Annotated in this window: 43 protein-coding genes and 1 tRNA gene (1 of these 44 running past the window's edge); 26 read left to right on the top strand and 18 right to left on the bottom strand. The window is 62.1% G+C overall.

Going from position 1 to position 42,983, the window contains the following annotated elements:
* From K3174_RS05410 to K3174_RS05430, 5 genes are all read left to right on the top strand, one after another.
* A protein-coding gene (locus K3174_RS05410) for a phosphoenolpyruvate carboxylase (protein ID WP_221556432.1) crosses the window boundary here: on the top strand, positions 1–2,142 show its 3' portion. It extends 639 nt beyond the left edge of the window; the window shows 2,142 of its 2,781 coding nt (coding positions 640–2,781); the start codon falls outside the window, past its left edge; the stop codon is at positions 2,140–2,142.
* A 58-nt stretch (positions 2,143–2,200) separates the two neighbouring features.
* A complete protein-coding gene (locus K3174_RS05415) occupies positions 2,201–3,547 on the top strand; it encodes a patatin-like phospholipase family protein (protein ID WP_221556434.1) in 1,347 nt (448 codons plus the stop codon).
* Positions 3,548–3,792: 245 nt separating this feature from the next.
* Entirely contained in the window at positions 3,793–4,257 is a 465-nt protein-coding gene (locus K3174_RS05420; RefSeq protein WP_221556436.1) for an Rrf2 family transcriptional regulator, read from the top strand.
* Positions 4,247–5,155, top strand: a complete 909-nt coding sequence (locus K3174_RS05425) for an NAD(P)/FAD-dependent oxidoreductase (RefSeq protein WP_221556438.1) — start codon at positions 4,247–4,249, stop codon at positions 5,153–5,155. Before K3174_RS05420 ends, K3174_RS05425 begins: the two co-directional genes overlap by 11 nt.
* A 15-nt stretch (positions 5,156–5,170) precedes the next feature.
* Positions 5,171–5,854 (top strand): glutathione S-transferase family protein, encoded by a 684-nt coding sequence (locus tag K3174_RS05430; RefSeq protein WP_221556440.1) that lies wholly within the window; start codon positions 5,171–5,173, stop codon positions 5,852–5,854.
* Between the two features lie 261 nt (positions 5,855–6,115).
* Here the strand turns inward: K3174_RS05430 and K3174_RS05435 are convergent.
* Both K3174_RS05435 and K3174_RS05440 read right to left on the bottom strand, forming a co-directional pair.
* A tRNA-Leu gene (locus tag K3174_RS05435) sits at positions 6,116–6,202 on the bottom strand.
* A 113-nt stretch (positions 6,203–6,315) separates the two neighbouring features.
* A complete protein-coding gene (locus K3174_RS05440; RefSeq protein WP_221556442.1) occupies positions 6,316–7,158 on the bottom strand; it encodes a zinc-ribbon domain-containing protein in 843 nt (280 codons plus the stop codon).
* A gap of 155 nt (positions 7,159–7,313) precedes the next feature.
* On the opposite strand from K3174_RS05440, the gene ftsE reads away from it, so the two are divergent.
* The 6 genes from ftsE (at position 7,314) to K3174_RS05470 (ending at position 12,759) form a co-directional block, all read left to right on the top strand.
* Positions 7,314–8,039, top strand: coding sequence for a cell division ATP-binding protein FtsE (gene ftsE / locus K3174_RS05445; protein ID WP_221556444.1), 726 nt, complete (start codon positions 7,314–7,316; stop codon positions 8,037–8,039).
* On the top strand, positions 8,036–8,968 hold the full coding sequence (locus tag K3174_RS05450) for a cell division protein FtsX (RefSeq protein WP_221556446.1): 933 nt from the start codon (positions 8,036–8,038) through the stop codon (positions 8,966–8,968). Before ftsE ends, K3174_RS05450 begins: the two co-directional genes overlap by 4 nt.
* Positions 8,965–9,495 carry a YdcF family protein gene (locus K3174_RS05455; RefSeq protein ID WP_345719588.1) on the top strand — a complete coding sequence of 177 codons (531 nt, stop codon included), beginning with the start codon at positions 8,965–8,967 and terminating at the stop codon, positions 9,493–9,495. The genes K3174_RS05450 and K3174_RS05455 overlap by 4 nt, the downstream gene beginning before the upstream one ends.
* Before the next feature lie 8 nt (positions 9,496–9,503).
* Positions 9,504–10,184 carry a lysophospholipid acyltransferase family protein gene (locus K3174_RS05460; protein WP_221556448.1) on the top strand — a complete coding sequence of 227 codons (681 nt, stop codon included), beginning with the start codon at positions 9,504–9,506 and terminating at the stop codon, positions 10,182–10,184.
* A gap of 121 nt (positions 10,185–10,305) precedes the next feature.
* Positions 10,306–11,730 (top strand): TylF/MycF/NovP-related O-methyltransferase, encoded by a 1,425-nt coding sequence (locus K3174_RS05465; protein WP_345719592.1) that lies wholly within the window; start codon positions 10,306–10,308, stop codon positions 11,728–11,730.
* Positions 11,731–11,787: 57 nt separating this feature from the next.
* Positions 11,788–12,759: a phytanoyl-CoA dioxygenase family protein gene (locus tag K3174_RS05470; protein WP_221556453.1), complete on the top strand. Its 972-nt coding sequence runs from the start codon at positions 11,788–11,790 to the stop codon at positions 12,757–12,759.
* 130 nt (positions 12,760–12,889) lie between these two features.
* On the opposite strand, the gene K3174_RS05475 is transcribed toward K3174_RS05470, so the two are convergent.
* Positions 12,890–13,795, bottom strand: a complete 906-nt coding sequence (locus K3174_RS05475) for a prephenate/arogenate dehydrogenase family protein (RefSeq protein ID WP_221556456.1) — start codon at positions 13,793–13,795, stop codon at positions 12,890–12,892.
* Positions 13,792–14,889, bottom strand: coding sequence for a histidinol-phosphate transaminase (gene hisC / locus K3174_RS05480; protein WP_247711888.1), 1,098 nt, complete (start codon positions 14,887–14,889; stop codon positions 13,792–13,794). Before hisC ends, K3174_RS05475 begins: the two co-directional genes overlap by 4 nt.
* Before the next feature lie 112 nt (positions 14,890–15,001).
* Here hisC and metX point away from each other — a divergent pair, with 112 nt between their 5' ends.
* Together metX and metW are read left to right on the top strand one after the other, a co-directional pair.
* Entirely contained in the window at positions 15,002–16,090 is a 1,089-nt protein-coding gene (gene metX, locus K3174_RS05485; RefSeq protein ID WP_247711889.1) for a homoserine O-acetyltransferase MetX, read from the top strand.
* Positions 16,087–16,671 (top strand): methionine biosynthesis protein MetW, encoded by a 585-nt coding sequence (gene metW / locus K3174_RS05490; protein ID WP_221556460.1) that lies wholly within the window; start codon positions 16,087–16,089, stop codon positions 16,669–16,671. Before metX ends, metW begins: the two co-directional genes overlap by 4 nt.
* A gap of 3 nt (positions 16,672–16,674) precedes the next feature.
* Here the strand turns inward: metW and K3174_RS05495 are convergent, their stop codons facing one another.
* Together K3174_RS05495 and K3174_RS05500 are read right to left on the bottom strand one after the other, a co-directional pair.
* Complete coding sequence (locus K3174_RS05495) at positions 16,675–17,175, bottom strand: prolyl-tRNA synthetase associated domain-containing protein (RefSeq protein ID WP_221556634.1); 501 nt, start codon at positions 17,173–17,175, stop codon at positions 16,675–16,677.
* Positions 17,175–17,567 carry a VOC family protein gene (locus tag K3174_RS05500; protein WP_221556462.1) on the bottom strand — a complete coding sequence of 131 codons (393 nt, stop codon included), beginning with the start codon at positions 17,565–17,567 and terminating at the stop codon, positions 17,175–17,177. Before K3174_RS05500 ends, K3174_RS05495 begins: the two co-directional genes overlap by 1 nt.
* A gap of 111 nt (positions 17,568–17,678) precedes the next feature.
* Between K3174_RS05500 and K3174_RS05505 the strand changes: the two genes are divergently transcribed.
* The 3 genes from K3174_RS05505 (at position 17,679) to K3174_RS05515 (ending at position 19,290) form a co-directional block, all read left to right on the top strand.
* Positions 17,679–18,038 carry a hypothetical protein gene (locus K3174_RS05505; protein WP_221556470.1) on the top strand — a complete coding sequence of 120 codons (360 nt, stop codon included), beginning with the start codon at positions 17,679–17,681 and terminating at the stop codon, positions 18,036–18,038.
* A 74-nt stretch (positions 18,039–18,112) separates the two neighbouring features.
* The gene (locus K3174_RS05510) at positions 18,113–18,541 is read left to right on the top strand and encodes a hypothetical protein (protein WP_221556472.1); all 429 of its coding nucleotides are present in this window, start codon (positions 18,113–18,115) and stop codon (positions 18,539–18,541) included.
* A gap of 77 nt (positions 18,542–18,618) precedes the next feature.
* Positions 18,619–19,290 (top strand): glutathione S-transferase family protein, encoded by a 672-nt coding sequence (locus K3174_RS05515; RefSeq protein WP_221556474.1) that lies wholly within the window; start codon positions 18,619–18,621, stop codon positions 19,288–19,290.
* 16 nt (positions 19,291–19,306) lie between these two features.
* On the opposite strand, the gene K3174_RS05520 is transcribed toward K3174_RS05515, so the two are convergent.
* Both K3174_RS05520 and mutM read right to left on the bottom strand, forming a co-directional pair.
* Complete coding sequence (locus tag K3174_RS05520) at positions 19,307–19,648, bottom strand: hypothetical protein (protein ID WP_221556476.1); 342 nt, start codon at positions 19,646–19,648, stop codon at positions 19,307–19,309.
* A gap of 13 nt (positions 19,649–19,661) precedes the next feature.
* On the bottom strand, positions 19,662–20,477 hold the full coding sequence (mutM, locus tag K3174_RS05525; RefSeq protein WP_221556478.1) for a bifunctional DNA-formamidopyrimidine glycosylase/DNA-(apurinic or apyrimidinic site) lyase: 816 nt from the start codon (positions 20,475–20,477) through the stop codon (positions 19,662–19,664).
* Positions 20,478–20,531: 54 nt separating this feature from the next.
* Here mutM and K3174_RS05530 point away from each other — a divergent pair, with 54 nt between their 5' ends.
* Genes K3174_RS05530 through K3174_RS05545 form a run of 4 tightly spaced genes read left to right on the top strand, consistent with a single transcriptional unit; the run spans position 20,532 to position 25,032 of the window.
* Positions 20,532–21,263, top strand: a complete 732-nt coding sequence (locus tag K3174_RS05530; RefSeq protein WP_221556480.1) for a class I SAM-dependent methyltransferase — start codon at positions 20,532–20,534, stop codon at positions 21,261–21,263.
* A gap of 3 nt (positions 21,264–21,266) precedes the next feature.
* On the top strand, positions 21,267–22,835 hold the full coding sequence (gene ubiB / locus K3174_RS05535) for a 2-polyprenylphenol 6-hydroxylase (RefSeq protein ID WP_221556482.1): 1,569 nt from the start codon (positions 21,267–21,269) through the stop codon (positions 22,833–22,835).
* Entirely contained in the window at positions 22,802–23,944 is a 1,143-nt protein-coding gene (locus tag K3174_RS05540) for a hypothetical protein (RefSeq protein WP_247711890.1), read from the top strand. Before ubiB ends, K3174_RS05540 begins: the two co-directional genes overlap by 34 nt.
* Positions 23,941–25,032 (top strand): hypothetical protein, encoded by a 1,092-nt coding sequence (locus K3174_RS05545; protein ID WP_221556484.1) that lies wholly within the window; start codon positions 23,941–23,943, stop codon positions 25,030–25,032. Before K3174_RS05540 ends, K3174_RS05545 begins: the two co-directional genes overlap by 4 nt.
* Here K3174_RS05545 and K3174_RS05550 read toward each other — a convergent pair.
* Positions 24,989–25,378 carry a hypothetical protein gene (locus tag K3174_RS05550; protein ID WP_221556485.1) on the bottom strand — a complete coding sequence of 130 codons (390 nt, stop codon included), beginning with the start codon at positions 25,376–25,378 and terminating at the stop codon, positions 24,989–24,991. The genes K3174_RS05545 and K3174_RS05550 overlap by 44 nt on opposite strands.
* A gap of 185 nt (positions 25,379–25,563) precedes the next feature.
* Between K3174_RS05550 and K3174_RS05555 the strand changes: the two genes are divergently transcribed.
* On the top strand, positions 25,564–27,255 hold the full coding sequence (locus K3174_RS05555; protein ID WP_221556487.1) for a bifunctional phosphopantothenoylcysteine decarboxylase/phosphopantothenate synthase: 1,692 nt from the start codon (positions 25,564–25,566) through the stop codon (positions 27,253–27,255).
* 114 nt (positions 27,256–27,369) lie between these two features.
* Here K3174_RS05555 and K3174_RS05560 read toward each other — a convergent pair whose 3' ends face one another.
* Complete coding sequence (locus K3174_RS05560) at positions 27,370–28,698, bottom strand: capsule biosynthesis protein (RefSeq protein ID WP_345719589.1); 1,329 nt, start codon at positions 28,696–28,698, stop codon at positions 27,370–27,372.
* 158 nt (positions 28,699–28,856) lie between these two features.
* On the opposite strand from K3174_RS05560, the gene K3174_RS05565 reads away from it, so the two are divergent.
* Positions 28,857–30,353, top strand: a complete 1,497-nt coding sequence (locus K3174_RS05565) for an LTA synthase family protein (RefSeq protein ID WP_221556489.1) — start codon at positions 28,857–28,859, stop codon at positions 30,351–30,353.
* A gap of 8 nt (positions 30,354–30,361) precedes the next feature.
* Here the strand turns inward: K3174_RS05565 and K3174_RS05570 are convergent, their stop codons facing one another.
* On the bottom strand, positions 30,362–31,153 hold the full coding sequence (locus K3174_RS05570) for an SDR family NAD(P)-dependent oxidoreductase (protein WP_221556491.1): 792 nt from the start codon (positions 31,151–31,153) through the stop codon (positions 30,362–30,364).
* A gap of 86 nt (positions 31,154–31,239) precedes the next feature.
* Here K3174_RS05570 and K3174_RS05575 point away from each other — a divergent pair, with 86 nt between their 5' ends.
* Positions 31,240–31,902, top strand: coding sequence for a sterol desaturase family protein (locus K3174_RS05575; protein WP_221556493.1), 663 nt, complete (start codon positions 31,240–31,242; stop codon positions 31,900–31,902).
* A gap of 8 nt (positions 31,903–31,910) precedes the next feature.
* On the opposite strand, the gene K3174_RS05580 is transcribed toward K3174_RS05575, so the two are convergent.
* The 5 genes from K3174_RS05580 to K3174_RS05600 all read right to left on the bottom strand — a co-directional run bounded on the left by K3174_RS05580 (position 31,911) and on the right by K3174_RS05600 (position 37,319).
* On the bottom strand, positions 31,911–33,104 hold the full coding sequence (locus K3174_RS05580; protein WP_221556495.1) for a glycosyltransferase family 4 protein: 1,194 nt from the start codon (positions 33,102–33,104) through the stop codon (positions 31,911–31,913).
* On the bottom strand, positions 33,101–34,510 hold the full coding sequence (locus tag K3174_RS05585; RefSeq protein ID WP_345719590.1) for a capsular polysaccharide export protein, LipB/KpsS family: 1,410 nt from the start codon (positions 34,508–34,510) through the stop codon (positions 33,101–33,103). Before K3174_RS05585 ends, K3174_RS05580 begins: the two co-directional genes overlap by 4 nt.
* 299 nt (positions 34,511–34,809) lie before the next feature.
* Positions 34,810–35,421: a histidine phosphatase family protein gene (locus K3174_RS05590; protein WP_221556500.1), complete on the bottom strand. Its 612-nt coding sequence runs from the start codon at positions 35,419–35,421 to the stop codon at positions 34,810–34,812.
* 44 nt (positions 35,422–35,465) lie between these two features.
* Positions 35,466–36,284, bottom strand: a complete 819-nt coding sequence (locus tag K3174_RS05595) for a 3-deoxy-manno-octulosonate cytidylyltransferase (protein ID WP_221556501.1) — start codon at positions 36,282–36,284, stop codon at positions 35,466–35,468.
* A 48-nt stretch (positions 36,285–36,332) separates the two neighbouring features.
* Entirely contained in the window at positions 36,333–37,319 is a 987-nt protein-coding gene (locus K3174_RS05600; RefSeq protein ID WP_221556503.1) for a KpsF/GutQ family sugar-phosphate isomerase, read from the bottom strand.
* A 214-nt stretch (positions 37,320–37,533) separates the two neighbouring features.
* On the opposite strand from K3174_RS05600, the gene kdsA reads away from it, so the two are divergent.
* Together kdsA and K3174_RS05610 are read left to right on the top strand one after the other, a co-directional pair.
* Positions 37,534–38,394 (top strand): 3-deoxy-8-phosphooctulonate synthase, encoded by an 861-nt coding sequence (kdsA, locus tag K3174_RS05605; protein WP_221556505.1) that lies wholly within the window; start codon positions 37,534–37,536, stop codon positions 38,392–38,394.
* Positions 38,391–39,434, top strand: coding sequence for a phytanoyl-CoA dioxygenase family protein (locus K3174_RS05610; protein ID WP_247711893.1), 1,044 nt, complete (start codon positions 38,391–38,393; stop codon positions 39,432–39,434). Before kdsA ends, K3174_RS05610 begins: the two co-directional genes overlap by 4 nt.
* On the opposite strand, the gene K3174_RS05615 is transcribed toward K3174_RS05610, so the two are convergent.
* Positions 39,422–39,742, bottom strand: coding sequence for a hypothetical protein (locus K3174_RS05615; protein WP_221556507.1), 321 nt, complete (start codon positions 39,740–39,742; stop codon positions 39,422–39,424). The two genes, K3174_RS05610 and K3174_RS05615, sit on opposite strands and share 13 nt — an antisense overlap.
* Positions 39,743–39,761: 19 nt before the next feature.
* Positions 39,762–40,892 (bottom strand): polysaccharide biosynthesis/export family protein, encoded by a 1,131-nt coding sequence (locus K3174_RS05620; RefSeq protein ID WP_221556509.1) that lies wholly within the window; start codon positions 40,890–40,892, stop codon positions 39,762–39,764.
* Between the two features lie 230 nt (positions 40,893–41,122).
* On the opposite strand from K3174_RS05620, the gene K3174_RS05625 reads away from it, so the two are divergent.
* Positions 41,123–42,802: a glycosyltransferase family 2 protein gene (locus K3174_RS05625; protein WP_221556510.1), complete on the top strand. Its 1,680-nt coding sequence runs from the start codon at positions 41,123–41,125 to the stop codon at positions 42,800–42,802.
* Positions 42,803–42,983: the final 181 nt, after the last annotated feature.

A 42,983-nucleotide genomic window follows, 5' to 3' on the forward strand; every position in this document is an offset into this window, starting at 1 on the left:
TGGTACACGTCGATAGCGTTCCGTCTGGCCGAAAAGGCCCAGCGACTGGAGCGCTATGCCGACAGGCTTGAAGCGATAGATGCCGCGCATCCGGCAATCGCCGGTCTTCGAGCGGCGCAGGCGCGCGCTCGGGCAAGCGCGGATGAATTCGCCAGTGACCTGTCCGCTCCGGAAGACCTGTCCGCCGCCGCCAATCGACTGACCGAAGAGCATCCCGACAAGCTCCTGTCGCTCGAGCCGCTGATCGGCCAGCTCGAGAGCGACGCAGCGGACAGCGAAGCCGACCGGGCCGTCGCGCTGCGCGCGCTCGCTGCCGCAATGCGCGCGGATGGGCTGGGGATGGGGTGGATCCATTTTCGCGTGAACGCCAAGCAATTGCACAACGCGATCCGCCCCCGGCTGGGCGATGCCGCCGATATCGATCTGTCCAGTCGCGGGGCGATCGCCGCGCTGCGCGAACTTCTGGCGGAGGTCGAACCGCAAAGCGCCAATTTCGCCAGCTTGGCGATCGAAAGTTCCACCGCGGTGCGGCAGTTCCTCGCCATGGCGCAGATCCTCAAGCACATCGATGCCGACGCGCCGATTCGCATGCTGGTGGCCGAGTGCGAACAACCCTCGACGGTGCTTGCCGCACTATATTTCGCGAGGCTCTTCGGCATTGCCGACAAGGTCGACGTGTCGCCGCTGTTCGAGACGGAGACCGCGCTTGAACATGGCGGTCGCTTCCTCGACCTGCTGCTCGCCGAACCGGACTATCAGGCCTATGCCAAGAAGCGCGGGCGCGTGGCGATCCAAACCGGTTTTTCGGATGCGGGCCGGTTCGTTGGCCAGATCCCCGCCAGCCTCGCCATCGAGCGGTTGCAGGGACGGTTGGCCGAAGCGATGGCCGCCAACGGGTTGACTGATGTCGCCGCGCTGGTGTTCGACACCCATGGCGAAGGCATGGGGCGCGGTGCGCACCCCTCCAGTTTCGAGGATCGGATCGAATGGGCATTGAGCCCGTGGGCCCAGCGTCGTTTTGCCCGCGCCGGTATCGCGCTCGAACCCGAAGCAAGCTTCCAGGGCGGCGACGGTTATCTGCTGTTCGCAACGCCCGATATCGCGCTCGCCACGCTGACGCAGGTGATCGCGCACAGCCCGGCGCATACCAATTCCGATGTGCCGACGGACCCGTTCTATCGCCGCACGGATCTGAGCCTCGATTTCTATCGCGCGATCAAGGAGCATCAGCGCGATCATCTGGAAAGCCGCACTTACAGCCGGGCTATCACCGCCTTGGGGCTCGGCTTGCTCAACGAGACCGGTAGCCGCAAGTCGCGGCGTCAGAGCGACCTGTCCGCCGATCGCGAGATGAGCCTGCGGCAAATTCGTGCGATCCCGCACAATGCCATTCTCCAGCAATTGGGCTATCCGGTGAATATCATTGCCGGTGTCGGCAGCGCGGCGGAAAGCCAGATCGAAGAGATCGGTGCATTGCTCGCCGAAAGCCCGCGCGGGCGGCAGATCATGCGCTTGGTTCGGGCTTCGAACGCTCTCGCCAGCATCAAAACGGTGGCCGCGTTCGGCGAATTGTTCAATTCGGCCTATTGGGCGAGCCGCCCATATCGCGGAACCGAGCAGCATCTCGGCCCGGCCTGCGAGGCATTGGCCGAATATCTCATCAAGGACGATCGAAACGGTGTCTTCCGCCGTCTCGCCTCGCGCCTGCGGGTCGATGCGTTGAAGCTTCATCGGCTGTTCGATCTGGTGCCCGACGACGATCCGCATCCCGAACGCGAAAGCGTGCGGCGCGCGATCGGCGTATTGCAGGCCGTGCGTCTGGCATTGCTCCAGCACATGTTCCTGAAAGCCGTTTCAGTCCCTGCGTTCAGCCGCGCCAACGATATCAGCCGGACCGATGTTCTCGAGATGGTCTTCACTCTGCGGATTGACGAGGCGCTGGCGCAATTGCGCCGCGCCTTCCCGACGAGTTTCCCGCGCAAGGACGATTTTACGCTGGACGAACCGGGGGAATATCCCAGCGGTGCGGGCGAAGGATATGCCGCCATCCGCGAGGACTATATCGATCCGATCGAGCAGGCCCATGCATTGTGCCTGCGCATTTCGACCGCCATCGCCAATGAGTTCGGCGCGCACGGATAATTGAATTCGGCGCGATTTCCGCGCAGGGTCTCCGCGATCAATCGGGGGGAATGCGATCATGGGAAATTTCCTGCTCGGGGTGGCCGTCACATTGCTGGCGCTCGCCGTATTCGGATATCTGGCGTTCAAGCTGTTCCGGCGCGGGCCGCTGACATTCGAGATCGACGGCTTCTATACGCATGTGGCCGACGGCGATGTCGGCCCGTTCATCCGCGACGTGCAGGCGGACGTTCCCGAAGCGGCGGAATGCCGGCTGGACGATCGCATGTCCTGCTCGATCCGCGACGCGGTGCAATGCCACAATCAGGGCGACCTGCCCGACTGCAACGTCCTCCTGCTTTCGGGCGGCGGTCAATGGGGCGCCTACGGGGCGGGGCTTTTCGACACGCTGGCCCGCCGCAGCGCGGACGAACTTGCGCTGCCGGGGATTGGCGTGATCACCGGGATTTCGACCGGTTCGCTGCAGGCCCTGATGCTGATGGTGGCACTCGACCCGGCTCAGACGCCCGACATGCGCCGCTTTGCGCTCGACCGGCTGATCTGGGGATATTCGCCCGAACGCGAAAGCGATGTGGTGAAACACACCAAGCTGATCGGAGTGCCCCTTTACGGATCGGCGGCGGGCACCGCCCCGCTTCGCGCTCGCATCGTCGAAGCGCTCATGCCCGGCGGCGACGAGCGGCTTGTAAGCGCGATCGGGAATTCGAGCATCGATGGCTTTGTCGGCTTCGTCGAGGCGGAGCGCGGCGTCTTCCGCTATGCCGATATCAAGCAGCTCGTGAATTCGGCGCCCGATACCGCTGCAGCTGCGCAGGCCCTGGCAGCTGCAACGATGGCGTCCTCCGCCATGCCCGTCTTCCACCAGCAGCTGCGGATTGCGGGGAGCGACGCCCGGCCGCTTGCGCTCTACGATGGTGGGGTGCGTCGTTCGATATTCTTCGATCGGGCCATGGCGGCGGTCGATCAGGAAGTGCGCAAGCAGATGCAGGGGCATGCGCTCCCGAGGACGGCCGATGGCATATCGCAAGAGGCTTACGCCAGGACTTACGAAGAGGCGGCGCCGACCGTTTATGTCGTACGCAACGGCCCCACCGTGCGTCGGAGCGACGATGCACTCAACACCACGTCCGGCCCCCTGAAGAACGGGCAACGCGGCTACGATCTGCTGGTCAACGAAAGCGAGATCGGCGCGATTGCCGGACTCAGGCTCAATAATCCCTATGGACGCATCTTGCTGACCAGCGCCGATCGCTACGACACGTTTCCCAGCACGGTCGGCGAGAACTTCAAGCAGGACGAGATGTTCAAGCCGGCCTTCATGGCCCGTCTGCGCGACCTGGGGCGACACAAGGCCGAACGGGACGAAGGCCCCTGGTGGCCGCTCAGCAAGATCGAACAACTCTAGGGAAACCAGCCGCTGAGTGACTGTCGGTGCCCCGAGAGGGACAAAGATGGGCACTCCGACAGTGGGGAAATTTCTCTGCCAAGACTCTGAGTTGCCGCCGGTAGTGCCGTCGGAAAGCAGCTTTGGGGCTGCATTCCGGGACGAACCCTTACACGGCGGAGTTCGTCCACATCGGTATCGGCAAACCGCGCCACCGCACAGTCTGGTGGTTGACCTTTCTAGTATCATGCAATATATGATGTTACATGAAACGAGACAGCAGATTGTCGGGCGTGCTGCACGTCCTTCTCCATTTGGCCGAGGCGTCGGGCCCGGTCACGTCGGAGGCGATGGCCAAGGCCATGCAGACCAACCCGGTGGTCATTCGCCGGCTCATGGCTGGCCTTCGCGAGGCCGGCTTCGTCCATTCGGAAAAGGGCCATGGTGGCGGATGGGCCATCGCTCGCGATCTCGCCTCCGTCAGCTTGCGCGATGTGTATGACGCGCTCGGCGCGCCCGAACTATTCGCCTTGGGCCATCGCACCGAAGCGCCGGGCTGTCTGGTCGAGCAAGCCGTCAATGCCGCGCTCGACGACGCGTTACGTGATGCGGAGACGTTACTGCTCGACCGCTTCGGCGCGGTGACGCTCGCCGCGTTGAGCGTCGACTTTCACGCTCGCATGGTCGCGAGCGGCAAATCCATCGATCTGGAGACCGTTCATGCAGGATGACGCAATCGTCATTGGCGGCAGCTTCGCCGGCTTGTCCGCCGCCATTCACATTGCCCGCGCGCGCCGTTCGGTCTGTGTCATTGACACAGCAAGCCCGCGCAACCGCTTTGCCGATGCTTCGCACGGCTTCTTTGGACAGGATGGCGACGATCCGCAGGCGATGATCGCCAGGGCGCGTGCGCAGCTTCAGCGCTATCCCACCGTGCGGATGGTCGCTGGCGAGGCGATGAGCGCATCGGCCATCGGTGGCGGTTTCGAGGTACGACTTGGCGATGGAAGCATTTTGACCTCTGCGAAACTCTTGCTGGCCTTCGGCATATCCGACGTGCTGCCCGACCTCCCCGGTCTCGCGGAGCGCTGGGGCAAGAGCGTGTTGCATTGTCCTTATTGTCACGGCTTCGAATATGCTGGCGAACGCCTCGGCGTGCTGCAGACGATGCCGATGTCCGCGCATCAGGCACAGCTGATCGCCGACTGGGGGCCGACGACGCTCTACCTCAACGGCAGCGCTGCGGCCGACGGTGAGGCACTTGCCAAGCTGCAGCAACGCGGCGTCGCAATCGAGCCCGCTCCCGTGCTCGAGCTTCGTGGCGAGAACACGGCCCTGTCCTCCATTCTCCTCTCCGATGAGCGAGAGATCGCCATCGACGCTCTTTACCTTGCGCCACGCACCCGGCTCAACAGCCCCATCGCCGAGCAACTCGGATGTCTTATGGACGAAGGCCCCTTCGGCCCGGTGATCCGAACCGATGCCGCCAAGCTAACCACCGTTCCGGGCGTCTACGCTGCCGGTGATATCGCGCGAGCCCCGCACAACGCGAGCTGGGCAGCAGCCGACGGCGTGACCGCAGGTGTATCGCTGCATCAATCGCTCGTCTTCGAGCCACTCGCGGCCTGAGATGGGGCACCTGTAATGAAGCTCTACGAATTCGATTGGGCGCTTTTTCCCCGTCGGGTCGGCATCTATCTCGCAGAAAAAGGGATCGATGGCATCGAGCGTGTTGCCCTCGACGCTCTCGATCCCGGCGCAGGCTCCAGGATTGCGGGCCTCAGTCTCCAAGGGACCGTTCCTGCCCTCGAAATCGAAGACGGCACCGTCATCGGTTCATCAATCGCAGTCCTCGAATATCTCGAGGAGCGGTTTCCATCACCCGACATGATCGGCGCGACGCCGCAAGCGCGGGCCCGAACCCGCGAATTCGTCAGCGTGATCGACGAGGCCGCCAACCAGCTCGGCATCTGGTGTCACAAAGGAAGCCCGATGTTTGCCAACCAGGAAGAGCAGAGCCCGAAAGCTGCGACCTTTGCGGCGGACGCCTATCACGGGCGGCTGCACCTCCTCGACAGGATGATGGCGGCGGCGGGCGGGCCTTTCGTCGCGGGATCGCAGATTACGATCGCCGACTGCATCGCCATGGCGACGCTGCAATTTGCCGATGAATTCTACGGGGTGCCAGTTCCGCAGAACTGTCGCACCCTGGCGGCCTGGCGCTCCCATTTTGCGGCCCGGCCAAGCGCGGCCTCTCCGGCCTATCCGCAACAATTGCTGGAGATCGCTTACGGACTGCCTACACACTGCCCGCCGACTAGCAGCTAAGGCGCGATCGGCTCAAACTCGGGCGACATGTTCGGTGCGTTGCTGCATTTGATGTAGCTCGAGAGAACGGTGTCGTCTTTTCGCTGCCAAAGTGATCGAGCCGTCGACAAAGGACGGCGTCTTTGAAGATTCCAATAGGCGCGGTCGAAAGTCGCGAATAAACGCGCAAAGTGGTCGTCCGCGCGCCTGGTCAGAGCAGGTGTTCTCGACCGTTCTCTAAGGGGTTCCCCGGAAACGGCAGTTTCCCGCCATTTCCTAGAATGGTGCGGTCGAGAAGACTCGAACTTCCACGGCCTTGCGGCCACAACGACCTCAACGTTGCGCGTCTACCAGTTCCGCCACGACCGCACACAGTCTGCATCGAGAGCGAATCTGCCAGAGGCCGGCTCCCGTCGGTAGGAGCGCGCCACTAGCAGCGGGTGTGCGGCCCCGCAAGCATCTTTGTTGTACGCAACGGAAAGCTAGCGCGGGGCCCAGCCGATATCGGCGAACACGGCCGATTTGGGCACGTCGGTGACCGCTTCGTTGATGGTCAATTCTTCGCCCGGAGCAAGGCTCGACTGCGGTGGCTGGACGACCCAGCTATAGACCTGCCGTTCGCGCTGGTCGCGCAGCACGATCAGGATCGGCGGGATCGGCCGCGATTCGCGCGCGGTGTTTTCGACGATGATCCGCGCGCCGAAAAACTCCGTGCCGTTGGGAAGCGTGCGCCGTTCCTGCTGCTCCACCGGAAACCGCAACTCGAGATCCGGCTGTGCCGCCCCGAACAATGGGCGGGTGACGGGCACCCATTCGGGCAGACCGACATAATTCACGGCGACGACCGTACCGAGCGCAATCGCCGCGAAAATGGCTGCAGCCCAGGTCCACAGCCGGGTGGTATTGCGACTGGGGCGGAACGGGGGCGCATGATCGAAGCGGGAGGGGCTGCTGTCCTCCTCCTCCGGTTCCGGCGGAGGGGGTAGATCGTCCTGTACATCGCCATAAGGCGGGGCGGCTTCATCGAAATCAGGCCCGCTGTGCGGGGGCGCTTCGGTGTCCGCATCGTCGAAGCGAGTGGCCGTCTCCGTGTCTTCGCCGAACGTCGGAACCGGAACGGGTGGCGGAGGAGGAGGTGGCGCGGGGGCAGGCGGCGGTGACGGAGGCGCGACGGTCGCCCCCGCTGCTACGAAGCGGTCGGCCTTGGGCCCGTCCTGGAACCAGCTGTGCTTGCATTTCGCGCAGCGCACGGTGCGCCCTTCGATCCCGATGGCGCTGTCGGGGACGACGTAGCGCGTGGAACAGGCGGGGCAGGCAATGATCATGGTGACCTGGAGCCTTAGGACGCGTTGCGAATCGCGACAAGCGACAGCCCTGTTCGCAAACCCCGAGAGCGGCTTTTTTCCACATGCAAGCGCGGTTATAGGCTGTTTTCGAAGATGGCGGGTGCTCATTTCCTCTTGATTGGACAGGCCGGGCGATGAGCGCGCCCGAAGAGGAGATCGTGCAGTTCGACAATGTCGGATTGCGCTACGGCACCGATCGCGAGGTGCTTTCCAATATCTCTTTCACCCTGTTTCCCGGCCGCTTCTATTTCCTCACCGGTGCCAGCGGTGCAGGCAAGACATCGCTGCTGAAGCTGCTTTATCTGGCCCAGCGTCCGTCGCGGGGGGCGATCCGCATGTTCGGCACAGATGTGATAACGCTGCCGCGCGAACGTCTGCCGGCCTATCGCAGGCGAATGGGTGTGGTGTTTCAGGACTTTCGGCTGGTCGACCATCTTTCGGCCTTCGACAATGTCGCCCTGCCCCTGCGGGTGGCGGGCGTGCGCGAGGCGGATCTGCACGGGCCGGTGTCCGACATGCTCGAATGGGTCGGTCTGGCCCAGCGCGCCGATGCACGCCCGGCCACGCTTTCGGGCGGAGAACAGCAGAGGGTGGCCATCGCCCGCGCAGTCATCGGCCGGCCCGATATGCTGGTGGCCGACGAACCGACGGGGAACGTCGACCCGGAGATGGCCCTTAAACTCATCCGGTTGTTCGAAGCGCTCAACCGCCTCGGCACCACGGTGGTCGTGGCAACGCACGACGTTCACCTGCTGCGCAAGGTGCCGGATTCGCTCATCATGCGGCTCGACAAGGGGATGCTGTCGGATCCGACGGGGGCTCTGCGCTATCCTCCGAGACGCGTCGGGGTGGGCCAGTGAAGAAGCCGCCGGTTCTGGCGCGCGCGGCGGAGCGCGGTCTTGCACCGTTTCGCGGGCGGCGGGCCGCACATCTCTTGCCTCGCGCGCGTCTCGGCGGGCCGATGCCGTGGGTCATCGCAATCATGGTAGCGCTGACGGTGCTTGCGGCGGGTGGCGGACTGGCGCTCGACAATCTCGCCAACCGGGCGCGCGGCGATCTGGCGGGCAGCGCCACCCTGCAGATCGTCGAAGCCGATCCAGAGGTACGCGCGCGCCAGACCGAAGCGGCTGCGGCCATTTTGTCGCAGGATGCTGCCGTTGCGGAACTGGTCGTCGTGCCGCAGGAAACGGTCGAGGAACTGCTCGAACCCTGGCTGGGAACCGACAATCCGGAGGATGCCGTTCCGATCCCGGCGCTGATCGACCTGCGGCTACGCGACGATGCCGACGAGGCGACGCTCGACCGATTGCGCGACCTGCTTGCCGAGCGTGCACCGGCGGCGCGTATCGATGCTCAGGCGCAGTGGCTGGCTCCGGTCCTCTCGGCACTATCGGCGCTTGGATGGGTCGCGCTGGGCCTGATCGGACTGCTCGCTTTCACTGGGGCCGCCGCCGTCTGGCTCGCCGCTCGCAATGCGCTCGGCACCAATCGAGACACGATCGAGATCGTCCATCTGCTCGGCGGCAGCGACGACCAGATCGCGCGGATTTTCCAGCGCTCGATCCTTGCCGATGCGTCGGTCGGCGGCCTGCTCGGCCTAGTGATCGGTGCGGCTGCCGTGTGGTTGACCGGGATGCAGTTCACGGCATTGGATTCGGGGCTCGTTTCGGGTGGCGGGCTGCAAACGACCGATTGGCTGGTCTTGGCCCTTGTCCCCGTGGGTGCGGTTGTTCTAGCGGTCTACACGGCGCGATTCACCGTGCTCGCGTCGCTCAGGAAAATTCTGTGATCCTCCGTCTCTTCGCTGCAGCCATGCTCGTCTACGCGTTCGGCTTCCTGGGCTTTGCCGTATCGCTGCCCAAACCCCTTTCGGGCGAACCGACCGACGCCGTGATCGTGCTGACCGGCGGCCCCGGGCGGATCGCGCGCGGGCTGGAAGTCGTCGACCTGGAACTGGCGAAGGAGATGTTCGTCTCCGGCGTCGATCCGGAAGTCAGACCCGCCGAATTCGCCGCCGAGTTCGACGTCTCGCGCCGCACGATGGAATGCTGCGTCAAGCTTGGCTACCTTGCGGTCGACACGCGCAGCAATGCCGGCGAGGCTGCGCAATGGCTCAAGGAAAACGAGTTCTCCTCCGTGCGGCTGGTGACGACGGACTGGCACATGGCCCGCGCCAGTTCCGAATTCGCCGAAACGCTGCCGTCCGACATTCGTGTGGTGGAAGATGCGGTCTCCTCGCACCCCGATCTTGCGACGCTGTTCCTAGAGTACAACAAGCTGCTCGTGGCTGCGGTTTCGCAGGGGCTGCCGAGCTGAGGCTGCCGATGCGTCTGCTGCGTAACCTTGCCTTCTATTTTGCATTCTACATCGGCAGTCTGCTGATTACCTCCGCTTCGCTCGGCGCGCTGCCGTTCAGCGTGGAGGCCTTTCGTGCGCGGGTCCGCAACTGGGCACAATGGCAGCGCTGGTGCGTCACCCATCTGCTCGGCTGCAAGATCGTGCTCGAAGGGGCGCCGCTCGATGAACCGGTGCTCTACGCGATCAAGCACGAAAGCTTTTTCGAGGCGATCGATGCACCCGCGCTGTTCGATACGCCCAGTGTATTCGCCAAGCAGGAACTGTTCAGTATCCCGCTGTGGGGACGCGCGGCGGCTGCTTTCGGCCTCGTTCCCGTAGCGCGGGATGCGGGCGCGAAGGCGTTGATGCAGATGATCCGTTCGGCCAAGGCCCTCGTGGCCGATGGTCGACCGCTGGTAATCTTTCCCGAAGGCACCCGAGTGCCCCATGGCGAAGTGCGCGCCCTGCAATCGGGCTTCGCCGGGCTGTACAAGATGCTCGGCCTGCCAGTGGTGCCGGTCGCAGTGAACAGCGGACCGATCTATCACCGCAAGCTGAAGAAGCCGGGCACGATTACCTATAAATTCGGCGAGCCGATCCCGCCGGGCTTGCCGCGGTCGGAGATCGAGGAACGAGTGCTGGCAGCGATCAACGCGCTCAACGGGTGAGTTGCATCTTGCGCAAGTTGACGGGCACGAGACCAGAAGGATTTGGCCTTCAAGGCAACTGCCATTTCGATGGACCGAAATTCAAAGTGATTGAGGGTCAATCGGTTGGCACGTATTGACAGTGCTCTCGAATTTGCATTCTGCAGAATCTGTCGGGACAGCATCGCCCTCACCGTTGGCGCCGATAGCAACTTCATTTGCGGGGAAGACATTAGTGAAACGACCGAAGCGACTGGTCCGGCAACTCAATCGACTAGCCGGCACACGAGGAATTCTCGATGCCAACGCGCTCAATCGTTTTTCCGGCTGGGCAGTGTCGCGCGGTGACAAGGATGTCCTCATCGAGGCTTGGATCGATGGCAAGCAGGTTGCGTCGACGAAAACGGGTGGGGAACGTCCCGACGTCGAACGCCTTCTACCCAGTTATCGGCGGGGTCGTTTTAGCGGGTTCACGCTGGAAGTGCCCGCGAGCGCGATCGCCCAGGATCGGGTTGTCGATGTCAAGATAACGGCTCGTCCCGATGGATCGTTGGCTCCGAAAGCTTGGCTCGCCACGGCTACTCTAGCCGGCGATCGTCTCGTGGAAAAGCTCGCTTCCGCTCCTCGCACAGGTATTATCGGCCCATTTCCCGGCCCAGTGATTGATGTTGTCGCAGTCTTTAAGCCTGAAGCCGTCGAAGAACTCAGTACGGTGAGTGGGCAGAAGCGGTTCATTGCTGCCCTGCGGGAAATCCTGATCGTGCCTGCCTTGCGCGAAACGCCGGCGATTGCCGACTATGTCCGATATCTTCAGGCAATCGCCTCGCATTTCTCCTTTGTCGATCGGTTCTTCCCTACCGCCAACAAGCAAGCACGTGCCGGTTCTGCAGATTTCCATGGCAAGCCCAACTCGGTACCCGAAATCATGGCGATCGCCCATCAGCTGTACGTGCTGAAATCCTATGGCGTAAAAGGGGACTTTGCAGAATTCGGTTGCTTCAAAGGGTTCAGCTCCTCGATGCTGAGCTTCGCTTGCGAGCAACTTGGGGTGAAGATGCATATTTTCGATTCGTTCGAAGGTTTGCCCGAAGCGAAGCACAGCGGATACACGGCGGGCGACTACGCGGGTAGCCTCGACGAGGTAACCGAGAACGTGCGCCGGTTGGGTTCGGTCGAACAGGTCACCTTTCACAAGGGCTTCTACGCCGACACGTTTCGCGACTATCGCCCGCCTCAGCTTATGTGCCTCTGGATGGACGTAGATCTCGAGGTATCTGCCAAGGACCTGATGGTTGTCGCCGATAAGCTTGACCCGAGGGCGAGCCTCTTCAGCCATGAATGCGTGGCCGACATGTTTGCGGATGGTGAGATCGTTACCGCGCCGCAGCCGGACAACCCCATTCCGCCTGTCCTCGACCGCTTCGAGCAACTCGGACGTCCGCTGACAGGGCATCACGTTCACGGCCACACCGGTGCTTTCTGGCCCAGATCGGGCGGTGTTCCCGTCCTCCACCACGATGCCCTGACGAGGCTGCTGCAGATTCTGCAAAAAGAAGTGTTCAAATAGCGACGGATCGGCCTGAATGAGCGAGACAGGCCGGAAGTAATACAAAGGCAATTACGAGTGACAGACGCGACTGCATTTTCCGGTACGAAGACGGCTGCACTCTTTCCCGGGGTGCCTTTGATCGAGTCGCCGATCTTCGATAGCGAAGAACTCCCCGGGTTCTCCGATCAGGAGAAGGCGCTCGCCCAAAAGCTGAACTCCGACGGATTCGGCGTTGTGGACTTCCCCGATCCCGAGATCGATGCGCGGATCGACCGGATCAGAAGCAATCTCGGCCCGGGCTTTGGCATACCCCTGAACGATCCTGCGGCAGACAAGACAAAAGGTGAGCGACGGATCCAGGATGCCTGGACGAAAGATGAAGACGTTCACGCAATTGCGTCGAATCCCGCCATTCTAGATTTGTTGTCAAAACTGTATGGCCGCCGCGCCTTTCCTTTTCAGACACTGAATTTCCCTGTGGGAACGCAGCAGGCGCCGCACGCGGATTCAGTGCACTTTTCCAGCCTCCCCGAACGTTTCATGTGTGGCGTGTGGCTCGCAATGGAGGACATCGCTGCCGAAGCAGGGCCGCTTTTTTACGTTCGCGGATCGCATCGCTGGCCGATCATTTCGAACGCCATGATTGGCCGACGCGGGTATGGCAGCGAACTGGATTCGGCCCAGACGCCCTACGCCAACGCGTGGCAAGCCCTGTGTGAAAACCATGGGAAAGATCAGGAGCCCTTTCTGGCGCGCAAGGGTCAGGCACTGATATGGACTGCCAATCTTCTCCATGGCGGCAGTCGGCAAACCGATCCCACGCTCACTCGATGGTCGCAGGCCACACACTATTTCTTCGACGATTGCATCTATTACACGCCGGCATTCTCCGACGAAGCGCTTGGCCGGCTGGCGCTACGCGATCTCGTGTCGATCACCGATCAGAAGCCGAAACCGAACACCTATCTCGGTGAAACGGTTGATCGCGCTGAGCCCAGAAAGTCCCGGATCTTCGGCAATTTTGCAAAGCGTGTCAGGCCCGCATAGACAGTCCGCTAGCGGAGTTTCCTCGAAAAACCGAACGATCGGAACGACGTCTTCGAGTGAGTACTCTCACAAAAGGATGTACATCTGCATCATAAGTAGCGCCGAATGCTCCTGGGCACCCACTCTCGCCTCAGTGATCCTTCCGTCCGAAGTCCGGCCTGGCATCGTCCTGGCCTTCCTCGATGATCGAACGGCGAATGGTGCGGGTGCGTTCGAAGAGGTCGAACAGCGTGTCGCCGTCGCCATTGCGGATGGCGCGCTGGAGCAGGCTGAGGTCTTCGGTGAAGCGCCCGAGCACCTCGAGCACCGCGTCGCGGTTCGACAGGAATACATCGCGCCACATGGTCGGATTGCTTGCCGCGATGCGGGTGAAATCGCGAAAGCCGCCGGCGGAGTACTTGATCACTTCCCCGCGGGTCACGTCTTCCAGATCGCTGGCGGTGCCGACAATGGTATAGGCGATGAGGTGCGGGATATGGCTTGTGACCGCGAGCACGAGGTCGTGGTGGTCGGCATCCATGACCTCGACTTTGGCGCCGAGCCCTTCCCAGAAGCCGGAAACAGCATCCACGGCATCTTGCGGGGCATCATTACCCGGCGTGACGATGCACCAGCGATGGCGGAAGAGCTCGGCGAAGCCGGCCTCCGGGCCACTCTTCTCAGTCCCGGCAACGGGGTGAGCGGGAATGATGACGGCATCGGGAAGGGCGGCTGACAGCGCCGCGCCGACGCTGTTTTTGGATGAGCCGACATCGCTGACGATGGTGCCCGGTTTGAGGTGGGGCGCGATGGCCTCTGCGGCATGACCCATCGCGCCGACAGGCACACAGAGGATGACGAGATCGGCCTCGCCCACTGCCTCCGCCACCGTCTCGCAGACCATACCGACGAGCCCCCGTCCGGCAGCACGGCGGCGCACCTCGGTATCGGCATCCCAGCCGGTGGTGGCGATATCGGGCAGCATTTCCTGCACCGCAAGACCGATCGACCCGCCGATCAGGCCCAATCCGATGATGGCGACACATTCGATCGTCACGCTGCTTCCCCGCACAGGCGGCGCAGCACGGCGGTGATGTCGTTCATCTGCTGTGCGGTGCCAATGGTGATGCGCAGCGCTTGCGGCAGGCCCTGACCGGGCAGGTGGCGCACCGCGTAGCCCGCCTCGCCGATCGCTTCGAGCGCGGTTTCGGCGGTAAGCGCGCCTTCGAACAGTACCAGCACGAAATTCGCCTTGCTCGGAATGGCGCGCAGGCCGTGATTGCCGAGCGCATCGATCGCGGCGGTGAAGCGTGTGCGTTCGATCCGGTTGGCTTCGCGCGAACGGGCCTTGAAATCGCGATCCGCCAGCGCGGCGAGGGCGGCACGCTGTCCACTCGCAGTCACGTTGAACGGCCCGCGGATACGGTTGAGCACGTCTATCAGATGCGGCGCGCCGGTCGCCCAGCCGATGCGTTCACCAGCGAGACCGTAAATCTTCGAGAAGGTTCGCGTGACGAGCACGTTCCCGTGCGCCAGCGCGAGGTCGATGCCACCATCCCCCTCTTCCGGTTCAAGATATTCGGCATAGGCCTGATCGACCACCAGCAGAACGTCGGACGGCAATCCTGCGTGTAGTCGTTCGACCTCGGCCCGTGGGAGGTAGGTGCCGGTCGGGTTGTTGGGATTCGCGAGAAAGACCACCCGCGTACGCCCGGTCACTGCCTCCAGCAGCGCATCGACATCGGTGGCGTAATCATCGTCCGGCGCTTCCACCGGCGTCGCTCCGCAGCGGCGCGCGGCAATGTCGTAGACCGCGAAGCTGTAGCGGCTGAACAACACTTCGTCGCCCGGGCCAGCGAAACCCTGTGCGGCGAGGTTGAGCAATTCGTCCGAGCCTGTCCCGCACACGATCCGCGCAGGATCCACGCCGCAATGCCTGCCGATCGCGGTGCGCAGTGCGGTGGCGTCGGGATCGGGATAGGTGGCGGGGGCATGGCCTTCTGCCAGCGCGGCGATGGCCGCCGGACTGCAGCCAAGCGGGTTCTCGTTCGCCGAGAGCTTGACGAGTTGGCGCCCGTCGGACGCGGTGGACTTGCCGGGGACATAGGCGTGGATGCCCTCGATCCAGGGCTTCATGGTGGGCCGGTCCATTTTCTCGCTCGCTGCCATTTCAGCTTCGTCGCATGAAAGAATATCGGCCCTTCGACAAGCGCAAGGCTTGCGGTTAGAGGCAGGGTTTGATTGTTTCACCCCAAGGCCCGATTTGAACGCCCACTCGCAAACGCTGACCCTGCCCGGCCCGCTGCTCCTCGACGGAGGCGGCGAACTGGCGCGTGTGGAGGTGGCGTATGAGACCTATGGCGATCTGAATGCGGATCGTTCGAACGCCATCCTGTTGTGCCATGCGTTGACCGGCGACCAATATGTCGCCAGCGCGCACCCGATTACCGGCAAGCCCGGCTGGTGGGAACGGATGGTGGGACCGGGCAAGCCGATCGATACGGCCCGGTTCCATGTCATCTGCGCCAATGTCATCGGCAGTTGCATGGGATCGACCGGTCCTGCGAGCGAAGCTTCGGACGGTAGTGCCTATGCCATGCGCTTTCCGGTCATCACCATTCGCGACATGGTCCGCGCGCATGTGGGCCTGCTGGATGCGCTGGGGATCGGGACGCTGCATGCCGTGGTCGGCGGGTCGATGGGCGGGATGCAGGCGCTGAGCCTTGCGGCCAATTGGCCGGAGCGGGCGAGCCGCGTGCTCGTGATCGCTTCGACCAGCCGCCATTCGGCGCAGAACATCGCCTTTCACGAACTGGGGCGGCAAGCGATCATGGCCGACCCGCGCTGGAACGACGGCAACTATTATGGCGGCGAGGCACCCGATAACGGGCTCGCCGTGGCGCGCATGGCGGCGCATATCACCTATCTTTCGGAAGAGGCGCTGACCGAGAAATTCGGGCGCAACCTGCAGGATCGGGAAGCGAAGAGTTTCGGCTTCGATGCCGATTTCCAGGTCGAATCCTACCTGCGCTATCAAGGCAGCGGTTTCACAAGGCGCTTCGATGCCAACAGCTATCTCTACATCACCCGCGCCATGGACTATTTCGACTTGGCCGAGGAGCATGGCGGCAAGCTGGCCGATGCCTTTGCCGGAACGGCGTCGCGCTTCTGCCTGGTCAGCTTCGACAGCGACTGGCTATACCCCACCAGCGAGAGCCGCCATGTCGTGCATGCGCTCAATGCTGCCGGGGCGGCGGTCAGCTTCGTCGAACTCTCGGCGCCGCATGGACATGACAGCTTCCTGCTCGATGTGCCGGCGCTGGATCGAGTAATCGGAGGCTTTCTCGGATGAGCTTGCGGCCCGATCTTGCGGTGATCGCCGCGCATGTCGATCCCGGCAGCCGTGTGCTCGACATCGGCTGCGGCGATGGCGCGCTGATGCTCGCGCTGCGGGATGCGGGGTGCGACGTGCGCGGTATCGAGCTGGACGGGGCCTGCGTCGAGCGGTGCGTGTCGCAGGGCCTGTCGGTCGTGCAGGGCGATGCCGACCGTGATCTGGCCGACTATCCCGACAAGGGCTTCGACTATGCGGTTCTCAGCCAGACGCTCCAGACCGCCTCGCGGCCCGATCGCATGCTCGACGAATTGCTGCGCGTCGGGACACGTGCGTTTGTCAGCTTCCCCAATTTCGCGCATTGGCGCACGCGGGCCGCGTTGATGTTCGGCGGCCGCATGCCGGTCACGCGCGCCATTCCGGTGAGCTGGTACGAGACGCAGAACATCCACCACGTCACCATCAAGGATTTCCGTGAGCTCGCCCGGGCCAAGGGGGCGACAATCGCGCGCGACTGGTATTTCGCCGGCGAGCGGCCCGTGGTGCGCGCCGGCGCCAATAGCCGGGCGGAATTCGCTGTGTTCGAACTCGCGCGGTAGACGTCAGCCCGTCTTCTTCGGGATGTCTGCAATCACCGGTTCGTGACCCCAATGCCGCAGCAGGTCGACGACGTGCTCACCCGACAGGCCCAGCGTGCCCGTGTTGCGCAAGGGGTGTACGTTCATGCGTTCTGCCGCGGCCAGTGGCGCATCGATCACCACGGACAGGCTGCCCGGCTCGGCATTGATCATCGCCAGCGGCGTGACCGAGCCGGGTGCGATGCCGAGCAGGCACTCCATGTCTTCCGCCTTGCCGAAGCTCACGCGCTTGCACCCAATGGCCATGGGCAATGCCTTGAGGTCGATGCGCGCTTCGGCCGGGACTGTGACCAGCCAGAAAGCGCCGCCCGCATCCTTCAGGAACAGATTCTTCGTATGCGCTCCGGGAATGTCGGCATCGATTTTCCGGCTCTCTTCGACGGTGAAGACTGCCGCGTGTTCATGCGCCGCGAACGGGATTGCCAGTGCCTGCAAATCGGCCAGCAATCCCGCTTCGCCGCACATCACGATGGGCGGTAGATGCCGCAGAGCTTGTGCCCGTCGAGATCGCGGAAATAGCTGAGATGCATCGGGCCCATTGCCCCATCGCGCAGGCCCGGCGGGTCTTCGATGCTGGCGCCGCCTGCCGCCACGGCAACGTCGTGCAGTTCCTTCACCTGCTCGGCGGAGTTGCATCTGAAGCCGATCGTCATGCCGTTGGCGCAGGTTGCGGCTTCCCCGTCGATAGGCTGCGACAGCGCGAGGACATTGCCGTCATGCATGAAGAACACGCGCTTGGTGCCGCTATCGGTGGTGTTGTCCATCGAACCTTCGACGCCGACGACCTCGAGCACCTTTTCGTAAAAAGCCTTGGATTTATCGATATCGTTGGTGCCGATCATGATGTGGTTGAACATCGTTTCTCTCCTTTGAGTTTCGATTCGCCACCCTAATCGCGCGCAGGATGCTGGCAAGCCGCATTGGCGCTCGTCGCGTGCCGTTCAGATTGGCGGGTCTAGAAATGCGCCATGCTGAATTTTCTCGCTCCCGCCGCCCTGTCCCTGGCGCAAGCCGCTGCCGTTGGGCAGCCTTTGCCCGATCTCTCGCTCGAACAGGCCAGTGCGCTGCGCTGTTCGGTCGCTTTCGGCATGGTACACAGTCGGCAGGTGCGCGGGGAACCCGCCGCTGCGCAATATCCCGCCATGGCCGAGCGGGGGCGGGAGTTCTTCGTGCGCACCACCGCACGGCTGATGGACGACCTCAAGACGAACCGAGAAGCGATCGCGGGGCTGGTCGCGCGTGAAACCGACGAACTGTCGACGACGCCGGAAAGGGTCGACGAAGTCATGCCGGCCTGCCTGCTGATGCTCGACGCCTCGGGATTGTGAACGCACGTTCAGGATCGGGTCATCGTGCTCGCCATAGAGCGTAGACCGATTCGGATATTTGACCGGGGCTATTCATGCGCAAACTCGTCTTTCCTGTAATGCTTGGCGCGCTCCTCCTGCCGGCGCCTGCCTTTGCGCAGGACTATGCGCCCGAAGCGTCCGCGCCGCTCGCCGACCTTGGCGAACAGATGCGCGATCCCGCGCGCCAGCGCGAAATGGCGCTGATGCTGCAGGCGATGACCGAAGTGCTGCTCGACATGCCTGTTGCACCGCTGGCGCAGGCCGCTGCCGATATGGCGGGCGAGACAGCACAGGATATCGACCCCGAGCTGACCTTGCGGCAGATAGCGCCCGATGCCGGCCGGGTGAGCGAAGAGGTTGCCCGCAACGTGCCGCGTGCGATGCAGGCGGCCGGATCGATGGCGGAAGGCGTCGCCGCGATGGCCCCGATGCTGCGCGACATGGCCGACCGCATGCGCGCGGCCATGCCCCCGCGCGACTGATCCACCGCTAAATTCATCCGATATCCCGGCGCGCCAGTGGACGCGCCCCCGAGCCTTGTGGCAAGGCGGTGCTATCCATGTGGCAGCTTTACCAATTTCCCCTGTGCCCCTTCAGTCGCAAATTGCGCCTGCTGATGGGCGAAAAGAATATCGCCTACGAACTGGTGCGGGAAAATCCGTGGGAAGGGCGCGACGAATTCTGGCATCTCAATCCCGCCGGGCGCACGCCGGTCCTGCACGATGCCGGGCGTGGTACCGCGCTGTCGGACAGCCAGGCGATCTGCGAATATCTGGAAGAAACGGTCGAACGTAATCCGATGATCAACGGGTCGGCGCTACAGCGTGCGGAAATCCGCAGGCTCGTCGCGCTGTTCGACGACAATTTCTATGCCGATGTGACCGAACCGGCGCTGCACGAGAAGATGAAGAAACGCATTGTCTTGCGTCAGTCGCCCGATGCGCAGGTGCTGCGCCAGATGGGCCGGCTGCTGCACGGCCATCTCGACTATATCGACTGGCTGGTCGATACGCGCCAGTGGCTCGCCGGGGCGCAACTGAGCCTCGCCGACCTCACCTGCGCGGCGCATCTCTCGGTGGTCGAATATCTCGGTGCGATCGACTGGAAAGGCCATGAACAGACGCAGGGCTGGTACATGGTCATGAAAAGCCGCCCCAGCTTCCGCCCGCTGCTGAGCGAGAAGATGGAAGGCATCCCCCCGCCACGGGAATATGCTTCGCTGGATTTGTGAGTGCCGTGGTCGAAAGCTACTGTGGTCGCCAGTACTGCTTGAAACTCGGGTGATCGTTGAAAAGCTCGTCAAACGAAGGTTCGTAAATTCCGATTAGATCGAGTTGTCGCTCATTGATCTCGGAGAAGTCTTGGATAGAGATAGCCTCGCTCTTCATCGGCGTTCCATCCCACATCTCGATCCGCAGAATGTCGGTTCTGTCACCGACGTAGTCGCCCGCAATGACGTTTGCGTGTCGTGCAGCATAGTAGCCGAAAGTCGGCTCAAATTTGGCCATCGCAACACACATCGGTGGGTCCAATGCGAAAATAGTGGCCTCGCCAATCAACGTGTCACCTTCAAAGACTTTGACCTTCATCCCTTGATAGACCTCACTTCTGACAAACCGGACAGAACCACGTGCTGCGTCCGCCTTGCACGATGCGACGGATCGTACCGCCGTCTTCGTGGTGGCAGGGCTCGCCCTCGCGGCCGTAGACGTGGAAGCGTGTGGCGAAATAGCCGAGATTGCCGTCGGGCTGGGCGAAATCGCGCAGGGTCGAGCCGCCGTCGCGGATCGAGCGTTCGAGTACGTCCCTGATCGCGGGGACGAGGCGTTTGAGCTGCGGCATGGTCACCTTGCCGCCAGCCTTTCGCGGGTGGATGCCTGCATGCCACAGCGCCTCGCAGACATAGATATTGCCGAGGCCGGCGACGATCCGCTGGTCGAGCAGCAGCAGCTTGATCGCCTGCTTGCGGCCCCGCGTGGCGGTGCGCAGATGCTCCGCCGTCAGCGCTTCGCCAAGCGGCTCCGGCCCCAGCGCGGCGAAGGCGGGCCACAGGTCCAGTTCGGGCGCGAGCAGCAAATCGACCGATCCGAAGCGGCGCGGGTCGTTGAGCGCGAATACATGGTCCTGCGTCGTCAGAACCAGATGGTCGTGCTTGTCCTCGCCCTCGGGGTCGATCCGCCAGCGCCCGCTCATGCCGAGATGGAACACCATCGCGTGATCGCGGTCGGTATGGAGGATGCCGTATTTCGCGCGCCGCGACAGGCCCGAGACGGTTGCGTCCGTCAGCGCCTGCACCAGATCGGGCGGGAAGGGGCGGCGCATATCGGGCCGGTTGACGCGCACGCTGACGATGCGTTCCCCCTCGAGGAAGCGGGCGAGGCCGCGCACGGTTGTTTCGACTTCGGGAAGCTCCGGCATACCGACCCTCTAACACCCTTTGCGCTGGCCACAATTCCCCCTAAGGCCTCCGGCATGACCGACACCGTTTCCTTCGGCTACGAAGACATCGATGCGAGCGAAAAGACCGGCCGCGTGGGCGAGGTTTTCTCCAATGTCGCCGCCAAATACGACATCATGAACGATGCCATGTCGGGCGGAATGCATCGCTTGTGGAAGAACCGCTTCGTCGCCCGGGTGAAACCGCAGCCGGGCGAGGCGATCCTCGACATGGCGGGCGGCACGGGCGACATAGCCTTCCGCATGGCCGATCGCGGCGCCAGTGTAACCGTCAGCGACATCAACCAAGACATGCTCGATGTCGGCATCGAACGCGCGATGGAGCGCGGGATCGACGGACTGGTGTGGAGCCGCCAGAATGCCGAGGAGCTCACCTTCTCGAGCCGCATCTTCGATGCCTACACGATCGTCTTCGGCATCCGGAACGTCACCTTCATCGACAAGGCCCTGCGCGAAGCGCACCGCGTGCTGAAGTTCGGGGGGCGCTTCTACTGCATGGAATTCAGCTCGACCGACTGGCCAGGCTTCAAGGAAGTCTACGACCTCTATTCGCACAAGGTCATGCCACAGATCGGCAAGCTGATCGCCAATGACGAGGACAGCTATCGCTACCTCGCCGAATCGATCCGCCGTTTCCCCAAGCCGCCCGAATTCGAGGCGATGATCCGCGATGCGGGTTTCGAGAACACAAAGGTCGAATCGATTCTCGGCGGCGCGGTGAACATCCATTCGGGGTGGAAGGTTTAACGGGTGGCCAAACCCGCGACGCATATCTGGCGGCTCTTCAAATGGGGCATCACGCTGGCACGGCATCGTGCGCTGGTGGGGATCGAGCAGGACCCCAACGCCCCCGTCCCGGTGCGCCGCATGGCCAAGCTTGCCCGTTGGGTGGCCCTCACCGGCACCCGGGGCGAACGCGATTACGCCGGGGCTTTTCGTGACATAGGGCCGGCCGCGATCAAGCTCGGCCAGACGCTCGCCACGCGGCCCGACCTTGTCGGTGAGGAGCCGGCGCGCAACCTCCTGAAACTGCAGGACGATCTCCCGCCCGTTGCGTTCGAGAAGATCAAGGCCAGCATCGAGGCCAGTTTCGAGCAGCCGCTCGAGAACCTCTATGCCGAATTCGATCCGGCGCCCGTCGGCGCAGCTTCGATCGCACAGGTTCATCGCGCCGTTACGACCGAGGGCAAACAGGTCGCCGTGAAGGTGCTGCGCCCCGGCGTGCGCGAACGGTTCGCGCGCGATATCGATACATACGAATGGGCCGCGGCGCATCTCGAAAGCTTCGGCGTAGAAGCGGCGCGCCTGCGCCCGCGGCTGGTCATCGCCAATTTCAAGCGCTGGACCAATCGCGAACTCGACCTGCGGCGTGAGGCGGCCAGCGCGTCCGAACTCGCCGAGCACATGGTCGGGACGGAAGGTTACGAAATCCCCGGCATCGACTGGGACCGTACCAATGGCCGGGTGATGACCGTCGACTGGATCGACGGGATCAAGATCAGCAATACCGAGGCCATACGTGCCGCCGGACACGATACGGAGGAACTGGCCAGCCGCCTCGTCCTCGCCTTCCTCAAGCAGGCCATCGCGGCCGGTTTCTTCCATGCCGACATGCATCAGGGGAATCTGTTCGTGAAGGCCGATGGGACGATCGCCGCGATCGATTTCGGCATCATGGGCCGGATCGACCGGCGCGCGCGCATGTGGCTGGCGGAAATCCTCTACGGACTGACGACGGGGAACTACAAACGCGTCGCCGAAATCCATTTCGAAGCGCAATATGTGCCGAGCTATCACAATGTCGACGAATTCGCGACGGCGCTGCGCGCGGTGGGCGAGCCGATGCGGGGCAAGCCGGTAAGCGAGCTGTCGGTCGGCCAGATGCTCGACGGGCTGTTCGCCATCACCCGCGATTTCGACATGCAGACCCAGCCACATCTGCTGCTGTTGCAGAAGACCATGGTTATGGTCGAAGGCATCGCCACCCAGCTCAATCCGAAGATCAACATGTGGGATGTTTCGGCGCCCTATGTCCGTAGCTGGATCCGCGACGAACTCGGCCCGGAAGCCGCCATCGCCGATCGCATTCGTGAGGACACCGAAACGCTGCTGCGCATCCCCGATCTCGTGCGCCGGATAGAGGACCGCTTCCCCGCCAAGGGCGGCGCGCCCGAACCGCCGCCGCTCCCCGATATCGAATTGATGTGGGAAAGGCGTCGCCGCAAGGAGGCAGGACGCGGCTGGCTTGGCTATGCAGTCGCGGCAGTGGCAGGGGGGCTCGCGGCATGGGCAGCGACAATGCAGGGGTGGATCGGCTGAATCAGGCCACGGCGGCGCCCGCATGGGACCGCTTCGCCCAATGGGGCGCATGGCCCGCGCGCGTGCTGCTCGCGGTCGCCGCCATTCTGCTGGTGCTGGCGGCGATAACGCCGCTGACCGCGAGCATGGACGGTACGCCTGCCGAGGTGCCTTCGCTGGTCGGCGGCGAACCATCGGATGCCGCTGAACACGAGCGCGACGAGGACCTCGCATTCTATGACCGCGTGATCGACCGGATCGAGAGCGGCGAGTCCTACTACGACTTCATCGTCGAGGAACAACGTGCGCGCGCCTATCCGGTGCGCCCCGGGCTCGCCGTACGCTTGCCGACCCTGGCCTATATCCATGCGTGGCTGGGCGAACCGGGCTTGATCGCGATGGCGATCGTGCTGATGGGCGTCACGGTCTGGGCCTGGTGGAAACGGCTGGGCGATGAACCGGGTGGCAAACGCCGGCAGCGGATCGGGGCGGCGCTGATGCTCATGGGCGGCTCGCTTGGCCTCAACCGCTATTATTTCGTGCTGCACGAGCTTTGGGCGGGAATGCTGCTGGCCCTCGCCTTCGGGCTGCACAGGCCGGGGCGCTGGGGCTGGCCGCTTGCAGTCGCGGCGCTGGCGCTGGCGATCCGCGAACATGTGCTGCCCTTCGTGCTCCTGATGGGTGCGATGGCCGCATGGCGGCGGGACTGGAAAGAGGCTGCGGCCTGGAGCGCGCTCGTGATCGTTTTCCTCTTGGCAATAGCGTGGCATTTCTCGCTGGTTGTTCCGCAAGTCCTGCCGAGCGATCCCGAAAGTCCCGATTGGCTCGTGCTTCGCGGAATGGCCGGTTGGCTCGGCAATGTGGTGCTCAGTTCGAATTTGCGCTTCCTGCCGCACGAGATAGCCGGGCCGATGGTGGTACTGATGGCGCTCGGCTGGGCGGGTTGGAAATCGCCTGCGGGAACGACCGGGACACTGCTCTATCTCGGCTACGCTCTGGCTTTCATGCTCGCAGGCAGGGCGAATAATTTCTACTGGGGTGCCGTGGTCGCCCCGGCGATGTTCATCGGCCTCGCCTTTCTGCCTATGGCGCTCGTTTCGCTGGTGAATGCGGCGCGGGGTAAGGCGTGACCCTGCCTGAGCGGCCATTGTCGCTGCTGCCGCGGTGGGCGGCGCTGATGCTGCTGGTAGCGACGCTCGTTGCCTGCATCGGGAACGCGTTTGCACTCGAAATCCGCAACACCGCGCACGAAGCGGATATCGAGCAGCGGCTCGAGCGGGGCGAACGGGTCGATATGGACCTTTACCGCGCTATCAACGCCCGCGTCGCGGCGCACGAGGACTATTACCGCGCGGCGGCGGCCGAGCATCGCGAATTTGCCATGCCGACAAGTCCTTTCGTCACCGTACGTACGCCGGTTTTGGCATGGACCAGCGTCTTGTGGAGCGAAGACGTTTGGCGAATGATCGCGGTATTCCTGTGGGGGGCGAACACCCTGGCATGGTTCGCCGCACTGAGCGATCGCGGGCGTTTCTCGCGTTTCGCCGCGGCTGGGCTGGCGGGTATCTTCGGCATGGTCGCCTTCATCGACGATATTCCTTTCAGCCATGAGATTCTTGCGGGCATGATGCTGTCGCTGACGCTGGCATTGTCGGCGGGACGCCTATGGGTCGGCGGGCTCGTCTTGGCGGTATTCGCCATCGCGCTGAGGGAACTGGCCCTGCCTTTCCTCTTCGCGTGGGGTGCCGTAGCTCTGGTGGCTGGCGAGCGCGACAAGGTTCTTGTGCTCGTCGGCGCCCTGGCACTTCTGGGGCTGGGGCTCGCGCTTCACGCCGCATCCGTTGCCGCGGTCCGCGAGTCAGGCGACCTCGTGTCCCCCGGATGGACCGGGGCGCTCGGTCCCGCACTGGCGCTTTACGGGGTGCATGTCACCACGCTCCTCCAGACGCTGCCCGTCTGGCTGGCTGGACCGCTCGGCGTATTGGCCTTGCTTGGCTGGTTCGCAGTCGGCGGGAGGCTCGGCGCCTTTGCCAGTCTGTGGTTTGCTGGTTTCATCGCCGCAGTCGCGATATTCGCGCGGCAGGAAAACTTCTACTGGATGGGGTTGTTCGTCCCAGCCTATGGGATCGGCCTTGCTTTCGTCCCTCGCGCTCTGGCCGATCTCGCTGCGGCGATCAGGCGCCAGCCTTCGGCCAGCCCCATGTCCGCATCGCGATGACGATGGCGATGCAATGGAGTGCCTCGACGCCCATCGGCACCAGCCAGCCATCGTAGGTGCCTTGCGTAACGACGTTTACGAAGCGCCCGGTAAAGGCGATGCCGAACAGGCCGAGCGCCGGAAAAAGCATGTCTCCACGCCGCTTCCATGCGCCCGAGGCAAGCGAAATCGCGGTGACGTAGAAGAACGCGGTCATATCGCCGCGCAACGTGGATTCCCCGTGGGTCGATGCGATCGAAAGCCCGAAATCCGTCCCCGAACTGGCCGGATCCATCAGGAATCCGGTGCCAATCACCAGATCCAGTATAGCCAGCGCAAGCAGGATCGCGCTCAGGATGACATGCATGAAAACCTCCCCGTTTTCTCTTTTTTCACCATGTGACGTTAAGGCGAATCGCGGAAAAGACCAGTCCTATGCGCTGGCAATGACGGACAGGGGGCGCTAGCAAGCGCAGCGATGGCTTTATGGGAATGCACTCGCCGATCCGCGTGGAACCCCGCGGATATGACGCAAGCGAAAGGACCGGCCGCGTGAGCGGGCCGAAGATTCTGCTCGTCATCGGTGGCGGCATCGCGGCCTACAAATCGTGCGAACTGGTGCGCCTCATCCGCAAGGCGGGGGGATCGGTAACCTGCGTGCTGACCGAAGGCGGTCAGCAATTCGTCACGCCGATGGCACTCGCCGCGTTGAGCGAGAACAAGGTCTATACCTCGCTGTTCGACCTCAAGGACGAGGTCGAGATGGGACATATCCAGCTCAGCCGCGAAGCCGATCTGGTCGTAGTCTGTCCGGCAACGGCGGATTTGCTCGCCAAGATGGCTGCCGGAATTGCCGACGATCTGGGCACGACCCTGATCCTTGCGACCGACAAGCCGGTGCTAACCATTCCCGCCATGAATGTGAAGATGTGGGAGCATGCAGCGACCCAGCGTAATGCGGACTGGCTACGCCAGGCAGGCGTTGCAGTGATGGATCCGGACGAGGGCCCGATGGCATGCGGCGAATTCGGCCCCGGTCGTATGCCCGAGCCGCCCTCTATCCTGGCGCGCATAGCCGAGGAACTCGATCTCGACATCGAAGTGCCCGAATTGACGGCACCCAAACCGGTGCAGCTTGCCCCGCCAACGCCCGAGGAGGACCTGGACGGCGATCTCCACGAGCCACTCGAACCAGAGGACGAGGAGGAGGTTGTGAAAAGCGGCGGTGGGCTGGGCGGCCTGCTGTCGATGATCATCCCGCGTTCGACCGCGCAGCGCAGCCATGAGCAGATCGAGGCGGAACTCGACGAGCTGCCCGAACCCGACCTGCTCGGCGCCGAAGATCTCGTCGAAGCTCCGGAACCGCTTGCCGATGCCGGTCCGATTCTTGCCAAGAAGGGCAAGGCATCCTCCGCTCCGCCTACCGACCCGGAAGCGATCAATCACGAGGTTGCGCGGCAGGACATGCGGGCCATACCGCAGCCGGCCGCGGACGAGGCGCTCAGGACCGAGATCGCTTTCGAGGATTCGCCGCTTGCCGGGCAGGCGGAATTCGATCCCGATCCCGACCATCGCCCGCTTTTCGGCAAGCATGTGCTCATCACGGCGGGGCCGACGCGCGAGCCGATCGATCCGGTACGCTACATCGCCAACCGTTCGAGCGGCAAGCAGGGTTTCGCAATCGCCGCAATGGCCGCTTCCGCCGGAGCGCGAGTGACGCTGATTGCTGGTCCGGTCCACCTGCCGACACCGGTGGGCGTCGATCGCATCGATGTAGAAACCGCCGAGGACATGGCCGAGGAAGTGCGCCGCTCGCTTCCGGTCGACATCGCGTTCATGGTGGCTGCCGTCGCCGACTGGAAGAGCAAACATGTCGCGGGTGAGAAGATGAAGAAGCGCGGCAGTGCTCCGCCCGCGCTGATCCTTGCCGAAAACCCCGACATCCTTGCCAGCACCGCCGCCGGCCGCAAACGCCCGACGTTGCTGATCGGCTTCGCCGCCGAAACCGAGAATGTGGTCGAAAACGCGAAATCCAAGCGCAAGCGCAAAGGGGCGGATTGGATCATTGCCAACAATGTTTCGGGCGCAGAAGGCGACAGCGTGATGGGTGGCGATCTCAACCAGGTGCATATCGTCACCTCCGCAGGCGTCGAAAGCCTGCCCGAAATGCCGAAAGAAGACGTAGCGCGCGAACTGGTCCGCCGCGCAGCCGAGGCGCTTAACCCGGTCGACGACAATGACTGACCCTGTCGGCGTGCGCTCCACGCGTCGGCTTTAAGAACCCGGGTCGGACCACGCATTCGGAGATATCTCCGGTGCGAGGCGACAGCGGGCATTTCATCGCATCGACGGTTTCGACTATTCGGGCAGCAATCCCCGGCCCTCGAAACGGGCGACGGCGTGGCGCACCACCTTGTCCAATGCCTCTTCCGAAAAGAAGCCGCCGGGGATCAGGCATCGCTCGACCAGAACGCGACGGAAGGCGTTGAACGTTTCGAGATCGGGCGGAGCCGCGTCGGTCCAGAAGCGGTCGATCCCGTCCTGAAATGTCATATCGGGTATATCGTAGACAGCATGGCCCAAAGCCACGACGGGGACACCCATGGCAAGAGCAAGGGTCCCGCTTGTACTGTTGATTGTAACCATCCCTTTGGCGCGTTCCGCCACCGGAACGATGTCGCCCCAGCCCATGTAATCCACCCTGTCGGCTACGCCCAGCATTTCCGCGATTGATCGGGTTTCTTCGCGCCAGTCGCAAACGCCGTTGTCCAGAGGATGCTCTTTTACGAGCAAGCGCGTGTTTTCGGGCGCGTACCGCGCGAACGATCTGATTACCAGCATCAGTGCATCTATCATGCTCGCGAACGGCGAATGCAGGCGGATTTGGGCGTCCGATGCAAGTTGCAGGGGAAAAAGGAAATACTCCGCTTGGGACGCCAGCAGCCGCTGCACCAATTCTTCTGAGCTTTTGCGACGTTGCTTGCCACGGGCCAATTTACGGGCCCAGCCTATCCCTTCGATAAGCGGGTGCCATGGGCGGTGATTGGACCAATGGGGATAGTACCAGCGACTGAAAATATCGGCGATATTGAACACCAGTCCCTCCGTTGCGCGGCGACCGAATGACGACGGAACCTGCCGGTGTTCTGGGACCGGAGGTAGTTCCGCTGCTATTCGTCGATACCAAGCAGGATCGCGCGGCAAGGTGGAGTGACCGTTTACGCCGCCGAGTTCCAGGGTCACCCAGTCGGGTCGGATATAGCCCTCTTCGAAGACGTGGACAGGTACATCAAGCTCGCGGCAGACTGCGGTGGCTACCATATGATGGGGACGACAATCACCGAAAAGGACGACGTCCGTTATCCCCTTTTCGCGGATAATGGAGCGCAAAGTCTCGGGCCACTCTTCAATTGGCTTGCGATACTCGATCCCTCCCGGCAGACGCCAGAAAAGCCAGTCGCCGCCGTTGAAATTGACCTTGTGGACCTTATGACCGGATTTGATTAGCTGCTGGCCCAGACGGCGAAATATGCGCCCCATCAACCCTTGCAGCAAAAGCACGGAACGTGGGGATTCTGGTCGGTTTTCCCCTTTCCGACCGTGTCCCATCATTGAAGCAAACTCGTCATCTGCGCTAGCGCTGCCGTTGGAGCCGGCGTCTATACTGAGAAAATTCTGAAAAACCACTGCCGTCTATCCTTGCGCGCCCACATAGACCAACTGGGTGAAAACGCGACATATATCGGATTCGTTATGAACATCAGCATGCCCAGTCACATGAAAACTTCCCGGGTTGGAGTGCGATTTGATCTTGCCGGCTTTGGACCGAGCGCGTCGACGTCGGCATGATACCGCTTTTCCTGTCATTGCTGGTGATCTTGCCGGCTACACTTCTGTTTGACGCCTTCGCTCGCCCCCGTGCTGGAACGCTACTCCGCAGCGGCGCAGGTTCGCTTTTGCTTGTTCTCATGACACTCTTCGGTTTTGGAGTTCTGCTCGGCTTTAGCGGAAATCCTGCTCTTGCTGCGATCCTGGTTCTGGCATTCCACCTTCTTCTCGTCGTGGCTTCCAATGCCAAAAATAGGATGCTGGGAGAACCTTTGCTATTTTCCGATCTTGCCTTGGTGGGCGCGGTATTTCGACATCCACAGTTCTATTTCTCCGCTCTGGGCAGATCGCAGAAAATAGGCGGGATTGCGACGCTGGCGTTGCTGGCAGCAGCATTTGTGTGTCTTTTTGAAGAGGATATGCGTCTGCGCGTCAGCGGATTGGCGATCGGATTGCTGGCCCTCGCACTTCTCGGTTTATGCTTGCGCACGGACACGTTTCGCCGGCTCGCTGCCGAGCCGAGCGCTGACACCGATGTCGCGACGCTCGGTCTGGCAAGCACATTGCTGCTCTACTGGATGCGCTGGCGCTCCGATGCTGCAGGAAGCGATCCTCGTGGATCCGATCCGTCCCCTTTTCAGTCAAACGCGACGGTAGAATTCGGGGATGGCACAATCCCCGAAATTATCGTTGTCGTACAATGCGAGTCCTTCTCGGACCCCCGCGAACTGTTCGGCGAACGGGGAGCCGAGCTACCCCTTCTTGCGAGTGCACGAAGAGAGGCCTTGCTATGGGGAGACCTTCTTGTCAGCGGTTTTGGGGCCTATACGATGCGTACCGAATATGGGGTGCTGTTCGGGCAGGAAGAAGAGGCACTCGGCTTTCGGCGTTACGACCCCTATCTGACCGCAATCGGGGAAGGCTCGCTCGCCCTGCCGAACAGATTGGGCACGGATCGCTGGCGCAGCTTCTTCGTCCATCCCCACGATATGCGATTCTATAGCCGACATCGGATCTTGCCCAGGGCCGGCTTTTCGAAACTGATCGACGAGAGTGAATTCGATAAGCCTTCGCCCGATGAAAGCAGGTATGTCAAAGATACCGTGGTCGCCGACAAAATTCTTGAGGTGGCTCGGGGTACTGCGTCGCGGGCGTTCATCTATGCCGTGACCATCGAAAACCACGGCCCATGGTCGGGCCAGGATGAAGCAGCGCACGAACCTCTGCTGACTCATTACAACGGCCTTGTTCAGGCCGGAGATGCGATGCTCGGCCAATTGCGCGATGGCATTGCTTCGCTGGGCAGGCCGGCCGTCCTGGCGTTCTTTGGCGATCATCGTCCCAGCATTCCGGGGGCAAGCGAACCAGGCGGCGATCGGCACACCCCTTATGTTGTCCTGCAATTCGATGCGAAGGGCCAGATCGTTCCCGGTTCGAACCGGCGCGAGAATATTACACCGGCACAACTCCATCACGCGATCCTCGCCCTCAGCCGGGAATCGGGCACTCGATAGGCTAGCTCTTACGGATCGAGGCCTGCCATGATGCGATCGCGAAGCTGCGCCGGCAGCAAAGCGTCGAGAATCCTCAGCGCCGAGAATGGCCAAGGGGTTATGTAGTGACGCTTTCCCCGCTCGGCCGCGCGGGCAATACGGCGCGCTGCGGCATCGACATCCAGCTTCATTGGCCTGTTTGTCGAGGTGGCTCGCAATGCGGGCGTATCGATGAAACCTGGTGCAGCCAGTGTGACACGGACGCCGAGCGGCTCGACCGCGATCCGCAAGGCATCGGCAAAGCGTGCCAGTCCGGCCTTGGATCCGGAATAGCCGGCTGCAAACGGCAGCGAGTGATGGCCCGCCGCCGAACCGATCAGCACGATGCGACCATGCCCTCTTTCGGCCATGCGCGCAGCGAGCGCCGCCGCCATGGCGGCGGGTGCGGCGAAATTGATCTGAGCCGCGCGGAGCACGAGCAAGGGGTCCTCGACAAGATCCTCGGGAGCCCGGGTGTCGCCGATACCGGCGACGAGATAAGCTAGGTCGAAGCGCGCCTCGACATCCTGCTTGAGCACGGCGTCGACCGCGGCATGTCCATCTGTCAGATCCTGACTGAACTGCCTGGCTTCCGCCCCCGCTGCGCGTATCTTTCCGGCAATGAGATCGAGCTTGTTCCGGTCGCGCCCCCAAAGGTTGAGCGCTATGCCGGGACGGGCGTGCAGAGATGCCAATGCGCCGCCAAGAGCCCCGGAGGCGCCCGTACACAGAATGCTATTTGCGGAGAACGGCACTTTTATACCGTGACGCTTGTGCCACATAGACGTGTCTCCAAGTCACCAATACCGTCCAGTTCACCGCATGTTTGTTGACAAGGCGTTGGCTTTTCTGTGGTGATATTGGGGCTATGAAGAGTCCGACTGCCGACGAAAAACGCCTCATTCTTTTCGACAATCCCTTGCTCGAGAAGGCGACGGTCACGTCTATTGATTCGTTTGCTACGATTTGGGCTATCGCGCTCCCACTTGTAGCATTTTCGGCTTGGGGCACTGTGTCGCTCATCGCGGCGCTGGGGTTGTCTCTTTGCGGATTGCTTGCCTGGAGCTTGTTCGAATACTTCGCACATCGGCATTTGTTCCATTGGGATCCTCAGTGGCCGTTCGCGCGGCGGATAGTGTTCGCGATCCACGGTAATCACCACATTCAACCCACCGATCACCTGCGCAATCTCATGCCGCCTATCGTCAGCATGCCGGTCGGCGGTCTCATATGGGCTATGTCCTATGCTGTTGCGGGCGATATTGGCACCTGGCTGTTTTTTGGCTTCATTGTGGGTTACGTCGCCTATGATCTGGTGCACTATGCATGCCATCAGTGGCCGATGCGCGGCCCGATTGGGAAGAGCGTGAAGCGGCATCACATGCGGCATCACTTCGCTGCCGATCACGGAAATTTCGGTGTCACCACGCCGTTCTGGGACAAGATCTTCAGCACGCAGATTACCGGTGGCGGTCGTCAGGCGTCCACTGCTGCCAATCTCCGCGAGTACCCGGTGCATCCAGCGGAATAGCCGGTTCATCACTTTGCGGCGGCCTCGATTACCTCGGCTGCGATTGCCATATGCGAGTCCCAGTCGGGCGCCTGCCACAAATTGAGGCGCTCTAGCTGCGCGCGGCGCAGCGGACCGTCCCGAGCGTGATCGAGGATTGCCTGCATCCAGGCCGATCCATCCAGCGTATCCAGATAATCGGGTATCGTTCCGCCGATTTCGCGATGCGCGGCAATATCGCTGGCGATCACCGGCGTTCCGACCGAAAGCGCTTCGGCCACTGGCATGCCGAAGCCCTCGGCGAAGGAGGGCATAAGCAAAGCGCGTGCACCGCGTATGGCCGCAGCGAGATCCTCATCGCCGCAGCCATTCACTTCCTCCAGGAACGGCTTGAGCGACGGACAGCGTTCGAGCAGGTCGACAATCTGTTCGTTCTCCCAGCCGCGCCGTCCGATCACGACAAGGCGGGGGATGCTTTCCGGTGGCAGCGATTGCGCCATGCTTCGCCATAGATGGAGCAGCAGCAGATGGTTTTTGCGTGGTTCAATCGTTCCTAGGCATACGAAATATGGCTTCGCGTCGTCATAGGTACGATCGTCCGCTTCTGCGATCGGCTCGGTTCCCAGCAATGCGACACGGATGGGCGGCACGATATGGCCCCGATCTTCGATCCAGCGCCGTAACGAATCTCCAGTAGCGGCAGAGTTCACGATCACCGAAGCGGCCAGTTCCGCAACCGTGTGCATCCGCGCTTCATGAAGCGCCGAGCCGCCCGGCCGGGCATATTCGGGATATTCAATGGGGATCAGGTCATGCACCATACACACGAAGCGGGCATTTTCGCGGGCCAGGATGCGGCGCATCTGCGCTCTTCGGGTCAAGTGATGAGGTGAAACCTGAACCAGGACATCGCTCGATCCAAGCCCGATCCGACGTGGAAACAGGCGTGCCATCCAGGGCAAGACCGATATCAGCGACCGTTGGCCTGAAACCCCGTCGGTTTGTGCCCAACGTCTCTCGAGCTCGTCCAGATAGGCGATCGCCGTTTCTCGCTGAATCCTCCCGTAAACGCCCGATGGATGAACGGCGGCGAATGCCAGCTTTCCTCCGTAAATCCGAAGGAGCCCGCGGGCATAGGCCATCTCGACCCGATCGACCCCCGAAGGCCCGGAATGGCGCACGCGCGAGATAAGCCGCGAGATATCGAGGACGATACGGGTCAAGTGCCTGTCTTCATTGGACTGCGCAAACGCAGCCGAGCCCAGGTTCGTCCCTGGAACCGACGCACCGGCTCGATCCATCCAAGGCGGTTGGGCATCTGATGCCGGGCCATGCGTTCCACAAGTACTTCGGGCGGACAAGGCAGCCCGGTGACCGGGTCGAGATATCTGGGGTAGAGCAACAGCACACCCGCTACGAGCTCGTCCAGCGAGAGGTTGCGTCCCCTTCGCTGCGGCACATCGGCGAGATCGCGGGTAAGGCCCCAGCCTGCATAGAAGGGAATTCCGTGGCAGGTCACTTCCCGCCCGCGCAGCAACGCCTCGAACCCGGCGAGCGAGGTGAGGACGTGGACTGCGTCGACCGCGTCCAGCAGGTCTGCCATCGCCTCCTCGCGGACGATACGATCGGCATATTGCAATGCAGCGGAATCCCCGACGTGACCGTTACGGTGACCGGCATCGACATCGGGATGAGGTCGCCACCAGATTTCTGCATCGGGTTCGTTCGCCCGCACGCGGCGCAGCAGTTCGAGGTTTGAAGTCAGTCCCGCACCACCCGCCAGCACCGACATGTCGTCTTCCACCTGCCCCGGCACCAGAACAATGCGGCCTGTACTCGCCATTTCATGCTTGGCCGTGTCTCGGTTTGCAGCTCGCGCGTATTTGCTGATTCTCGCGTCTACGATCGATTTGCGCAGGGTGCGGGCGCGCTCGACAAGATCCGGGGAGAAATGCTCGCTGGCCAGTATCGCTTCAAGGTCACTGGGCATTCTCGGATCGTAGTGAATCCCCTGCCGGTCGACGATGACAGACGACGGCGGTACCAGATTGCTGCCAAGGCCGACCGAGCGAACGAAGCCGTCCTCAACCCGCACGACCGGAACACCTTTCTCCTTAGCCTTCTGGAGCAGCGTTCCGGAGATTCGCGATGGCCAAACGGCCAAGGCGCCACCGCGCTTCTCGGCGGCGGCCAATGCGCGGGAGGCGCTACGGGCTATCTTCAATGGCACTCCGGGCACGTAGAGGAAGCGGCGAATTTCCTCTCTTTTCCACCAGCTGATCCCGCAAGCGGCGACGATCGTCTGGTTATCGTACCCGCGATTTGCATCGATCCCCCTGCGCCATTCGGCCAACAATCGAATGGCGTCCGCCGGATCGAGCCAACGATCGGCAAACGGATCGCGCATTGGCTGCGCCAACGCCAAAGCAGCCCGGTCGGCAAGAATATCCATGTCTTCGCCCGGTTCGCCAAAGCGACCGGACGAAAGCAGGCGTACCTGCAATCCGGCAATACTGGCCAAGGCTACCCACTCGTCGTTTCCATGGGCTACGAGCAGCTTCGCTTTTGCGAGAACAGACCATGGATCGACATCGGAACCGCAATCGAACGCTTCGTCGTTTTGCGCCACAACTGCATCGGAGTGGGCAATACAGACTACGATATCCGTCGCAAAATCCCGGCGCAGGTTCTCGGCTTCAGATTTGGTCCCGGCCCGTATGACAACATCGGCGTCTGTTATGCTTGCCTGCTTGGCCCAAAACATCCCCCCGACCCGCGCTTCGCAGACAGATCTGAACAGCGCAGCACGGGCGGGACCCGTGAACGGTTCTGAAGGATGCGTGGCGGAAGAGGTGCGCAGGGCAGCCGCCAATCCGGGGAAAGGCGGGACGCGGAGAAGTGCTTCCCCAGCATGCGGGGCACCGTTCGTCACGGCCGGACACCCCAGGCGATGAGAGAGAGTTGCCCTGCATCGTCGCGGGCGATTGTCCCATATCCGCCGGTCGGAAGCTTGAGCGAAGGCAGTTTCTGCGCTTCCTCTCGGATGGTGGGGTCGGCCAGCAGTGCAAAGCGTGCCGCCCCATTGCTGGTTACGAGCAGCACCGGTCCGACAGCATCCTGACCGTTGTCGAAGAGATCGCGCCAGGCGTCGATCCGTTCGTCGGCGCCCACGACCCAGCCCGGTGGCGGAATGGCGCTGTCTTCCCATGCTGAAAGGGCTTGTGTGCCGATGCGCCCCAGCACGGCGCTTTCGCTCATGTTCTCGTCCGGGCCGTGATCGATTTCGCGCAGGAATTCGGCGGGCTCCGGAACGGGCGCGCTAGTCTGGATTTTCAGGATTGCCTGCGCCGTCTGCTGGGTCCGTTGGAGCGGCGACACCAGCACCCGTGCGAACTGCCATCGTTTGTTCGAAAAATGGCGCCCGAGCGCATCTGCCTGCGCAAATCCATGCGCAGTAAGCGGCAGATCGGTACGCGCACCGATCCTGCGTGGATCTTCGCCGGCTTCGAAGGTATTGCCATGACGGACGATTACGAACATCGGCTGGTATCTAGCGCTTGTTGCTGGTGCCGCAACCGTCCCGATCACACGGGGAAAGGGTCGCCCAGCTTCGCGATCGCCTCTTCGGCCAAGGCAAGGTCTGCCGGGGTGTCTATGCCCGAAAGACCATGCGCTTGCGGCTCGACAGGCGCCGTGGCAATTTTCCACCCGTGTTCCAGGAAGCGGAGTTGTTCGAGCCCTTCAAGGACTTCGTAAGTTCCCGGAGGCTGTTCGACGAACCAGTCCAGCGCCTCCATCGTGTAGGCGTATAGCCCCATATGCTGCCAGACAGGAGATTTCTCCGCTTTGCGCAGTGTGTCTTCATCGCGCATCGCCGGCAGGATGTTCTTGGAGAACCAGAGGGCGTGACCTTGCGCATCGCGCAAGCAGGTCGTGCCGCTGAACGGGGCCACCAGCTTGTGTTCGCGCAGTCGATCGAGCCTTGGCCAGTCCAGTTGATATACAGGCGTGGCAACCTGTGCGTCGCCGTTACGCAATATCTCCAGCAATGATGCGATCGTCGGTGGCGCTATGAAGGGCGCATCGCCTTGCAGACATATGACGCGCCGCGGGCTGGTCTTCTGGCGCAACGCAGCCGCATGTGCTCTGGCGGTGCCGGAATCCAAGCTCGCATCGGTCAGGACTGCTACTGCTTCAAGCTCGTGTGCATGGTCTGCAATACGCCGATCGTCAGTCGCCACGACGACTTCGCAACCGCCCGTCAGTCTTGCCGCCTGTTGCGCATTGGCGACAACGCGTTCCAACAGAGTGCGACCGGCCAGTGGGAGTAACGGTTTGCCCGGCAGTCGGGTTGAGCCATACCGGGCGGGTACGACGATGAGATCGGGATTGTCAGCGGTCACTAGGTTGGATCGCGCTGTGGCGAGCAAGGGCCCGGGAGATTGTGAGGATCACCCAATTCCCAGTCTGACCAGATCGTGCATATGGACGATCCCGACGAGCTTCTCGCCCTCGGTCACAAACAGAACGGACACGGCATTGTCGTTCATCAATGCCAGCGCCTCCACGGAAGGCATGGCTGGCTCTGCCGTTACCGGCCGGGGCGACATATGATTTCCGATCGGCTCGTCGAGATCGTGGATCGCGATACACCGGCGCAGATCGCCATCGGTGAAGGCCCCAACCAGTTTCCCGTTGGCGTCGACCACCGCAGTGCAGCCATAGCGCTTTCTGCTCATTTCGATGGTCGCACTCCGCAAGGTGGCGTCAAGTGTTACTCTCGGCAGTGCGTCGTCCGTCCCCATCACCTTGTTCAGCGTGGTCAACTGGGCGCCAAGGCTCCCACCCGGATGGAACAAGCCGAAGCTGTGGGATGAGAAGCCACGCGCCTCGATCAATGCGACTGCCAGGGCATCGCCCAGGACCACCTGCATGGTCGTGGACGATGTGGGCGCGAGTTCGTTCGGGCAAGCCTCCCGGACAACCGGAAGTGTCAGGCAGATGTCGGCCGCTTCGCCCACCCAGCTGGTGCTGTTGGACGTGGCTACGATCAATGGCAGGCGATACATACGGCAGTAATTGACGATGTCGCCCAGTTCGCGGGTCGTCCCCGACCAGGTAATCGCGAAGACCACGTCGTCGCGCGAGATCGCACCCAAGTCGCCATGGCTTGCTTCGCCGGGATGAAGGTAAAGGGCGGACGTGCCGGTCGAACAGAATGTCGCGGCGATCTTTCTCGCAATATGTCCGCTCTTGCCGATGCCCGTCACGATAATCCGGCCTTTGACCGAGGCAAAGACTTTCGCAGCCTGTTCGAATGCATCGCCGAGACTGGTGTCGCTAAAGGCGCGTTTAAGGTCTTCGAGCCCGCCGATTTCGATATCGAGCGTCCTGAGTGCGGAAGTCAAATGGCTGGAGGCGGCCGTGTCATTGATCATAGGAAGGAATTTCTGCGCAACTCTGGAAATAGGTGTAGATGGCGCTATCTTGGGATCGCCCAGGCGCCCGCGATGGTTCGTTCGCCTGCTAACCTCGGCGATGTCAAGCGATCAGTACCAGCTGGTCGTATTTTTTGGGCGAGGCCTGCGAAACTTCCGAGAAGCTGTTGTAAAAACACCGCAAGGCACATTGTACGGGAATGGTTTTGAGTAGATGAAACTGTGTGGTCGCAAGATAACATCCGGGAGTCCGATATTCGTGATCGCCGGACCGTGCGTGATCGAAAGCGAAGAGCATTCGCTCAAGGTCGCGGAAATTTTGGCCGGTACGGCGCAGCGTCTTGGCGTGCACCTGATCTTCAAGAGTTCCTTCGACAAGGCGAACCGTACTTCGGGCGACTCGTTCCGCGGCCCGGGCCTCGATGACGGCCTCCGTATTCTGGAGAAAGTCCGGGCCGAAACGGGTCTGCCGGTTCTCACGGACGTACACGAGCCGGCACAGGCCAGACCGGTGGCAGAGGTTGTCGACGTGCTGCAAACGCCCGCATTCCTCGCTCGACAGACCGACTTCATCGCCGCAGTGGCTGCCAGCGGAAAGCCGGTGAACATCAAGAAAGCGCAGTTCATGGCACCGGCGGACATGCAGAACGTGGTCGCCAAGGCACGCCAGGCGGCAGCGGCAGCAGGCCATGAAACAGACAATTTCATGCTGTGCGAGCGGGGCACGTCGTTCGGGTACAATACCCTTGTATCCGACATGCGAGGCTTGTCGATCATGGCGGAAACCGGTTGCCCGGTGGTCTTCGACGCAACGCACTCGGTACAGCAGCCCGGCGGACTGGGCGCGCGTTCGGGCGGGCAGAGCGAATATGTGCCGCTGCTTGCGCGCGCGGCGGTCGCGGCGGGCGTCTCGGGCGTCTTCATGGAAACGCATCCGGATCCGGCCTCGGCCCTGTCGGACGGTCCCAATGCGCTCCCTTTGGACAGGTTCGAAGGCCTGTTGGTCCAACTGATGGCAATTGACCATATCGCCAAGGAGGCGCTGCAGGCAGGAGCGTCGGACGTCCCCGGATGAGTTTCGTCAACAAAGCCATGGCCATCGTGCTGGCACCGATCCATATTCTGCAGTTGGGCACCTCAGCCAAAAGCTTTCTCGACCATCCCTTGATCGGGTCGCAACGCCTCAATCGGCTTGGCCTTCATCGCACCCGCGTCCGGATCGCGGACGCCATGTGCAGGTGGCGCCGGCGTAGGCTGGCAAAACACGTGCCTGCTCACTGGCGGGAGGCGTTCGATCGCGACGGTTTTGTCGTGATCGAGAACGTCGTCTCACCAGCGGAGTTCACCAAGCTTAGAGAGGCAATACTGCGATCCGAATGGCCCGCCCGGGAGATGCGTCAAGGCGACGCAATTACGCGCCGCATCGCAATCGACGCCGAAATGCTTCAGACGGTCCCGGAACTGGGCCGGTTCTTGTCGCGCAAGGATATCAACGCGCTCTTTCACTACGTTTCCAGCTACCGGATCACGCCGCTGCATTATGTGCAGACGATCGTCCCCAATCTTCTCGGCGGCGAAACCGATCCGCAACAGGTGCTCCATGCCGACAGTTTCCATGCTTCGATGAAGGCGTGGCTTTTCCTCAAACCGGTTACGCGGGAAGATGGCCCTTTCACCTACGTCCGTGGATCCCACCGCTTCACGCCGGAGCGCATGGAGTGGGAATATCGGCGCAGCCTGACCGATCCGCAGTCGATAGACCGGTTGTCCGCGCGCGGTTCACCGCGTGTCGATGCGTCCGGACTGGCCCAGATGAGATTACCCCCCGCGGACGCGCTGGCCCTGCCGGAGAACACGCTTGTGGTGGCCGATACGGGCGGATTTCACGCACGTGGCGCGGCCAAGAATACAAGCGAAAGAGTGGAAATCTGGTCCTATGCGCGTCGAAACCCGTTCCTGCCTTGGCTGGGCGGCGATCCTTTGAGCATTCCAGGCGTTGCCGAACGGCGAGTAGGCTGGCTGTGGGCCTTCCGCGACCGTTTCGAAAGGAACATGGGGCAGCCTTGGCAGAGCGTTGGCAGGCGCAGGCCGACCGGGGATAATCAGGACGGGTGACGATGCCTGCTGCGCTGACCCTTGCGCCGCATCACAAGAGCCAAGGTGGCTGTGGCCACGAGAGGACCGATAATGTCGGCGAACTGGTCGGCTTTGGTCCACACCCTGAGATCGATCGGCGCCCACCAGGGGGCGTTCGCGCGCAGGCCTCCGCCGAATGCTTCGATCCAGCGATATTCAGCTTGTGCCAGTTCTCGCCCGATAAAGTATCCGCAGGCGAGCAGCGCTCCTGCCCACCAATTTTTCGTCGACAGCCCTACGAACACTTGGATCGCAAGCGCCACTAAAGCATGCTCGACAAGCTCCATAACGACCGCCCGAAGTAACTCAGTTGCCCGAGTTGATGTTGTTGGCCACCGCTGTCGCGGTGACAATGGGCGAGAAGAGCTGCCCGATAGTCTGAATCAGCTTGCGAGGCTGGTTGCTCTCCGAATTCCCGAAATACAGGATATCGTCGTCGCGCAACGCAAACCGCTGCGCCAGGAAGAATGTCGGCGCACGCATCAAATTGAAATGATAGACCGTGGGTTGGGTTTTGTCGGGCCCGGTATAGCGGAATAGAAAGACCGCTTCGGGGTCGCCGGTGTTGCCGTCCGGTCCGCCTGCCGCAGCTATCGCTTCGATCACATTCATGTGCTCGCGAACGAAGGGTATCTGTTGTACGCGCCCCGAAGCGCCAAGGACCGAATAGAGCATGGGCTCGGCGAGAATGGTCAGGCGATCTCCGGGATAGGCGCGTATACTCTCATACGTCCCCGCCAACACATCGGACAATCTCAAGCGAGCAAGATCGTCACCCCGCTCGATCAAGAGCGTGAGGTTTTTTGCCTCTCCACGGTATCCGCCAGCGAGTGCGACGACATCGGACATGGTTTCCCGGTTTGTCTGCAGGACGAGCCGTCCGGGCTGAGCCACTTCGCCAGCGATAATGATCGAATTGCCGATCACTTGCTCGCGGCTGACCAAAACCTGCGGGTCCTGGGAAAGACTGCGGAGCCCATTGCGAATCTTCGCCTGTACGTCCGCGGCGGTGCTACCGGCGACCTGAATCGCACCGACATAGGGAATGTCGATCATTCCGTTGTCGTCGACACGGCGGGGTGGAAGGGTTTGAGCCCGTACCGCAGGATCGAACCCGCCGGCCAAGCCTGCTGATGCCCCGTTGCCGCCGAAGAGCGCAACGCCTGCTTCGAATACGGTTACGGAAAGGACATCGCCCGGACCGATCATATCTGAAGGCGGCGGATCATAATCTGGCAATTGCCATGCTATCGGCGCCGCGACCGGCGGTACATCGGCAATCGAATCAACGGGAACGATATCGATGCTCGCTCCATCGACCTGCGCTTCGAGTGCAGTGTCGGTAATCTGGCTTCCTGTCGGTCCGCTGGATGGCAGGGTTGAACAGGCGCCCAGCGAGATGAGCGCAAAGGTCGATAGCAGCAGTTTCAGTTTCATGATGAATTCGTATGAGATTTGCGTATGAAGCGCCCCTCTAACCAATAAGCAGGGTCAGGCATAGCCCGTTGCAACCCAATTCCAGTCACTTGCCCGCAGATCGATCGCTGAAGGATAGTCCCGTAAGGCGTTTGCGGGATATACTGCTCCTGTTGGTTTGCCGACCTGACCGACTTGTACTGGTTGGCTGGTGGAGATTGTGCGGCAAGAAGGTACGCGCGCGAAATCGTTTGGCGAGCGCGATCGCGGCTTTGCCGTATGCCAACGAACGCTGGATGACTGATATTGGAAAGGAAGACCGCGCTGCAATCGCGGCGTTCCGGTCTGCCGGAGTTGTTCCGTCGATTTGCGTCCACTTGCACATTTCGGCCGACGACGAGCCGTCTCTTGTTCGCAAGGCGCTAAAGTCTGCGATGAAGCAAAGTGCTAGGCCGTCTCGTGTCTTCATCACCTCGTCTGGCGGTATCGATCGCCGCTCGGTGCGAGGGGATAACGTTGGCGTATTGCCGGGGTCTTTTCACAACCGTATGGCGGGATTGCAGGCGGCCCTTGCCGCATCTCGCGATCTCGGGGCGGACTATCTTGTGCCTCTCGCTCCCAATGGCTCTCTCCCCAGGCATGCACTTGCTGGCTACGCGGCTTTCGACACAGGTAAGTGCGACGGTGCTCTACCGCTTCTTTTCGCAGACCAGCAGGAAAGTTCACCTGCTGTCGATGGCGCTAGGCCCTGGTTCAAGCCATTGTGGGATCCGCGAATGATCCTGTCACAGGATTATGTCAGCGCCGCATGTGCATTGCCGGTTCGCACATCGCTTGCATGCATGGAGCGCAATTACGCTGTACCTCCAGAAAGCATCTACGAACTTGTCTTGCGGATTACCCTTCCAGCCGACACCGATACCCCTGTCCACCACGTGCAGCGGATTGCCATGCGCACAGCGGCGGGCGACTGGCTTAGCAATGGGAAAGAGAAGCTAAGTGCGGTACGACGGGTTGTCGGGCCCGATGCAACGGCATCGTCCGGGCCGTACGGGACCGTGAAACTGCGTTGGCAAATGCCCCAACCGTGCCCCAAGGTCAGCGTCATCGTTGCAACTCGCGATCGGGTCGAACTGCTGCGGACTTGCGTGAATGGCGTCCTGCACGAAACTGACTATCCTGACATTGAACTTATCATTGCCGACAACGACAGCCGTGAAGCCGAAACGCTCGACTATATGGAGCAGGCCCAAGCCGACCCGCGCGTACAGGTCGTTCGTTGGCCGCATCCTTTCAACTACTCCGCAATCAACAATTTTGCCGCCAGATCGGCAACCGGCAAATATCTGTGCCTGCTCAACAACGATATCGAAGTGATCGAGCCGCAATGGCTCTCCGAAATGGTCCGCGAAGCGGAGCAGCCGGGCGTGGGCGCGGTGGGGGCGCGGCTGCTCTACCCGGATCGTTCGATCCAGCACGCGGGAGTGGCGATTGGCATTGGCAACGCGGCCGGCCACGCCCACAGAGGTCTGGGCTACGAAGATCCGGGTTATTACGCGCAAGCACTCATCGCACGCGGGGCGAGTGCCGTTACAGGCGCGTGTCTGCTGGTGGCCAAACGCCATTTCGAGGCCGTGGGGGGGCTGGACGAAGACAAGTTGGCGGTCGCCTATAACGACGTCGACTTTTGCCTCAAGCTGCGCGAGTTGGGCCTTGCCAATATTTACACTCCAGCGTCCACGCTCATCCACCACGAAAGCAAATCACGCGGATTGGACTTCGCTCCTGAGCATCTTGCGCGATATCTTCAAGAGTTAGGCGTTTTCCAGCAACGATGGGACACCGATCATGCAGTCGATCCTTGGCACCACTCCAGACTGGAAAGAAATAGCGAGGTCTATCGCAAGTCGGGCTGGGCAATGGGGATTTAGAGTCCTCTTTTGAGGAGTAACCCCTCCGACTTCAGTCGGATATTGGCTTCAGCCATAGACTCGCGTGCAAGCCTGTAACCTCGGGAAATACGGAAGCCGCCGAGGGCGTGAAGCTTCCGTATTTCCCGAGGTTACAGGCTATGCGCTACAAGAGCGGTTGTCACACGACATTCCATCATCG

Source organism: Qipengyuania qiaonensis (assembly GCF_019711515.1).
GTDB lineage: Bacteria > Pseudomonadota > Alphaproteobacteria > Sphingomonadales > Sphingomonadaceae > Qipengyuania > Qipengyuania qiaonensis.

What these genes read in the sequence shown, in the direction of transcription:
- K3174_RS05615 (WP_221556507.1), bottom strand. Translation starts at nt 39,742, where the DNA reads ATGGAGCTTGTCGAGCATGCTTTAGTGGCGCTTGCGATCCAAGTGTTC.
- K3174_RS05440 (WP_221556442.1), bottom strand. Translation starts at nt 7,158, where the DNA reads ATGATCATTGCCTGCCCCGCCTGTTCCACGCGCTACGTCGTCCCCGAC.
- K3174_RS05610 (WP_247711893.1), top strand. Translation starts at nt 38,391, where the DNA reads ATGAGTTTCGTCAACAAAGCCATGGCCATCGTGCTGGCACCGATCCAT.
- K3174_RS05550 (WP_221556485.1), bottom strand. Translation starts at nt 25,378, where the DNA reads ATGCATGTCATCCTGAGCGCGATCCTGCTTGCGCTGGCTATACTGGAT.
- K3174_RS05600 (WP_221556503.1), bottom strand. Translation starts at nt 37,319, where the DNA reads ATGATCAATGACACGGCCGCCTCCAGCCATTTGACTTCCGCACTCAGG.
- K3174_RS05460 (WP_221556448.1), top strand. Translation starts at nt 9,504, where the DNA reads ATGCGTCTGCTGCGTAACCTTGCCTTCTATTTTGCATTCTACATCGGC.
- kdsA (WP_221556505.1), top strand. Translation starts at nt 37,534, where the DNA reads ATGAAACTGTGTGGTCGCAAGATAACATCCGGGAGTCCGATATTCGTG.
- K3174_RS05590 (WP_221556500.1), bottom strand. Translation starts at nt 35,421, where the DNA reads ATGTTCGTAATCGTCCGTCATGGCAATACCTTCGAAGCCGGCGAAGAT.
- K3174_RS05415 (WP_221556434.1), top strand. Translation starts at nt 2,201, where the DNA reads ATGGGAAATTTCCTGCTCGGGGTGGCCGTCACATTGCTGGCGCTCGCC.
- K3174_RS05515 (WP_221556474.1), top strand. Translation starts at nt 18,619, where the DNA reads ATGTGGCAGCTTTACCAATTTCCCCTGTGCCCCTTCAGTCGCAAATTG.
- mutM (WP_221556478.1), bottom strand. Translation starts at nt 20,477, where the DNA reads ATGCCGGAGCTTCCCGAAGTCGAAACAACCGTGCGCGGCCTCGCCCGC.
- K3174_RS05575 (WP_221556493.1), top strand. Translation starts at nt 31,240, where the DNA reads ATGAAGAGTCCGACTGCCGACGAAAAACGCCTCATTCTTTTCGACAAT.
- ftsE (WP_221556444.1), top strand. Translation starts at nt 7,314, where the DNA reads ATGAGCGCGCCCGAAGAGGAGATCGTGCAGTTCGACAATGTCGGATTG.
- K3174_RS05620 (WP_221556509.1), bottom strand. Translation starts at nt 40,892, where the DNA reads ATGAAACTGAAACTGCTGCTATCGACCTTTGCGCTCATCTCGCTGGGC.
- K3174_RS05520 (WP_221556476.1), bottom strand. Translation starts at nt 19,648, where the DNA reads ATGAAGGTCAAAGTCTTTGAAGGTGACACGTTGATTGGCGAGGCCACT.
- K3174_RS05540 (WP_247711890.1), top strand. Translation starts at nt 22,802, where the DNA reads ATGGGCAGCGACAATGCAGGGGTGGATCGGCTGAATCAGGCCACGGCG.
- K3174_RS05425 (WP_221556438.1), top strand. Translation starts at nt 4,247, where the DNA reads ATGCAGGATGACGCAATCGTCATTGGCGGCAGCTTCGCCGGCTTGTCC.
- K3174_RS05570 (WP_221556491.1), bottom strand. Translation starts at nt 31,153, where the DNA reads ATGTGGCACAAGCGTCACGGTATAAAAGTGCCGTTCTCCGCAAATAGC.
- K3174_RS05505 (WP_221556470.1), top strand. Translation starts at nt 17,679, where the DNA reads ATGCTGAATTTTCTCGCTCCCGCCGCCCTGTCCCTGGCGCAAGCCGCT.
- K3174_RS05510 (WP_221556472.1), top strand. Translation starts at nt 18,113, where the DNA reads ATGCGCAAACTCGTCTTTCCTGTAATGCTTGGCGCGCTCCTCCTGCCG.
- K3174_RS05565 (WP_221556489.1), top strand. Translation starts at nt 28,857, where the DNA reads ATGATACCGCTTTTCCTGTCATTGCTGGTGATCTTGCCGGCTACACTT.
- K3174_RS05420 (WP_221556436.1), top strand. Translation starts at nt 3,793, where the DNA reads ATGAAACGAGACAGCAGATTGTCGGGCGTGCTGCACGTCCTTCTCCAT.
- hisC (WP_247711888.1), bottom strand. Translation starts at nt 14,889, where the DNA reads ATGGACCGGCCCACCATGAAGCCCTGGATCGAGGGCATCCACGCCTAT.
- K3174_RS05530 (WP_221556480.1), top strand. Translation starts at nt 20,532, where the DNA reads ATGACCGACACCGTTTCCTTCGGCTACGAAGACATCGATGCGAGCGAA.
- K3174_RS05500 (WP_221556462.1), bottom strand. Translation starts at nt 17,567, where the DNA reads ATGTTCAACCACATCATGATCGGCACCAACGATATCGATAAATCCAAG.
- metW (WP_221556460.1), top strand. Translation starts at nt 16,087, where the DNA reads ATGAGCTTGCGGCCCGATCTTGCGGTGATCGCCGCGCATGTCGATCCC.
- K3174_RS05495 (WP_221556634.1), bottom strand. Translation starts at nt 17,175, where the DNA reads ATGTGCGGCGAAGCGGGATTGCTGGCCGATTTGCAGGCACTGGCAATC.
- K3174_RS05430 (WP_221556440.1), top strand. Translation starts at nt 5,171, where the DNA reads ATGAAGCTCTACGAATTCGATTGGGCGCTTTTTCCCCGTCGGGTCGGC.